53 protein-coding genes and 1 pseudogene (1 of these 54 cut by a window edge) are annotated in these 56,419 nt (G+C 59.0%); 17 read left to right on the top strand and 37 right to left on the bottom strand.

Annotated elements, in window-relative coordinates:
- Positions 1 to 260 precede the first annotated feature (260 nt).
- Positions 261 to 617, bottom strand: coding sequence for a 6-carboxytetrahydropterin synthase QueD (gene queD / locus GE543_RS03655; protein ID WP_003317991.1), 357 nt, complete (start codon positions 615 to 617; stop codon positions 261 to 263).
- A gap of 210 nt (positions 618 to 827) precedes the next feature.
- Between queD and GE543_RS03650 the strand changes: the two genes are divergently transcribed.
- The 5 genes from GE543_RS03650 to GE543_RS03625 all read left to right on the top strand — a co-directional run bounded on the left by GE543_RS03650 (position 828) and on the right by GE543_RS03625 (position 4,805).
- On the top strand, positions 828 to 1,136 hold the full coding sequence (locus GE543_RS03650; protein ID WP_103697169.1) for a PepSY domain-containing protein: 309 nt from the start codon (positions 828 to 830) through the stop codon (positions 1,134 to 1,136).
- On the top strand, positions 1,136 to 1,444 hold the full coding sequence (locus tag GE543_RS03645) for a PepSY domain-containing protein (protein WP_003317989.1): 309 nt from the start codon (positions 1,136 to 1,138) through the stop codon (positions 1,442 to 1,444). The genes GE543_RS03650 and GE543_RS03645 overlap by 1 nt, the downstream gene beginning before the upstream one ends.
- Complete coding sequence (locus tag GE543_RS03640) at positions 1,444 to 2,112, top strand: response regulator transcription factor (RefSeq protein ID WP_003395667.1); 669 nt, start codon at positions 1,444 to 1,446, stop codon at positions 2,110 to 2,112. The genes GE543_RS03645 and GE543_RS03640 overlap by 1 nt, the downstream gene beginning before the upstream one ends.
- On the top strand, positions 2,109 to 3,428 hold the full coding sequence (locus tag GE543_RS03635) for a sensor histidine kinase (protein WP_046235403.1): 1,320 nt from the start codon (positions 2,109 to 2,111) through the stop codon (positions 3,426 to 3,428). The genes GE543_RS03640 and GE543_RS03635 overlap by 4 nt, the downstream gene beginning before the upstream one ends.
- Before the next feature lie 312 nt (positions 3,429 to 3,740).
- The gene (locus GE543_RS03625) at positions 3,741 to 4,805 is read left to right on the top strand and encodes an AI-2E family transporter (RefSeq protein WP_153220712.1); all 1,065 of its coding nucleotides are present in this window, start codon (positions 3,741 to 3,743) and stop codon (positions 4,803 to 4,805) included.
- Positions 4,806 to 4,910: 105 nt separating this feature from the next.
- Here GE543_RS03625 and GE543_RS03620 read toward each other — a convergent pair whose 3' ends face one another.
- Entirely contained in the window at positions 4,911 to 5,834 is a 924-nt protein-coding gene (locus tag GE543_RS03620; protein WP_153220710.1) for an alpha/beta fold hydrolase, read from the bottom strand.
- A gap of 120 nt (positions 5,835 to 5,954) precedes the next feature.
- On the opposite strand from GE543_RS03620, the gene GE543_RS03615 reads away from it, so the two are divergent.
- Positions 5,955 to 6,911, top strand: a complete 957-nt coding sequence (locus GE543_RS03615) for an AraC family transcriptional regulator (protein WP_153220708.1) — start codon at positions 5,955 to 5,957, stop codon at positions 6,909 to 6,911.
- Between the two features lie 68 nt (positions 6,912 to 6,979).
- Here the strand turns inward: GE543_RS03615 and nuoN are convergent, their stop codons facing one another.
- From nuoN to GE543_RS03505, 22 genes are all read right to left on the bottom strand, one after another.
- Positions 6,980 to 8,449, bottom strand: coding sequence for an NADH-quinone oxidoreductase subunit NuoN (gene nuoN / locus GE543_RS03610; RefSeq protein WP_003317984.1), 1,470 nt, complete (start codon positions 8,447 to 8,449; stop codon positions 6,980 to 6,982).
- A gap of 7 nt (positions 8,450 to 8,456) precedes the next feature.
- Entirely contained in the window at positions 8,457 to 9,989 is a 1,533-nt protein-coding gene (nuoM, locus tag GE543_RS03605; RefSeq protein WP_153220706.1) for an NADH-quinone oxidoreductase subunit M, read from the bottom strand.
- A gap of 39 nt (positions 9,990 to 10,028) precedes the next feature.
- Positions 10,029 to 11,882, bottom strand: coding sequence for an NADH-quinone oxidoreductase subunit L (gene nuoL, locus GE543_RS03600; RefSeq protein ID WP_046266447.1), 1,854 nt, complete (start codon positions 11,880 to 11,882; stop codon positions 10,029 to 10,031).
- Complete coding sequence (gene nuoK / locus GE543_RS03595) at positions 11,879 to 12,187, bottom strand: NADH-quinone oxidoreductase subunit NuoK (RefSeq protein ID WP_003317980.1); 309 nt, start codon at positions 12,185 to 12,187, stop codon at positions 11,879 to 11,881. The genes nuoL and nuoK overlap by 4 nt, the downstream gene beginning before the upstream one ends.
- Positions 12,184 to 12,693: an NADH-quinone oxidoreductase subunit J gene (nuoJ, locus tag GE543_RS03590; RefSeq protein WP_003317979.1), complete on the bottom strand. Its 510-nt coding sequence runs from the start codon at positions 12,691 to 12,693 to the stop codon at positions 12,184 to 12,186. The genes nuoK and nuoJ overlap by 4 nt, the downstream gene beginning before the upstream one ends.
- A 10-nt stretch (positions 12,694 to 12,703) precedes the next feature.
- Positions 12,704 to 13,252, bottom strand: coding sequence for an NADH-quinone oxidoreductase subunit NuoI (gene nuoI / locus GE543_RS03585; RefSeq protein WP_002554018.1), 549 nt, complete (start codon positions 13,250 to 13,252; stop codon positions 12,704 to 12,706).
- Between the two features lie 11 nt (positions 13,253 to 13,263).
- Entirely contained in the window at positions 13,264 to 14,271 is a 1,008-nt protein-coding gene (gene nuoH, locus GE543_RS03580) for an NADH-quinone oxidoreductase subunit NuoH (RefSeq protein ID WP_003411662.1), read from the bottom strand.
- Entirely contained in the window at positions 14,268 to 16,985 is a 2,718-nt protein-coding gene (gene nuoG, locus GE543_RS03575) for an NADH-quinone oxidoreductase subunit NuoG (RefSeq protein ID WP_153220704.1), read from the bottom strand. Before nuoG ends, nuoH begins: the two co-directional genes overlap by 4 nt.
- A 136-nt stretch (positions 16,986 to 17,121) precedes the next feature.
- Entirely contained in the window at positions 17,122 to 18,480 is a 1,359-nt protein-coding gene (nuoF, locus tag GE543_RS03570; protein WP_003395689.1) for an NADH-quinone oxidoreductase subunit NuoF, read from the bottom strand.
- A complete protein-coding gene (gene nuoE / locus GE543_RS03565; protein ID WP_002554014.1) occupies positions 18,477 to 18,974 on the bottom strand; it encodes an NADH-quinone oxidoreductase subunit NuoE in 498 nt (165 codons plus the stop codon). Before nuoE ends, nuoF begins: the two co-directional genes overlap by 4 nt.
- A gap of 2 nt (positions 18,975 to 18,976) precedes the next feature.
- On the bottom strand, positions 18,977 to 20,758 hold the full coding sequence (gene nuoC / locus GE543_RS03560; RefSeq protein ID WP_002554013.1) for an NADH-quinone oxidoreductase subunit C/D: 1,782 nt from the start codon (positions 20,756 to 20,758) through the stop codon (positions 18,977 to 18,979).
- Positions 20,759 to 20,832: 74 nt separating this feature from the next.
- Positions 20,833 to 21,507: an NADH-quinone oxidoreductase subunit B family protein gene (locus tag GE543_RS03555; RefSeq protein WP_002554012.1), complete on the bottom strand. Its 675-nt coding sequence runs from the start codon at positions 21,505 to 21,507 to the stop codon at positions 20,833 to 20,835.
- 10 nt (positions 21,508 to 21,517) lie between these two features.
- Positions 21,518 to 21,931, bottom strand: a complete 414-nt coding sequence (locus GE543_RS03550) for an NADH-quinone oxidoreductase subunit A (protein ID WP_002554011.1) — start codon at positions 21,929 to 21,931, stop codon at positions 21,518 to 21,520.
- Between the two features lie 464 nt (positions 21,932 to 22,395).
- Positions 22,396 to 23,721 (bottom strand): isocitrate lyase, encoded by a 1,326-nt coding sequence (gene aceA, locus GE543_RS03545; protein ID WP_153220702.1) that lies wholly within the window; start codon positions 23,719 to 23,721, stop codon positions 22,396 to 22,398.
- 528 nt (positions 23,722 to 24,249) lie between these two features.
- Positions 24,250 to 24,993 (bottom strand): secretin N-terminal domain-containing protein, encoded by a 744-nt coding sequence (locus GE543_RS03540; RefSeq protein ID WP_153220700.1) that lies wholly within the window; start codon positions 24,991 to 24,993, stop codon positions 24,250 to 24,252.
- Positions 24,994 to 25,179: 186 nt separating this feature from the next.
- The gene (locus tag GE543_RS03535; RefSeq protein ID WP_003317965.1) at positions 25,180 to 25,602 is read right to left on the bottom strand and encodes a GNAT family N-acetyltransferase; all 423 of its coding nucleotides are present in this window, start codon (positions 25,600 to 25,602) and stop codon (positions 25,180 to 25,182) included.
- Positions 25,595 to 26,761 carry a cupin domain-containing protein gene (locus GE543_RS03530; protein WP_003395693.1) on the bottom strand — a complete coding sequence of 389 codons (1,167 nt, stop codon included), beginning with the start codon at positions 26,759 to 26,761 and terminating at the stop codon, positions 25,595 to 25,597. Before GE543_RS03530 ends, GE543_RS03535 begins: the two co-directional genes overlap by 8 nt.
- Before the next feature lie 60 nt (positions 26,762 to 26,821).
- Positions 26,822 to 28,192 carry an adenylosuccinate lyase gene (purB, locus tag GE543_RS03525; RefSeq protein ID WP_003371741.1) on the bottom strand — a complete coding sequence of 457 codons (1,371 nt, stop codon included), beginning with the start codon at positions 28,190 to 28,192 and terminating at the stop codon, positions 26,822 to 26,824.
- Between the two features lie 131 nt (positions 28,193 to 28,323).
- On the bottom strand, positions 28,324 to 28,944 hold the full coding sequence (hflD, locus tag GE543_RS03520; RefSeq protein WP_003417603.1) for a high frequency lysogenization protein HflD: 621 nt from the start codon (positions 28,942 to 28,944) through the stop codon (positions 28,324 to 28,326).
- Complete coding sequence (gene mnmA, locus GE543_RS03515; RefSeq protein WP_153220698.1) at positions 28,944 to 30,074, bottom strand: tRNA 2-thiouridine(34) synthase MnmA; 1,131 nt, start codon at positions 30,072 to 30,074, stop codon at positions 28,944 to 28,946. The genes hflD and mnmA overlap by 1 nt, the downstream gene beginning before the upstream one ends.
- A 60-nt stretch (positions 30,075 to 30,134) precedes the next feature.
- Positions 30,135 to 30,581, bottom strand: a complete 447-nt coding sequence (locus GE543_RS03510; RefSeq protein WP_153220696.1) for an NUDIX hydrolase — start codon at positions 30,579 to 30,581, stop codon at positions 30,135 to 30,137.
- A 42-nt stretch (positions 30,582 to 30,623) separates the two neighbouring features.
- Positions 30,624 to 31,529: a LysR family transcriptional regulator gene (locus tag GE543_RS03505; RefSeq protein WP_153220694.1), complete on the bottom strand. Its 906-nt coding sequence runs from the start codon at positions 31,527 to 31,529 to the stop codon at positions 30,624 to 30,626.
- Between the two features lie 303 nt (positions 31,530 to 31,832).
- Between GE543_RS03505 and GE543_RS03500 the strand changes: the two genes are divergently transcribed.
- Positions 31,833 to 32,714 carry an alpha/beta fold hydrolase gene (locus GE543_RS03500; protein WP_153220692.1) on the top strand — a complete coding sequence of 294 codons (882 nt, stop codon included), beginning with the start codon at positions 31,833 to 31,835 and terminating at the stop codon, positions 32,712 to 32,714.
- A gap of 153 nt (positions 32,715 to 32,867) precedes the next feature.
- Here GE543_RS03500 and GE543_RS03495 read toward each other — a convergent pair whose 3' ends face one another.
- Together GE543_RS03495 and GE543_RS03490 are read right to left on the bottom strand one after the other, a co-directional pair.
- Positions 32,868 to 35,093: an NADP-dependent isocitrate dehydrogenase gene (locus GE543_RS03495; RefSeq protein WP_153220690.1), complete on the bottom strand. Its 2,226-nt coding sequence runs from the start codon at positions 35,091 to 35,093 to the stop codon at positions 32,868 to 32,870.
- Positions 35,094 to 35,711: 618 nt separating this feature from the next.
- Positions 35,712 to 35,996 carry a cold shock domain-containing protein gene (locus GE543_RS03490; protein WP_032703017.1) on the bottom strand — a complete coding sequence of 95 codons (285 nt, stop codon included), beginning with the start codon at positions 35,994 to 35,996 and terminating at the stop codon, positions 35,712 to 35,714.
- 219 nt (positions 35,997 to 36,215) lie between these two features.
- Between GE543_RS03490 and clpS the strand changes: the two genes are divergently transcribed.
- Both clpS and clpA read left to right on the top strand, forming a co-directional pair.
- Entirely contained in the window at positions 36,216 to 36,578 is a 363-nt protein-coding gene (gene clpS, locus GE543_RS03485; protein ID WP_003405085.1) for an ATP-dependent Clp protease adapter ClpS, read from the top strand.
- Between the two features lie 30 nt (positions 36,579 to 36,608).
- The gene (clpA, locus tag GE543_RS03480; protein WP_003371759.1) at positions 36,609 to 38,882 is read left to right on the top strand and encodes an ATP-dependent Clp protease ATP-binding subunit ClpA; all 2,274 of its coding nucleotides are present in this window, start codon (positions 36,609 to 36,611) and stop codon (positions 38,880 to 38,882) included.
- A gap of 117 nt (positions 38,883 to 38,999) precedes the next feature.
- Here clpA and infA read toward each other — a convergent pair whose 3' ends face one another.
- From infA to aat, 3 genes are all read right to left on the bottom strand, one after another.
- Entirely contained in the window at positions 39,000 to 39,218 is a 219-nt protein-coding gene (gene infA, locus GE543_RS03475) for a translation initiation factor IF-1 (RefSeq protein WP_002553999.1), read from the bottom strand.
- A gap of 101 nt (positions 39,219 to 39,319) precedes the next feature.
- Positions 39,320 to 40,027: an arginyltransferase gene (locus GE543_RS03470; RefSeq protein WP_003371761.1), complete on the bottom strand. Its 708-nt coding sequence runs from the start codon at positions 40,025 to 40,027 to the stop codon at positions 39,320 to 39,322.
- Positions 40,028 to 40,074: 47 nt separating this feature from the next.
- Positions 40,075 to 40,764 (bottom strand): leucyl/phenylalanyl-tRNA--protein transferase, encoded by a 690-nt coding sequence (gene aat / locus GE543_RS03465; protein ID WP_046235391.1) that lies wholly within the window; start codon positions 40,762 to 40,764, stop codon positions 40,075 to 40,077.
- Positions 40,765 to 41,232: 468 nt separating this feature from the next.
- Here aat and ftsK point away from each other — a divergent pair, with 468 nt between their 5' ends.
- The 6 genes from ftsK to cysG all read left to right on the top strand — a co-directional run bounded on the left by ftsK (position 41,233) and on the right by cysG (position 48,745).
- On the top strand, positions 41,233 to 43,638 hold the full coding sequence (gene ftsK, locus GE543_RS03460) for a DNA translocase FtsK (RefSeq protein WP_003343466.1): 2,406 nt from the start codon (positions 41,233 to 41,235) through the stop codon (positions 43,636 to 43,638).
- 76 nt (positions 43,639 to 43,714) lie between these two features.
- Positions 43,715 to 44,338, top strand: a complete 624-nt coding sequence (gene lolA, locus GE543_RS03455) for an outer membrane lipoprotein chaperone LolA (RefSeq protein WP_003371767.1) — start codon at positions 43,715 to 43,717, stop codon at positions 44,336 to 44,338.
- A gap of 18 nt (positions 44,339 to 44,356) precedes the next feature.
- On the top strand, positions 44,357 to 45,679 hold the full coding sequence (locus tag GE543_RS03450; protein ID WP_003405078.1) for a replication-associated recombination protein A: 1,323 nt from the start codon (positions 44,357 to 44,359) through the stop codon (positions 45,677 to 45,679).
- Positions 45,679 to 46,053, top strand: a complete 375-nt coding sequence (gene crcB / locus GE543_RS03445; protein ID WP_003317947.1) for a fluoride efflux transporter CrcB — start codon at positions 45,679 to 45,681, stop codon at positions 46,051 to 46,053. Before GE543_RS03450 ends, crcB begins: the two co-directional genes overlap by 1 nt.
- Before the next feature lie 16 nt (positions 46,054 to 46,069).
- The gene (gene serS, locus GE543_RS03440) at positions 46,070 to 47,350 is read left to right on the top strand and encodes a serine--tRNA ligase (protein ID WP_003317946.1); all 1,281 of its coding nucleotides are present in this window, start codon (positions 46,070 to 46,072) and stop codon (positions 47,348 to 47,350) included.
- On the top strand, positions 47,351 to 48,745 hold the full coding sequence (cysG, locus tag GE543_RS03435) for a siroheme synthase CysG (RefSeq protein WP_003426143.1): 1,395 nt from the start codon (positions 47,351 to 47,353) through the stop codon (positions 48,743 to 48,745).
- Between the two features lie 50 nt (positions 48,746 to 48,795).
- On the opposite strand, the gene GE543_RS03430 is transcribed toward cysG, so the two are convergent.
- The 6 genes from GE543_RS03430 to tusD form a co-directional block, all read right to left on the bottom strand.
- Positions 48,796 to 49,794 (bottom strand): glutathione S-transferase family protein, encoded by a 999-nt coding sequence (locus tag GE543_RS03430; RefSeq protein ID WP_024665364.1) that lies wholly within the window; start codon positions 49,792 to 49,794, stop codon positions 48,796 to 48,798.
- Between the two features lie 96 nt (positions 49,795 to 49,890).
- Complete coding sequence (locus tag GE543_RS03425; protein ID WP_153220688.1) at positions 49,891 to 50,892, bottom strand: glycosyl transferase family protein; 1,002 nt, start codon at positions 50,890 to 50,892, stop codon at positions 49,891 to 49,893.
- Positions 50,889 to 51,224, bottom strand: coding sequence for a TusE/DsrC/DsvC family sulfur relay protein (locus GE543_RS03420; RefSeq protein ID WP_003317943.1), 336 nt, complete (start codon positions 51,222 to 51,224; stop codon positions 50,889 to 50,891). The genes GE543_RS03425 and GE543_RS03420 overlap by 4 nt, the downstream gene beginning before the upstream one ends.
- On the bottom strand, positions 51,221 to 51,520 hold the full coding sequence (tusB, locus tag GE543_RS03415) for a sulfurtransferase complex subunit TusB (protein ID WP_153220686.1): 300 nt from the start codon (positions 51,518 to 51,520) through the stop codon (positions 51,221 to 51,223). Before tusB ends, GE543_RS03420 begins: the two co-directional genes overlap by 4 nt.
- The gene (gene tusC, locus GE543_RS03410) at positions 51,520 to 51,882 is read right to left on the bottom strand and encodes a sulfurtransferase complex subunit TusC (protein ID WP_153220684.1); all 363 of its coding nucleotides are present in this window, start codon (positions 51,880 to 51,882) and stop codon (positions 51,520 to 51,522) included. The genes tusB and tusC overlap by 1 nt, the downstream gene beginning before the upstream one ends.
- Position 51,883: 1 nt before the next feature.
- Positions 51,884 to 52,276: a sulfurtransferase complex subunit TusD gene (gene tusD, locus GE543_RS03405; RefSeq protein WP_003371788.1), complete on the bottom strand. Its 393-nt coding sequence runs from the start codon at positions 52,274 to 52,276 to the stop codon at positions 51,884 to 51,886.
- A 234-nt stretch (positions 52,277 to 52,510) separates the two neighbouring features.
- On the opposite strand from tusD, the gene GE543_RS03400 reads away from it, so the two are divergent.
- Entirely contained in the window at positions 52,511 to 53,812 is a 1,302-nt protein-coding gene (locus GE543_RS03400; RefSeq protein WP_153220682.1) for an MFS transporter, read from the top strand.
- Between the two features lie 15 nt (positions 53,813 to 53,827).
- The gene (locus GE543_RS03395) at positions 53,828 to 54,607 is read left to right on the top strand and encodes a substrate-binding domain-containing protein (RefSeq protein ID WP_003411620.1); all 780 of its coding nucleotides are present in this window, start codon (positions 53,828 to 53,830) and stop codon (positions 54,605 to 54,607) included.
- On the opposite strand, the gene GE543_RS03390 is transcribed toward GE543_RS03395, so the two are convergent.
- Together GE543_RS03390 and GE543_RS03385 are read right to left on the bottom strand one after the other, a co-directional pair.
- The gene (locus tag GE543_RS03390) at positions 54,593 to 55,501 is read right to left on the bottom strand and encodes a LysR family transcriptional regulator (RefSeq protein ID WP_153220680.1); all 909 of its coding nucleotides are present in this window, start codon (positions 55,499 to 55,501) and stop codon (positions 54,593 to 54,595) included. The genes GE543_RS03395 and GE543_RS03390 overlap by 15 nt on opposite strands.
- 74 nt (positions 55,502 to 55,575) lie before the next feature.
- Positions 55,576 to 56,419 (bottom strand): annotated as a pseudogene (locus GE543_RS03385) (DEAD/DEAH box helicase) (it continues 1,340 nt past the right edge of the window).

Here is a 56,419-nt window from a genome sequence, read left to right as displayed (position 1 = left end):
CCCGAACTCAGTAGTGAACCGATGTATCGCCGATGGTAGTGTGGGGTTTCCCCATGTGAGAGGAGGTCATCGTCAAGATTGATTTCCAGAAACCCTCATCGATTACGCCTTGAGGGTTTTTGTTTGTCTGGTGCCTGTAAAAACCAGCGTGAAAAGACGTTTTCGTTTCTATGCATCATGCTTCTGCGTGGCTATATCTGCCGCCGATCGACAGGCACAAAAAAACCACCGATAAGGTGGTTTTTTTATTGTCAGGGCAATCAGTCGCCGCGGTATTCACATCCGCTGGTGCAGGTCTCGTGAATACGGACTGCCGACAGCTCCGGGAGCAAAGGCTTCAATTCATTCCAGATCCATTTCGCCAGGTTTTCGCTGGTTGGATTCTCCAGGCCCGGGATGTCATTCAGGTAGTTATGATCGAGGCGTTCATACAGCGGCTTGAAGATCGCCTTGATTTCCGAGAAGTCCCGGATCCAGCCGGTATGGGGATCAACCTTTCCGGCCAGATGAATGCCGACACGAAACGAATGGCCGTGCAGACGTCCACACTTGTGCCCCTCAGGAACGTGGGGGAGGCGGTGTGCTGACTCGAAGGTAAACTCTTTGAAGATTTCCACTGTGTATTGGCCCCGGAAAAATGGCGATCGCTCACGCGATAAATGCAATCGACGAGTTTAACAGCAATGGCCTGAAACTCCATGCAAGGGTTGGCCGCGATGACCCTGCCAGAATGCTTGATGGCACTCGGCCAGATCTATTCAGTTTGAGTTAAGTTGTACCGGTTAAGGTGGGCGCCATAGAAGCACCGATCGCTATGGATACCCCCTATGAAAACGCTGACCACCCTGCTGGCGGCCCTTACATTTATTTTGACGTCCTGTTTCATTCAGGCGCGTGGGGTCGACCCACAGGAAGTGATGCGCCTCAGTGAGGCCGGTACGCTTCATTCGGCTGAAAAGCTCGATGCCAAAGCGCTGAGCAAACACCCCGATGCCAGTATCATCGGCACGCAGTTCAAGAACATCTACGGCAGGTACGTTTACAATGTCGAGCTGCGTGACAAACAGGGTGTTGAGTGGGTTCTCGAAATGGACGCCGCCACGGGCCAGGTCTACAGGAATCATCAGGATAACTAATGAATGTCGACAAGCGTCTCTGTGTCATCCTTGGTTTGAGCCTGACCTGCTCTTTTGTGTATGCCAGAGATCTGAATCAGGATGAAGCGCTCAGTTTGCGGCAGCGCGGGGTCATCCTGCCTCTCGAACAGTTCATCGAGCGCGCGATGGGCCTTCATCCGGGCTCTCGTCTGCTGGAGGCCGAGCTCGAGGAGAAGAATAATGTGTACGTGTATGAATTTGAGTTGCTGACCCCTGAGGGCGTCGTCCGCGAGCTCAAGTTCGATGCACGTGATAGCCGATTACTGAAAGACGAGGACGATGATTGATGCGCCTGCTACTGGTTGAAGACCATGTTCCCCTTGCCGATGAGCTGCTCGCTGCGCTGGGGCGTCAAGGCTACGCGGTCGACTGGCTGGCCGACGGGCGCGATGCGGTTCATCAAGGAGCAACCGAGCCTTATGACCTGATCGTTCTGGATCTGGGTTTGCCTGGCATGCCAGGGCTTGAGGTTCTCCAGCAGTGGCGCAGCAAAGGTCTGGCGACCCCCGTGTTGATTCTGACCGCGCGGGGCTCCTGGTCAGAGCGTATAGAAGGCTTGAAGGCAGGCGCCGACGATTACCTGACCAAGCCTTTTCATCCTGAAGAGCTACAACTGCGTATTCAGGCATTGCTGCGACGTTCGCACGGGCTGGCCAACCAGCCCACGCTGGAATCGGCCGGCCTTAATCTGGATGAAGGCCGGCAATGCGTCAGCCGCGATGGCGTGGATATCCAGCTCACCTCGGCTGAGTTTCGGTTGCTGCGTTATTTCATGCTCCACCCGGGACAGATTCTCTCTAAAAGCCATCTGTCAGAGCATTTGTACGATGGCGAAAACGAGCGTGATTCCAACGTCATCGAAGTTCATGTCAATCACCTGAGGCGCAAGTTGGGCCGCGCAGTCGTCGAGACACGCCGCGGTCAGGGCTATCTTTACGGTGGAGCCGGCGGTTGAAATCCATACAGCGGCGTCTGAGTCTGGGTCTGATCGCCGTTATGGTGGTTGTCGGTCTGGTGATGGCGCAGACCAGTCTCTGGCTGTTCGAAGTGGGCCTGCAGCGCTATCTGGAGTCAGGCCTGCGCAACGAAAGTGAAAACCTGCTGGTAGCGCTGGTACGAGGACCGGCCGGGCTGCAACTGGATGATCATCGCCTGTCGGGTGCCTATCAGCGGCCGTTGTCCGGCCATTATTTCCGCATGGATTTGCCGCAGGGGCACTGGCGCTCCCGCTCCCTGTGGGATTTCGAGCTGCCCCAGCCCGGAGTGGGTTTGCATGCCAATCTTGAGCTCGGCAAGACCGGGCAGTCGCTGTTGATGCTGACCAGCGAATACCGCAAGTTCGGCAAGCAGGTTTCAATCACCGTCGCACAGGATTACACGCCGGTCAGGGCGAGTTTTCGTCTCATGCAGCAGATCGGACTGGGACTTGGGCTTGCCGCGCTGATCCTGGTGCTGGTGTTACAACGCATCACCGTGCGAAGAGCGCTTCGTCCGCTTGAAACCGTTCGCGAGCAGATCTTTCAGCTCCAGCAGGGCCAGCGCTCACAACTGGATAATCAGGTTCCCCTTGAACTCGAACCACTGGTGGCGCAGATCAACCACCTGCTTGCGCATACCGAAGACAGCCTGAAACGCTCACGCAATGCACTGGGTAATCTTGGACATGCCTTGAAGACACCGCTCGCGGTCTTGCTCAGCCTGGCCCTCAGCGGACAATTGGACGCCAACCCGGCCTTGCGCAGGACGCTGCAGGAGCAGCTGGAAAATATCCGTCTGCGTCTGGAACGCGAGCTCAATCGCGCACGGCTCTCCGGCGACGCTCTACCGGGAGCCCGCTTCGATTGTGATGCCGAACTGCCCGGGCTTTTCTCCACACTGGGCATGATTCATGGTGCCCACCTCCAGTTGATCAACGATGTCGAGGCGGGCATGTACCTGCCGTGGGATCGAGAGGACATTCTCGAGCTGCTCGGCAACCTGCTGGACAACGCCTGCAAATGGGCCGACAGCGAAGTGCGTCTGGACATTCTGAGTCAGCATCAGGGCTTCTGTCTGTTGGTGGATGACGACGGGCCTGGTATTCCCGAGGCGCAACGCGCAGAAGTGTTCAGCCGTGGCGCTCGTCTTGACGAGCAGATTACCGGCCACGGGCTGGGTCTGGGTATCGTGCGCGACATCGTCGAGGCGTGGGGCGGTCAATTGCAATTGCTGGAGAGTCCGGCAGGGGGATTGCGGGTACGCATAGACCTGCCAGAGCGGACTGCCCCGTAGTACGTCAGCCGGCATCTTTCAGAGAAATCAATCGCAGCGCTCATCGGATCGCGGGTGCAGTGGAGCGCGTCGCCGATGAAACCCGGCAAAGCGCCGAGACCTCACGCAGTCTGGCCGAACCGGGTGCGCGCCTGGACAGCCTAGTGTTCAGTTCCGGGTCTGACGCTTGCCTGGCAGGAGCTTGAACTCCTGCCATCACCCGCTACTGGCCTCGCCGTCATATTGCCTTCATGGAAGATGGCACTCGTGCGCTCGTGTGCTGACTAAGCTCTAGACCGGGTGCGATGCGCGGTCTAATGACATGGACAGGACATGAACGAAACCACGCTGCAATACAAAACCCTCATTCTGCTACTGGTACTGGTGACCATTGCCTTCATATGGATTCTGCTGCCGTTCTATGGCGCAGTGTTCTGGGCGGTCATCCTTGGAATCATCTTCGCGCCTGTGCAGCGCAAATTGCAGATCAAGTTCAACTGGTCACGCAATCTCACTTCCCTGTGCACCCTGATGATCTGTCTGGTCATCGCCATTCTGCCGGTGATCGTGATCAGCGCCTTGCTGGTTCAGGAGGGCACCACCCTATACAAGAACGTCGAGACCGGGCAACTGGATATCGCCGGCTATCTGGCCGAGTTCAAGGACCTGCTGCCGCACTCCATGCAGGCGCTGCTTGATCGTCTGGGCATGGGCGATCTGGAAGGGTTGCGCGACAAGATCGCCAAGGGCGCGATGCAGGGCAGTCAGTACCTGGCGACCCAGGCATTCAGCTTCGGGCAGGGCACCTTCGACTTTGTCGTCAGCGTCTTCATCATGCTTTACCTGCTGTACTTTTTCCTGCGCGACGGACAGGATCTGGTACGCAAGATCCGCACGGCCTTCCCGTTGGGCGAACAGCAGAAGCGTCGCCTGCAGCTCAAGTTCACCCGAGTGGTACGTGCCACGGTCAAAGGCAACGTGGTGGTCGCGGTCACGCAAGGTGCGCTGGGCGGTTTCATCTTCTGGGTGCTGGACATCCCGAGTGCACTGCTCTGGGCGGTGATCATGGCATTCCTGTCGCTGTTGCCTGCGGTGGGAGCCGGGATTGTCTGGGCGCCAGTGGCCATCTACTTCCTGCTTAGTGGGATGATTTGGCAAGGTGTGGTACTGGGCTTGTTTGGCGTCTTCGTGATCGGTCTGGTGGATAACGTACTGCGCCCGATCCTGGTGGGCAAAGACACCAAAATGCCGGATTACCTGATCCTTATTTCCACGCTGGGCGGCATGTCGGTCTTCGGTCTGAACGGCTTTGTGATCGGACCTCTGGTGGCGGCGCTGTTCATGTCCAGCTGGGGGTTGTTCAGCGGCGCCAAGAAGCCCGTAAAACTGCCTGGCTGATATCGTAAGAAGGCGCAGCCGACACAGACCCGCGCATGCCTCCTGCCATTTATCAGGCAGGGGCATGCGTTTTTTTTGATTAGGACATAACTCCCGGAGCAGGTCTCATTCTGAGCCTTTTGCCGCGATGGCAGCCGAGCCCATGAAGGCTGTCAGATCAGTATTGAAGCGCGATGCTTCTTCCAGAAATGGCGCGTGGCCTGAATTTTCGTACACCTTGGATTGAATCCGCGCATTGAGTTGCCGGGCACGTGCGATGCTGGGCTGAACATTGACCAGCTCATCCTTGCCGCCATACAGCATCAATACCGGCACCTTTGCCCTGGGCAAGCCTTCTGCCGCATCGACAGTCATTGCAGGCGTAGCACGGGTCATCGCCCACGATGCCATCGCGGCACTCGACAGCAGCCGCTCGAATGTCAATGCATCCGGCTTTGTCTGGAAGCACAGTCCGAGAAAAGTACGTACTGCATCAAGGTGGGTCTTCAGGTCCTCTGAGCTCAGGCCTGCATACACTTGAGGATGAGCTGTAATCAAAGCAGCGTTGAGCTCGATGACACCATCGACATACACAACCCCGCCGATCTTCGCATCGCCATAGGCGGCGAGGTAGTTAGACATGACCACGCCCCCCATTGACCAGCCAACCAGCACCGGACGCTTGCTTGCAGTGGCTTCAACTACCGCTGCCAGATCGTCCGCATAATGACGTCCATTGCGGTACGCCTCGATATTCCCGGGCTTGTCGGAAAGACCGTGACCGCGCAGGTCATAAGTAATCATCCGGTAGCGCTGCAACTGAGGACTATCGATCTGCTTCTCCCAATTGAGATGACTGCCCAGCAGGCCGTGGATGAAAATCAGCGCCGGGCCGCTCGGATCTCCTGATTCCTGCACAGCGAGCTTGACGCCGTCAGGGGCTGTGACGGTGTAGCTTTTGTCTATTGCCAGGGCAATCGACGATAGTCCGCTTAACAGCGCGACAAGCCAGGTATTACGCAGTAGGCGAACGAAGCGAATGTGATTCATGAGGCGATTTCCCTGCGGCAGAAGTGATGGGCGCACTGTAGGTCGATGACGCAGGACGGTCTATGGCGTAGGATCCGGAAAAATTGATTAATCATCCTGAATTCGCGGTGACCGTTCTCCATGCCAACCTGCTCAAATGACCCCATCAGCGAACTGCTGCTCGGTATGCGTCTATTCGGTGTTCAATTCCGCAGGCTGGAAGTCGTACCGCCTCTTGGTGTTGGCTTCAGTAACGCAATCGGGCGAGCACAGTTTCATTTCGTCGGACGAGGGCCGGTGTGGTTGCGCAGCGCTGAGAACGTTCTGTACAGGCTCGATACCGGAGACGCGGTTCTGATTCCGCGCGGTGGGCACCATGCCATTTTGTCGGCTGAAGACACGGCTGCGAGCGATATACAGCTGTTTGACCCGTCTACCGGCATTGTCGATGGCGTTCACAATGGGGCATACGACGAGGAGGGCGGAGTCTTTGATCACGCGATCATCTTCAGCTGTTGCATGGAGTTGGAGCTGGGCGGCATGCAACCGCTTGTTGCCGCCATGCCGGATGTCATGCAGGTCAGCACTCTGTTGGAGACATGTCCCGAGCTGCTGCCCATGCTTGCGGCAATGGAGCGTGAGACCTTGATGCTGCAGGCCGGGCATGCGGGGATTCTGGCACGTCTTGCTGAAGTCGTGGCCGCGCTGTTGGTGCGTGGTTGGGTTGCAGGCGGCTGTGGGAATGCCACAGGCTGGCTCGGTGCTTTGCAAGACCCTCGGCTGAGCCGGGCCATTGTCATGATGCACCGGCACCCAGGCAGAAACTGGACGGTGGCCACGCTTGCCCATGAGGCCAGGCATTCCCGCTCTGTGTTCGCACAGCGCTTTCTCGAGGCAACGGGTATGCCGCCATTGCAGTACCTGACGGAGCTGAGAATGCGCCTGGCATTGCACAGGCTGAGCCGTGAACACTGTTCTCTGGAGGCTGTTGCCAGTCAACTGGGTTACGGTTCATTGGCTGCCTTCAGCCGTGCATTCAAAAGAACGATGGGCCTATCCCCTGGCGCTGTTCGTGCCGCGAAAAGCGTTGCCGGGTAGCTGTTCCAACCATTTTCGAAGACAAAAAAAAGCCCTGCTCGAGAGCAGGGCTTTGCGTTTGCGCAGGATCAGCCCGCTACGTGCAGACCGGCGTTGAGCACCAGATCGAGCAGCGGTTGCGGGTAGACACCCAGCACGAAGGTCAGGATCGCAACGGCCAGCAGCATCACGCCGCCCGTGCGCTGCGCCCAGTTGATGGCTGCGTCGTGGCGAGGAAGCTTGTTGTCGACCAGATACATGGTGACCATGACGCGCAGGTAATAGAACACGCCGATAGCGCTACCGATTACCAGAGCCCCGACCAGCCACCACAGCTGCGATTCGACACCGGTGGCGATGATATAGAACTTGCCGATGAAACCTGCGGTGAGCGGGATACCCGCCAGCGACAGCATCATCAGGGTCATGACTGCCGTCAGGTAAGGGCGACGCCAGAACAGACCACGGTATTCGAACATTGCATCGGCATCACGTCCGCTGTAAGGCGAAGACATCATGGTGATCACACCGAAGCTGCCCAGCGAGGTCAGCACGTAAGTCGCCAGATAGACGCCGATCGCCTCGACCGCCATGCCTTTGCTGGCCACCAGCGCAATCATCAGGTAACCGAAGTGCGCGATGGAGGAGTAGCCCAGCAGACGCTTGAGGTTGGTCTGAGTCAGCGCCAGCAGGTTGCCGACCAGGATCGACGCGACGGCGATGACTGCCAGTACGTCATGCAGGACACCGCTGCTGGCTGCTGGTGAAACCTGGAACAGACGCACCAGTACCGCAAATACCGCCACCTTGCTGGCAGTTGCCAGGAAGGCTGCGACCGGCGCAGGAGCGCCTTCGTAAACGTCCGGGGTCCACAGGTGGAAAGGCACCAGTGACAGCTTGAAGGCCAGGCCGACGACCATCATGCCCAGACCCAGGCTGGCAATCGGACTCGGCATGCCGGTCGCTGCGATGGCCTTGCCGATACCGTCGAAGCTCAGCGAGCCTGCCTCTGCGTACAGCAGCGCCATACCGAACAGCAGGAACGCCGAACCTGCAGCCGACAGGACCATGTACTTGATGCCGCCTTCCAGCGAACGCTTGTTGAAGAAGGCATAAGCCACCAGCCCATAGACCGGCACCGACAGCAGTTCCAGGCCGATGAACAGGCCCGCCAGATGCTGAGCGCTGACCAGCACCAGTCCGCCGGCAGCTGCCAGCAGGATCAGCAGGTAAAGCTCTTCGCGATTGCCCGGATACCCGACCTTGCCGTCACCCAGATAGGCGTGCGCCATGGTCACGCAAGCGAGGGTAGAGGCGAGGATGATCGCCATGTACAGGCAGGCAAAGTTGTCGATATGCAGCAGTGGCGTCACGACCAGAGGGGCGACTTTCAATGCCGGATAAATCGACAGCAGGGCCAGGTTGAGGCCTGCTACCGAAAGCAGGAACGTTTGCGAGTGATTGCGGCGCCATGCGATCGCAAGCATCACCACGACAATGGTGAGGCTGGTGATCAGCAGTGGCGCAAGCGCAATAAAGTGTTGAATCGTCAGGTCCATAGCGCTCTTACCGGGCCGAAGCGAGTTGAGTGAAGGCAGTGCCTAGCCATTGCTGCACGCCATGCATGGTCGCCGCCGATGTGTCGAGGAACGGCTGCGGGAACACCCCGAGCACGACCAGCAACACGGCAAGGCCCAGCACCATGATCATTTCCCGTCCGTCCATGCCCTTCAGAACCTCGTCGGACTTCGACGGGCCGAAGTAGGCGCGGTGGATCATGATCAGCGAGTAGACAGAACCAAACACCAGACCGGAGGTGGCGATCGCCGTGATCCATGGTGAGCTGGCGAAGCTGCCCAGCAGAATCAGGAACTCACCGACGAAGTTGCCGGTGCCCGGCAGACCCAGAGAGGCGGCGGCAAAGAACAGGCTGATGGCCGGGATGTAGGCGATGCGTGACCACAGACCACCCATCTCACGCATGTCGCGAGTGTGCAGACGCTCGTACAACTGGCCACTGAGAATGAACAGTGCCGCGGCCGACAGACCGTGGGCGATCATCTGGATCAGTACGCCTTGCAGGGCTTGCTGGCTGCCCGAGTAGATACCGATCAGTACGAAGCCCATGTGCGAAACGCTGGAGAACGCGATCAGACGCTTGATGTCGGTCTGGGAAAACGCGAGGAATGCGCCGTAGAAGATACCGACCAGGCCCAGCGTCATGGCAATCGGTGCGAACTCGGCCGATGCGTTGGGGAACAGCGGCAGGGCAAAGCGCAGCAGGCCGTAAGCCGCCGTCTTCAGCAGGATACCCGCCAGGTCGACGGAGCCTGCGGTCGGTGCCTGGGCATGCGCATCCGGCAGCCAGGAGTGCAACGGCACCACCGGCAGCTTGACGGCGAAGGCAATGAAGAAGCCCAGCATCAGGATGTACTCGGTGCCCGGTGCCAGTTTGGTCTTCAGCAGGTCGGCGTAGGCAAAGGTGATCACGCCGGTCTGATTGAAGTGCACCAGCACCAGACCCAGGATCGCCACCAGCATGATCAGGCCGCTGGCCTGAGTGAAGATGAAGAACTTGGTGGCCGCATAGATACGGGTTTTCTTGCCATCCGAAGAACTGTGACCCCAGAGCGCGATGAGGAAATACATCGGCACCAGCATCATTTCCCAGAAGAAGAAGAACATGAACAGGTCGATGGCCAGGAACACGCCGACGACACCGCCCAGGATCCACATCAGGTTAAGGTGGAAGAAACCGACCTTGCGCTGGATTTCCTTCCACGAGCACAGCACCGACAGCACGCCCAGCAGGCCGGTCAGCAGGATCATCAGCAGCGACAGACCATCGAGTGCCAGATGCACGTCGATGCCGAAGCGGGTGATCCACGGGTGGTGGAATTCCAGGGTCCAGGTCGGATCGGCACCCGGCACCGGCGCGTAGCCGAAGTTGCCGGTAGCCCACAGCCAGAGGCCGAGAACCAGTTCCAGGGTCATTGTCAGCAACGCAATCCAGCGCGGCAGGGTAGAGCCGAAGCGCTCACCCAGCCAGCACAGCAGGCCGCCGATGAAGGGGATCAGGATTAGCCAGGGCAGAATCATGACGGGCTCAATTCCTTTCGCAAATTCGCAAGGTTCATATCAGATCGCAACCAGAACGACGGCACCGAGTACCAGAACGGCACCCACGGCGATCGAGGCAGCATACCAACGCAACTGGCCGGTCTCGGTGCGGCTCATGGTGTCATGACCGCCTTTGACCAGACGTGGGATCAAGCCGATGGTGCGGTCGAACGGATCGCTACGCAGTACATGGCTGATTGCCAGATACGGCTTGACGAACAGCTTGTCGTAGATCCAGTCGAAGCCCCAAGCCGCGAACCACCAGGCCGAAAGGAAACGGCCCGGACCGCTGTTGGCGATAGCCGTCGCCAGGCGGCGCTTTCCGAGAAACAGCAAGGCTGCCAGCAGGATACCGGCCAGCGCGATGGCGCCGGAAGCGATCTCCAGACTGTGCTTGGCTTCGCCACCGGCATGGCCGACGCTCTGCGGCAACACACCGGCCAAGGGCGGAGTGATCAGCGCGCCGATGAATGTCGACAGCACGATCAGCACCGACAGTGGCAGCCAGTGAGCGATGCCGTGACCTGCGTGTGCTTCGGTCTTGGCTTCACCGTGGAACGCGATGAAGATCAGACGGAAGGTGTACAGCGACGTCATGAACGCGCCCACCAGACCGGCATACAGCAAGCCGTTGTTACCGCTGGCAAATGCTTCCCAGAGAATTTCGTCCTTGGAGTAGAAGCCCGCCGTCAGCAGCGGCAGGGCGGAAAGAGCCGCGCCACCGACGATGAAGCTGGCGTAGGCCAATGGCAGCTTCTTCCACAGGCCGCCCATCTTGAAGATGTTCTGCTCGTGGTGGCAGGCAACGATCACCGCACCGGATGCAAGGAACAGCAGCGCCTTGAAGAAGGCGTGGGTCATCAGGTGGAAGATCGCGCCTTCCCAGGCGCCGACACCCAGTGCCAGGAACATATAGCCGATCTGGCTCATGGTCGAGTAGGCGAGGATACGCTTGATGTCGGTCTGCACCAGTGCGGCAAAACCCGCCAGAACCAGCGTGACGCCGCCGACAATGCCGACCAGATGCAGGATGTCAGGTGCCAGTGCGAACAGGCCATGAGTACGCGCGATCAGGTAAACGCCCGCCGTGACCATGGTCGCTGCGTGGATCAGCGCCGAAACTGGCGTAGGACCGGCCATCGCATCCGCCAGCCAGGTTTGCAGTGGCAGCTGTGCAGATTTACCGACCGCACCGCCCAACAGCATCAACGTCGCCAGCACGATCCAGAAATCGCCGACCTTGAAGTGTTCCGGCGCCCGGACCAGCAGTTCCTGCACATTGAGCGTGCCCAATTGCTGGAACAGGATGAACAAGCCGATAGCCATGAACACGTCACCGATACGGGTGACGATGAACGCTTTGAGCGCTGCGTTGCCGTTGTTGCGGTTGCTGTAATAGAAACCGATCAACAGGTAGCTGCACAGGCCCACGCCTTCCCAACCGAAGTAGATGAACAGCAGGTTGTCGCCCAGGATCAGGAACAGCATGCTGGCAATGAACAGGTTGGTGTAGGAGAAGAAGCGCGAGTAGCCCGCTTCACCGCGCATGTACCAGGACGCGAACAGGTGGATCAGGAAGCCGACGCCAACCACGACGCCCAGCATCGTGACGGACAGTCCGTCCAGATACAGCGCGAAGTTGGGCTGGAAGCCATCGACGTCCATCCAGCGCCACAGCACCTGGGTGTAGTGACCGCCTTCGGGTGGCGCTACGTTGAACTGCCAGATGACCCAGGCCGTGACGATGGCTGACAGGCCGATGGAGCCGACGCCGATCAGCGCAGCGAGGTTTTCCGAGATACGTCCACGGGAGAACGACAGCAGCAGAAAGCCGATGAGGGGGAATACGAAAGTCAGAAAGAGAAGATTCATCCGCGCATCTCGCTGGCAGCATCGATATCGAGAGTGTGGAAGCGGCGATAGAGTTGCATCAGGATCGCCAGGCCGATACTGGCCTCGGCTGCCGCAAGGCTGATCACCAGGATGAACATCACCTGCCCGTCCGGTTGCCCCCAACGGCTGCCGGCAACGACGAACGCCAGTGCAGCGGCGTTCATCATGATTTCCAGGCTCATCAACACGAAGAGAATGTTACGGCGCACCATCAGGCCGACCAGACCCAGACAGAACAGAACCCCGGCGACCGCCAGGCCGTGCTCAAGAGGGATAGCATTCATTGGCTTGGCTCCTTGGCCTCGTTGCGGCCCAGATGGAAGGCCGTGATGGCTGCTGCAAGCAACAGCATCGAGGCGAGTTCCACCACCAGCAGATAGGGCCCGAACAGGCTGATGCCGACTGCCTTGGCGTCGACCGTGGTGTGACCGACACCAGCGCCGGTCGGGTTGGCGAACAGCACATACAGCAACTCGGCCAGCAACAGCGCGCCGAGAATGACCGGGCCGATCCAGATGCCGGGTTTGAGCCAGGCACGTTCCTGCTGAACCGAGGCCGGGCCGAGGTTGAGCATCATCACCACAAACACGAACAGGACCATGATCGCGCCCGCGTAGGCAATGACTTCCAGCACACCGGCGAACGGCGCGCCGAGGCTGAAGAACGTCATTGCTACGGCGATCAGCGAGATGATCAGGTAGAGCAGGGCGTGCACCGGGTTCGTGTTGGTGATCACCCGCAGGGTGGACACAACAGCGATACCGGATGCGAAGTAGAAAGCGAATTCCATCTTTACTTCCTTAAGGCAGCAAGCTCTTGACGTTGATCGGCTCGGCTTCGTTCTGTGCGGAGCCCTTGGGCTTGCCGCCGATGGCCATACCGGCAACGCGATAGAAGTTGTAGTCAGGGTTCTTGCCAGGTCCGGAGATCAGCAGGTCTTCTTTCTCGTACACCAGATCCTGACGCTTGAAGTCGGCCATCTCGAAGTCCGGCGTGAGCTGGATCGCGGTTGTCGGGCAGGCTTCTTCGCACAGGCCGCAGAAGATGCAGCGCGAAAAGTTGATGCGGAAGAAGTCGGGATACCAGCGTCCGTCCTCTGTCTCGGCCTTCTGCAGCGAAATGCAGCCGACCGGGCAGGCTACTGCACACAGGTTGCACGCCACGCAGCGCTCTTCACCATCGGGGTCGCGGGTCAGAACGATGCGGCCACGGTAGCGAGGAGGGAGATAAACCTGCTCTTCGGGGTATTGCAGGGTGTCGCGCTTGCGAAAGCCGTGGCCGAAGACCATGACCAGGCTGCGCAACTGGGTACCCGTACCCTTAACGATGTCACCAATATATTTGAACATGGGTCAAATCCTCACTGAACCGAGCCTGCCGGTGTGTTCAACAACACAATCGCAGCAGTCACCAGCAAATTGATCAGGGTCAGCGGCAGACAGAACTTCCAGCTGAAATCCATGACCTGGTCATAACGCGGGCGCGGGATGGAGGCGCGCAGCAGGATGAACAGCATGATGAAAAACGCGGTTTTCAAGGCGAACCAGAAGAATGCCAGCGATGGCAGAATGTCGAACGGGCCGTGCCAGCCGCCGAAGAACAGCGTCACCAGCAGCGCCGAGATCAAAATGATCCCGATGTATTCGCCCACGAAGAACATGCCCCATTTCATGCCGGCATATTCAATGTGGTAGCCGTCAGCCAGTTCCTGCTCGGCTTCCGGTTGGTCGAACGGGTGGCGGTGAGTCACCGCCACGCCTGCGATGAAGAACGTACAGAAGCCGAAGAACTGCGGAATGATGAACCACAGGTTCTGCGCCTGATATTCAACGATGTCGCGCATGTTGAACGAGCCGACCTGAACCACGATACCCATCAGCGCAAGGCCCATGAACACTTCGTAGGACACGGTTTGTGCCGAAGCACGCAGGCTGCCCAGCAGGGCAAACTTGTTGTTGCTCGACCAGCCGGCGAACAGCACCGCATACACGGAAAGACCGGCCATGGCGAAGAAGAACAACAGACCGATGTTCAGGTCCGCGACGCCCCAGGTCGGGGTGATCGGGATCACTGCGAAGGCGATCAGCAAGGCGCTCATGGCAACCACCGGCGCCAGGGTGAAGATCACCTTGTCGGCGAACGGTGGGGTCCAGTCTTCCTTGAAGAACATCTTCAGCATGTCGGCTGCGATCTGGAACATGCCGAACGGACCCACGCGGTTCGGACCATAACGGTCCTGCCACCAGCCCAGCAGACGACGTTCCACAAAGCTCAGCAGCGCACCGCAGACCACGACGGCCAGCAACACCACGATGGCCTTGACCACTGCAATGATTGCGTCGATCACATCAGGGGTAAACCAGGTCATTGCGCTGCCTCCTGCAGACCGTCAACGGATTTGCCGAAGAGTGCTGGCGGAATGCCGGGCAGTCCTGCCGGCAATGCCACAAGGCCCGCGCCCAGTTCTTCGCTGATGCGCAACGGCAGGGTCAGCGTTTCGCCGCCGATGCTCAAGGAGAGCAGGGCACCGTCGTTGACGCCGAGGCGATCGGCTTCGGATTTGGCCACTGCGACATAGGCCTGCGGGATGCGTTCCTGAACCGGCGCGGCCAGAGACGAGGTTTCGTCGCTGCCGAACAGGTGGAAGAACGGTACGACCTGCCAGGTGCCGCGCTCTGGAGAGAACGCGCGTGGCACGCTGGAGAACCACGACAGACCATCGCCCTGGCTTTCGATCAGGCGAGTGCCCGGGTCGCCAGCACGCAAGTGACCACCGACTTCGTCCTGAAACTTGTTCCAGGCCTGCGGCGAATTCCAGCCTGGCGACCAGGCGAATGGCACCTGCTGACGAGGCTCGGCCGAGCCCGAGTAGCCTTCCATGGAGAACGAGAACGCTGTGTCGATGTCTTGCGAGGTGCGCGGCTCATGCACGCTGATGTTGGCTCGCATCGCGGTACGGCCGCTATAACGCAGCGGTTCGCGAGCCAGTTTCAGGCCTTTGATGCGGAACGACGCAGACGGCGCGGCGTTGACGATACCCGCCAGCTGCGGCGTGCTGCCGGCGCAGGCTTCGGTGACGTGGTCCAGTTGCGTCCAGTCAACCGGCTTGTTCAGCAAGGTGGCACGCAGGGCATGCAACCAGCGCCAGCCTTCGTGGACCAGAATGCTGGCATCCAGATAGGTCGGATCGAAGACCTGGAAGAAGCGTTGGGCGCGGCCTTCCTGGCTGACCAGTGTGCCGTCGCCTTCAGCGAAGCTGGCAGCTGGCAGGATCAGGTGGGCGCGGTCGCTGGTCGGGGTTTTCTGATGGTCAGCGACGATCACGACCTTCGCAGCGTTCAGCGCGGCGTCGACGATCCTGGCGTCCACGCGACGATACAAATCGTTTTCCAGCACCACGATAGCGTCGGCCTTGCCGGAGATCACGGCTTGCAGCGCGGCATCTACGGACTCGCCGCCGAACATCGCCAGGCCCATGCTGTTGGCTTCAGGCACGATCAGGCTGATGGAACCCTGCTTGTCGCGCAGCTTCAAGGCCTTGGCGATGTTGGCAGCAGCTTCGATCAGCGCTGTCGAACCCAGCGAACTGCCGGAAATGATCAGCGGTCGTTTGGCAGCCAGCAGTGCGTCGGCAATGCGTTGCGCCAGTTCCAGCGCCTCGCTGTCCAGTCCTTCGACGGCAGGTGCGCTGGCGTCCAGGGCATGGGCCACGGCAAAACCGATACGCGCCAGATCGTCAGGCGCTGCATGTACGCATTCTTCCGCCACGTCGTCGAGACGGGTCTCGGCGAGGCTGGCGATGAACAGCGGATTCAGTTCGTGCTGACCGATGTTCTTCACGGCTGCATCGAGCCACGGCTGGACTTTCATCGCCGCTGCCATGTCTTCAGCCTTGCCTTTGACGGCCTGGCGCAAGCCCAGGGCCATACGCGCCGCTGTCTGGGTCAGGTCTTCACCGAGGACGAAGATGGCATCGTGATCTTCGATATCACGCAGGGTCGGAATCGGCAGCGGGCTGTCGTTCAGGACCTTGAGGATCAGCCTGATACGCTCCAGTTCACCGGCTTCGATACCGCTGTAGAAATGCTCGGCACCCACCAGCTCACGCAGCGCGTAGTTGCTTTCGAGGCTGGCGCGAGGAGAGCCGATACCGACGATGTTACGGCCGCGCAGCAGGTCCGCCGCTTTGTCCAGTGCCTCGTCCAGGCTCAGTTTGACCTGGCCGTCGGCGAGCAATGGCTGACGCGGGCGATCCTTGCGGTTGACGTAGCCGTAGCCAAAACGTCCGCGGTCGCAGAGGAAGTACTGGTTGACCGAGCCGTTGTAACGGTTTTCGATGCGGCGCAATTCACCGTAGCGTTCACCCGGGCTGATGTTGCAGCCGCTGGAGCAGCCGTGGCAGATGCTTGGAGAGAACTGCATGTCCCACTTGCGGTTGTAGCGCTCGGAGTGGGTCTTGTCCGTGAACACACCGGTCGGGCAGACCTCGGTGAGGTTGCCGGAGAACTCGCTTTCCAGCGTGCCATCTTCAACGCGACCGAAGTACACGTTGTCATGGGCGCCGTAGACGCCCAGGTCGGTGCCGCCCGCGTAGTCTTTATAAAAGCGCACACAGCGATAACAGGCAATGCAGCGGTTCATCTCGTGCGCGATGAACGGCCCCAGCTCCTGATTCTGGTGGGTACGCTTGGTGAAGCGATAACGGCGCTCGTTGTGGCCGGTCATCACCGTCATGTCCTGCAGGTGGCAGTGACCACCTTCCTCGCAGACCGGGCAGTCATGCGGGTGGTTGGTCATCAGCCATTCGACGACACTGGCCCGGAAGGCCTTGGACTCATCGTCTTCGATGGAAATCCAGGTGTTGTCGGTGGCTGGCGTCATGCAGGACATGACGATACGACCGCGCGTGTCGTTCTCGTCCGTGTACTGCTTGACCGCGCACTGGCGACAGGCGCCAACGCTGCCAAGGGCGGGGTGCCAGCAGAAATAAGGAATATCGAGGCCCAGCGACAGACATGCCTGTAACAGGTTGTCTGCACCATCGACTTCGAGCGCTTTGCCGTCTACGTGAATAGTAGCCATGGTTCAAAGGTCTTCGTTGGCCCGTTGTCAGCGGGCGTGGCTAATGGAATCTCGGTAGTACCCGTATCGTTCAGCCCGGAGGGCGTCAGCAGGTACGAGGACGGCAGCCCGAACAGCCGCCGACCGTTGTGTCTTGTTATGCGCCGACCACTGTCGGACTTTTGCCCGGAACGAGCGTGGTTGCGCTGGCTGGCGCGATACCGGCTTCGAACTCGGAACGGAAATACTTGATCGCACTGCCCAAGGGTTCAACGGCGCCCGGTGCATGGGCACAGAAGGTCTTGCCAGGGCCGAGGAAATTGACCAGACCCAGCAGGGTTTCGATATCCCCCGGCTGACCCTGACCGTTCTCGATGGCGCGAAGCATTTTCACGCTCCATGGCAAACCGTCGCGGCATGGCGTGCAGAAGCCGCAGGACTCCTGAGCGAAAAACTCTTCCATGTTGCGCAGCAGCGAGACCATGTTGACCGAATCGTCGACCGCCATCGCCAGCCCGGTCCCCATACGGGTGCCTACCTTGGCGATACCGCCTGCATACATCTGGGCGTCCAGATGCTCCGGCAGCAGGAAACCCGTACCGGCGCCTCCGGGTTGCCAGCACTTGAGCTTGAAGCCATCGCGCATGCCGCCGGCGTAGTCTTCGAACAGTTCGCGAGCCTGCACGCCGAAAGGCAGCTCCCACAAACCGGGGTTTTTGACCTTGCCGGAGAAACCCATCAGCTTGGTGCCGTGGTCTTCACTGCCTTCGCGGGCCAACGACTTGTACCAGTCGTTGCCGTTGTTGACGATGGCAGGCACGTTGCACAGGGTCTCGACGTTGTTCACACAGGTCGGCTTGCCCCACACGCCCACTGCCGCAGGGAAGGGTGGCTTGGAGCGCGGGTTGGCGCGGCGGCCTTCCAGCGAGTTGATCAGCGCGGTTTCTTCGCCGCAGATGTAGCGACCGGCACCGGTGTGCACGAACAGTTCGAAGTCGAACCCGGTGCCGAGAATGTTCTTGCCCAGCAAACCGGCAGCCTTGGCTTCCGCCACTGCGCGATTGAGGTGCTTGGCCGCGGTGACGTATTCGCCGCGCAGGAAGATATAGCCACGATAGGCTTTCAGCGCGCGGGCACTGATCAGCATGCCCTCGACCAGCAGATGGGGCAGTTGCTCCATCAGCATGCGGTCTTTCCAGGTGTTGGGCTCCATCTCGTCCGCGTTGCACAGCAGGTAGCGGATGTTCATGGACTCGTCTTTGGGCATCAGGCCCCACTTTACACCGGTGGGGAAGCCTGCGCCGCCGCGGCCCTTGAGGCCGGAATCCTTGACCGACTGGACGATATCGTCAGGCGCCTGTTGCGTCAGCGCCTTGCGCGCTGCCGCGTAGCCGTCCTTGGTCTGGTACTCGTCGAGCCAGACCGGCTCGCCGTCGTCGCGTAGACGCCAGGTCAGCGGATGGGTTTCTGCCGTGCGCGTAATGCGGTTGGCAGGGCCGAAGGAAGTGATGGTCATAGGTAACCCTCCAGCATCTTGGCAACGCCAGCAGGCTGTACATCGCCGAAAGTGTCGTCGTCGACCATCACGGCCGGCGCCTTGTCACAGTTGCCGAGGCAGCAGACCGGCAACAGTGTGAAACGACCGTCGGCGGTGGTCTGACCCAGGCCGATGCCCAGTGAGCTCTTGATCTCGTCGACCACGTTTTCGTGGCCGCCGATGAAGCACACCATGCTGTTGCAGACGCGAATGATGTGACGCCCGACCGGCTGGCGGAAGATCTGGCTGTAGAAGGTGGCAACGCCTTCGACGTCGCTGGCAGGGATGCCCAACAGGTCGCCGATCGCGTAAATGGCGCCGTCGGGCACCCAGCCGCGTTCCTTCTGAACAATTTTCAGGGCTTCGATGGACGCCGCGCGCGGGTCCTCGTAGTGATGCATCTCATGCTCGATGGCCGAGCGCTCGGTTTCGCTCAGGGCGAAACGGTCTGTCTGGATTAGCGGGCTATTCATGCTTAGCGGTCCACGTCGGCCATAACGAAATCGATACTACCCAGGTACGCGATCAAGTCCGCGACCATGCTGCCTTTGATCACCGAAGGGATCTGCTGCAGGTGCGGGTAACTCGGGGTGCGGATCCGGGTACGGTAGCTCATGGTGCCGCCGTCGCTCGTCAGGTAATAGCTGTTGATACCCTTGGTCGCTTCGATCATCTGGAAGGATTCGTTGGCCGGCATGACCGGGCCCCACGAAACCTGCAGGAAGTGCGTGATCAGGGTTTCGATGTGCTGCAGGGTGCGCTCTTTCGGCGGCGGCGTGGTCAGCGGGTGATCCGCCTTGTACGGGCCTTCCGGCATGTTGCGCATGCACTGGTCGATGATCTTGATGCTCTGGCGCATCTCTTCGACGCGGACCATGCAGCGGTCATAGGCATCGCCATTGGCGGCCAGCGGCACTTCGAATTCGAAGTTCTCGTAGCCCGAGTAAGGGCGAGCCTTGCGCAGGTCGAAGTCGCAACCGGTGGAGCGCAGGCCTGCACCGGTGACGCCCCATTCGAGGGCTTCCTTGGTGTTGTAGGCGGCAACGCCGACGGTACGACCCTTGAGGATGCTGTTCTGCAGCGCAGCCTTGGTGTATTCGTCGAGACGCTTGGGCAGCCAGTCGACGAAGTCCTTGACCAGTTTTTCCCAGCCGCGCGGCAGGTCGTGAGCGACGCCGCCGATGCGATACCAGGCAGGGTGCAGACGGAAGCCGGTAATCGCTTCGATCACGGTGTAGGCTTTCTGGCGGTCGGTGAACGTGAAGAACACCGGTGTCATGGCGCCCACGTCCTGAATGTAGGTACCCAGGAACAGCAGGTGACTGGTGATACGGAAGAACTCGGCCATCATGATGCGGATGACGTCGACTTTTTCCGGCACCTTGATGCCTGCCAGCTTCTCGACCGAGAGCACATAAGGCAGGTTGTTCATCACCCCGCCCAGGTAATCGATACGGTCGGTGTAGGGAATGAAGCTGTGCCAGGACTGGCGCTCGGCCATTTTCTCGGCACCACGATGGTGGTAGCCGATGTCCGGAACGCAGTCGACGATTTCTTCGCCGTCCAGTTGCAGAATGATACGGAACGCACCGTGAGCAGAAGGGTGGTTCGGTCCCAGGTTGAGGAACATGTAGTCCTCGTTGGCGCCAGAGCGTTTCATGCCCCAGTCTTCCGGACGGAAGCGTGCGGCTTCTTCTTCCAGCTGCTGTTTGGCGAGGGTCAGGCTGTACGGATCGAACTCCGTTGCACGGGCAGGAAAGTCCTTGCGCAGCGGGTGGCCTTCCCAGGTCGGCGGCATCATGATGCGGCTCAGGTGCGGGTGGCCTGGGAAGTCGATGCCGAACATGTCCCAGACTTCACGCTCGTACCAGTTGGCGTTGGGCCAGATGCTGGTAATCGTCGGTACGCTCAGGTCGCTTTCGGAAAGCGCTACCTTGATCATCACGTCGCTGTTTCGCTCGATCGACAGCAGGTGATAGAACACGGTGAAGTCTGCGCCGGGCAGGCCACGGCGGTTTGTGCGCAGTCGCTCGTCCACGCCATGCAGGTCATAAAGCATGGAGTAGGGCTTGGGCACGTTGCGCAGGAACGTCAGAATTTCAAACAGTCTGGCGCGCTCGACCCACAGCACGGGCATGCCGGTGCGAGTCGGCTGGGCGGTGAAAGCCTCGGCACCAAAACGGTTATTCAGTTCAACGACGACATCTTGGTCGTCAGCCTTGTAAGGCGGGATGTACAGAGCGTTGTCTGCAGTCATAGGTCTCAATCACTTCGGTCAACGTACAGAATCAACCCCGGTTCTTGTCTTTTTTATAAGAAGAACGGGCTGGATCAGACTTCGTCGGGGCTGCGCAGGTTGGTCACCTGAATACGCTGTTCGCGGCGCTGTTCCTTTTGCGACGGCATCTCGGCGCGATACACGCCTTGATCGCCAACGACCCAGGAAAGAGGGCGACGCTCCTTGCCGATGGATTCCTGCAACAGCATCAAGCCTTGCAGAAACGCTTCGGGGCGGGGCGGGCAGCCGGGCACGTAGACATCCACGGGAAGGAATTTGTCCACCCCCTGGACCACTGAGTAGATGTCGTACATGCCACCGGAGTTGGCACACGAACCCATGGAAATGACCCACTTGGGTTCGAGCATTTGCTCGTAGAGACGCTGGATGATCGGCGCCATCTTGATGAAGCAGGTACCGGCAATAACCATGAAATCCGCCTGCCGTGGCGACGCCCGGATGACTTCAGCGCCAAAGCGCGCGATGTCGTGGGGGGCCGTGAAGGCGGTGGTCATTTCCACATAGCAGCACGACAGGCCGAAGTTGTAGGGCCACAGGGAGTTTTTACGTCCCCAGTTGACCGCACCGTTCAGCACGTCTTCCAGCTTGCCCATGTAGATGTTTTTGTGGACTTGATCTTCTAACGGATCGGAAACGGTTTCCCGTTTGCCGATGGGGTACTGCTCGTTAGGAGCGTCCGGGTCGATCCTGGTGAGATTATATTGCATCGCCAAAGCCTCATTGTTTCAGCTTCGCTTGCCGATTACGGCGACCTTCAGGAGCCCAGTCAAGAGCGCCAACCCGCCATAGGTAGACAAGACCTGCCAACAGAATTGCTATGAAAACGAGAGCTTCGACGAATCCGGTCCAGCCGCTTTCGCGGACGGACACAGACCAGGCAAAGAGAAAGAGGGCTTCAATGTCAAAGATCACGAAAAGCATCGCGACCAGATAGAATTTTGCGGAGAGACGCAGGCGCGCACTGCCGGTAGGCAGCATGCCGGATTCGAAAGGTTCGTTCTTGCTGCGGCCCCATGCCTTGCTTCCGAGCAGGCTGGACAGACCGAGCATGAAGGCGCAAAGGCCGACAACACCCAAAAGGAAAATGGCGAAGCCCCAGTTATGGGCAATCAGACCTGTCGATTCGGGCATGCTGTCAGTCCTTGTTAGAGAGCAAAGGTCTCTGTGCTTGATAAAGAGTCGAGGCAGTGACGAAATGTCGCAGTGCGGTCAACGGATTGATTTTATGTGCAAACAGTTGGCAAGTAAATTTTCTACATCAAATTTATTTAAGGAATCAATTGCCCAAGGCCTTTCACGGAAGCTGCAGGGCCTGCCAGGCGGGCGTCAGCGGGGATTTCGTTAATTATGTTTCTGGAGCACGAAATGTAAGGAAAGGCAATTTGAATGATAATTAATATCATTTGAAGGGGGCCTTGATAGTTCAGAGTACGGTAGTCGGCGCATAGTGGGTAACGGTACTGCTTATAAAGTGCGCCTTTTGTAGCATTCGCCCGGCAACTGCATATTGTCCGAAATCAATACCGGCACCTTCTTACACAAAAGACAGACCGCCCTTACGGACGGCCTGTCTTTTCAACGCGTTGCGCGGTGTATCAGCGGAATTGCTCTTCTTCGGTCGAGCCGGTCAGTGCGGTTACCGACGATACGCCGCCCTGGATCACGGTCGTCATGTCATCGAAATAGCCGGTGCCCACTTCCTGCTGGTGTGCCACGAAGGTGTAGCCCTTGGCAGCGTCGGCAAACTCCTGCTCCTGCAGCTTCACGTAGGCGGTCATGTCGTTGCGGGCGTAGTCGTGCGCCAGATTGAACATGCTGTGCCACATGTTGTGAATGCCTGCCAGGGTGATGAACTGGTGCTTGTAGCCCATCGCCGACAGCTCGCGCTGAAACCTGGCGATGGTGGCGTCGTCGAGGTTTTTCTTCCAGTTGAAGGACGGCGAGCAGTTGTAGGACAGCAACTGATCGGGGTATTCCTTTTTGATCGCTTCGGCGAAGCGGCGTGCCTCGTCGAGGTCCGGCCTGGCTGTTTCGCACCAGATCAGATCGGCGTAGGGCGCGTACGCCAGGCCACGCGAGATCGCCTGATCGAGACCGGCGCGAACTTTATAGAACCCCTCATGAGTCCGTTCGCCGGTCACGAATGGCTTGTCGTACGGATCGCAATCGGATGTCAGCAAGTCGGCAGCGTTGGCGTCAGTCCGGGCCAGAATGATGGTCGGTACACCGGCTACGTCGGCGGCCAGGCGTGCAGCGACCAGTTTCTGTATGGCTTCCTGAGTCGGGACCAATACCTTGCCGCCCATGTGGCCACATTTCTTCACTGAAGCCAGTTGATCTTCGAAGTGCACCCCGGCGGCACCGGCTTCGATCATGTTTTTCATCAGCTCATAGGCATTGAGTACGCCGCCGAATCCGGCTTCTGCGTCTGCCACGATCGGGGCGAAGTAGTCGATGTAGCCTTCGTCGCCCGGCGCCTTGCCGGCTTTCCACTGGATCTGGTCGGCACGGCGGAACGAGTTGTTGATGCGCTTGACCACGGTCGGCACCGAGTCGACCGGGTACAGCGACTGATCCGGGTACATGGACTCGGCAGAGTTGTTGTCGGCAGCGACCTGCCAGCCGGACAGGTAGATGGCCTGAATACCGGCCTTGACCTGCTGCACGGCCTGGCCGCCAGTGAGGGCACCCATGCAATTGACGAAATCCTTGTCCGGTCGAAAGGACGGTTTGGCACCCTGGGTCACCAGATTCCACAGCTTGTCTGCACCCAGTCGTGCAAAGGTGTGTTCGGGTTGAACCGAGCCGCGCAGGCGGACCACATCTGCAGCGGAGTAAGTACGGGTCACGTTTTTCCAGCGCGGATTTTCAGCCCAGTCTTTCTCGAGAGCCGCTATTTGTTGTTCGCGTGTCAGTGCCATGGTGATAAACCTCTAGAAGTAGGTCTCGTTGGAAAGTCCTGCTCCGCCAAAACGCCTCGTTTATCGAAGGCACGGTAGATGGCTGCTCGCTGATCCGGGGTTTTGCTTGAAGCCGCACGTTACGTGGGTCGCGACGGGTGAACGATGTGCTCGAGGGGAGAGCGGGCGTCCGGACATGAGGCTGTCAGGTGGACAGTCGGGCCTGCAGTGGCGTTGTGCATCACCGTCGGCCTTGCCGGGTTACCGTTTACGCTTCCGTCCCTCGGGACAACTTCGTTCCAGTCGCAACCTCGTCAAACTGCCTTGTGGGCGGTGCGGACACGAATCGGCTCTGCGGGTGTGTGAGAGCGGCGATTCGAAGGCTCTTTGCAAAGCCTCTGATTAGCGGGAGCGAGGCAATCATGCCTCGCACTTCCAGGGGGCGTCAAACGTTTTGTAGTGCTTTTTTAAAAGCACTACATATTTGTGAGAGGTCGACCGACCAGTCATCAAAAGGCCCGTAAGTATTGGGTTTTCAGCCCGCACAGACTATTCGAGGGTTTCGACCTTTACGCGCAAAATCATATCGTCACGACCCTGGGTGGAATAGCGTTGCGCCAGCCCACTCTGATCCGCGACGGATTCATTGCTGTTGCTCGCCAGTGTGATCCATTCTCCCAGCCTGCCGCTCACCTGGCTGTCGGTACTCTGCACTTTGACGGCGTCAGGGCGCTCCTGGCTCATGCGGTCATGATTGGTGCTGATGCTCAGGTGAACTGTGTCGCCGGTCACGCTGGCTGTGACGTAAAACCCCTGGGTGACATTGCGGTACTCGGTGTTGCTTCGGGAGTATCCGTACGCGTCCGTGGAGGAGGATGTCAGCGGCACGCTCTGGCCAACCTGAATGAGTGCAGGGGTGCCTTCGCTGGTTTGCACTTGTTGCACGCCGCCTTCACGACTGGCGGTACCGTACTCGATCACTCGCGAGCCGCTGCCGTTTCGCGTCGCGTTGTCGCTGGTGTCAACGCTGATCAGCAAGCGTTTCGGTGCGGTATCGAGTTGCGAGATCAAGGCGCGAAGTTCTTCGATCTTGCGTGACTCTGCATTCACGATCAGTTGATTGCCGTAGGCGCTGACGGTGCCTTCGTCCCCCAGAAAGGATTTGGCGACCGGCAACAGATCGGCACTGGTGCGGTAGTTGAGCGGCACGACTTCGGTCGCTGCGAAGACGTGAGCGCTGAAGACGATCAGCATCGAGGTGAGCGCTGCATTGAGCAAGTTGCGTACTGACATGTTCATTCTCCGCGGTAAGCGCGTAAAGCATGAGTTTGCCACTGTGTCGGCTGCAGGCAATCAAGCTGAATGGTCAGGCATGAAAAAGCCCTGCCGCTTTTCGGTTCAACCTTGAGAGGGTCGAGCGAAAAAGGGCAGGGCGATGATTATGTAGTGCCGCAGTAAGCGCCTACATAACTGCGTTGATCACGCTTCGCGGAGCATGTCGACGTGTGGCAGGCCGGCTTCGAGAAACTCGTCGCTGATAACCGAAAAGCCGAAGCGCTGATAAAACTCGACGGCCTGCACCTGAGCGCTCAGCTTGAGCGGCTTGAGGCCACGCTGTTCGGCTTCATGGATCACTGCACCCAACAGAGCCTCGCCGACCTTCAGGCCGCGCCAGTCTCTCAGGACTGACAAGCGACCGATCTCGCCATCGGGCAGCAGTCGGGCAGTGCCCACCGCATATTCACCTTCGTACGCAAGAAAGTGCACGGCACCTGCGTCTTCGGCATCCCACTCCAGTTCCGGCGGCACCGATTGTTCGGCAATGAATACCGAATCGCGTATGCGCCGGATATCGGCGTTGTTCTTCTGCCATTGGGCGACAGCTACAGTGACTTTATTCATCGGCAAATCCCAGGCTTCCTTGTTTTACGAGTTCGCAAAGCAAATTGCGCCCCTCGTCATCGGCCAACCATTGGCCAAGGTTTTCGCTGTGCAACGCATCGGCGGCACAGATCAGTTTGAGCAGGTCACGCAGGCTGCCCGGCAGCAGACGGCTCTGGCCACTGGCAAACAGTAGCAGATCGTCATCGACTTCAGACCAGGCCAGCCGTGCGCTCGGGTTACGAATCAGCACCGCGCCCTGCTCGAGGCTGTCGAGCAGGTCCTGTTCTTCCAGCTCAGGGCCGGTCACCAGTTCCGGGTAGCGCGGCTCGGTCATGAACTGGCCGAACCAGGTCAGCAGCAGGCGTTCGTCACTCATGTGCTCGGCCAGCAGCGTTTTCAGGCGATCGAGCGCGTCATGCTGGATCTGGTGAGGATCGCTGACCGGCTGGGCGTCAGCATCGGTATAGCGCTCTTCGTCCGGGATGAACTGGCTGAGGAAGTCGGTGAAGTGGGTCAGGACTTCGGCAGCGCTTGGCGCCCGGAAACCGACCGAGTAGGTCAGGCAGTCGTCGACGGCGACGCCGCAGTGCGCCAGGCGCGGTGGCAGATAAAGCATGTCGCCCGGTTCCAGCGTCCACTCTTCGGTCTTTTCGAATTCGGCAAGGATGCGCAGGTCGGCATGCTGCAGCAGCGGGCTTTCTGCATCGCACATCTGGCCGATCTGCCAGTGGCGTTTGCCATGTCCCTGAAGCAGGAACACATCATAGTTGTCGAAATGCGGACCGACGCTGCCGCCAGGGGCTGCGTAGCTGATCATCACGTCGTCAATCCGCCAGCTGGGCAGAAAACGGAAGTTTTCCAGCAGCTCGCTGACCTCCGGAACGAATTGGTCCACGGCCTGGACCAGCAGCGTCCAGTCGCGCTCGGGCAGCTTGCTGAACTCGTCTTCAGCGAACGGGCCACGACGCAGCTCCCACGGACGCTCGCCGTTTTCGATGACCAGGCGCGACTCCACTTCTTCTTCCAGGGCGAGGCCGGCAAGCTCGTCCGCGTCGATCGGGCTTTGAAAGTCCGGCAGAGCCTGGCGGATCAGCAGCGGTTTTTTCTGCCAGTAGTCACGCAGGAAAACGCGAGCACTGATGCCGCCCAGAAGTTGTAGAGGAATATCAGGATTCATGTGTAAGCCCTTGAAATGAAAACGCCCGGCACAGCCGGGCGTGTGCAATTTTTTTGCGTGTCAGATGCGCTTGGCCTGAGCGGCTGCGTTACCGATGTAATTGGCCGGCGTGAGCTTCTTGAGCTCGGCCTTGGCTTCGGCAGGCATGTCCAGACCGTCGATGAAAGTCTGCAACGCTTCAGGACCGATGCCCTTGCCGCGTGTCAGCTCTTTCAGTTTTTCGTACGGGTTTTCGATGTTGTAACGACGCATGACAGTCTGAATCGGCTCCGCCAGAACTTCCCAGCAGGCGTCCAGATCGGCGGCAATGCGCTGTTCGTTCAGTTCCAGCTTGCTGATGCCCTTGAGACTGGCTTCGTAGGCAATGACGCTGTGGGCAAAGCCGACGCCCAGGTTGCGCAGCACGGTGGAGTCGGTCAGGTCACGCTGCCAGCGCGAGACAGGCAGCTTGCTCGCCAGGTGCTGGAACAGTGCGTTGGCGATGCCCAGGTTACCTTCGGAGTTTTCGAAGTCGATCGGGTTGACCTTGTGCGGCATGGTCGAGGAGCCGATTTCGCCAGCAATGGTGCGCTGCTTGAAATAGCCCAGCGAGATGTAGCCCCAGATGTCACGGTCGAAGTCGATCAGGATGGTGTTGAAACGCGCAATGGCATCGAACAGCTCGGCAATGTAGTCGTGCGGTTCGATCTGCGTGGTGTAGGGGTTGAAGCCCAGGCCCAGCTCGTCTTCGATGAAGGCGCGCGCGTTGGCTTCCCAGTCGATGTCTGCGTAGGCAGAGAGGTGGGCATTGTAGTTGCCGACTGCGCCGTTGATCTTGCCGAGCAACGGGACTGCCGCGATCTGGCTGATCTGACGCTCAAGGCGGTAGACGACGTTGGCCAGTTCCTTGCCCAGTGTGGTCGGGGAGGCGGGCTGGCCGTGGGTACGGGACAGCATCGGCACGTCTGCGAAGCGAATCGCCAGCTCGCGGATAGCGTCGGCGATCTGGCGCATCAGCGGCAGCACGACAGTGTCGCGGCCCTCGCGCAGCATCAATGCGTGAGACAGGTTGTTGATGTCTTCGCTGGTGCAGGCGAAGTGGATGAACTCGCTGACCTTTTCCAGCTCTGGCAATTTGGCAGCCTGCTCCTTGAGCAGATACTCCACAGCCTTGACGTCATGATTGGTGGTGCGCTCGATTTCCTTGACGCGCTCGGCATGCTCCACGGAGAAGTCTTCAGCCAGGGCATCCAGGATGGCGTTGGCTTGCGCGGAGAAGGCCGGAACTTCGGTGATCTGCGGGTGAGCCGCAAGACGCTGGAGCCAGCGAACTTCAACCATCACGCGGAAACGGATCAGGCCGTATTCGCTGAAGATAGGGCGCAAGGCCTGGGTTTTGCCGGCGTAGCGGCCATCAACAGGGGAAACCGCAGTGAGCGAAGAAAGCTGCATGGGATGCTCTCGGACAGTCGGGCGACGAAAAGGGCGCATATCATACATGAAAAGTCAGTCGGACCGGAGCCCGCTGACCAGCGTAGACAGCGTCGTGCCTGGGGTGGTGAAGGTCATTGGCGCGCGGCGGGTCAGCCGTGCAGCAATGGGTAGAGTTCTTTCAACAACTTGCGGCGGCTGAACACCAGTTGCCAGCGATGACCGCCAACTTGCCGCCACAGCCGGGCAGAGCGAATACCGGCCAGCAAAATGCCGCGAATCTTCGAGGCATTGTTCGGCTGCTGCAGGTTGCGCATGTCGCCTTGTACCTGTATGCGCTGGCGCAAGGTGCTCAGGGTGTCCTGATACAGCGCGCCGGTCGCGGCAATCACGTTCTCGTGGGCGATGCCAAAATGCTCGACCTGGGACTGAATCACCGGAATGCGTTTGCCGATCACTTCAAGCAGGTCATCGCGCTTGGCCAACTGACGCTCGAGGCCGAGCATCGACAGGGCGTAGCGCAAAGGCTCGCGTTGCAAGGTTGCCGGGTCACGCTCCAGGGCGCTGGCCATGGCGCGATAGCCTTCGTGCAGATTGAGGTCGTCGCCGCCGAAGACGTCCAGTGTGTCCTTGGGGTCGACCACCAGCAGGCTGCCGAGCATGCAGCTCAGGGCCGCTTCGCTGATCTGACCGGTCTTGGCGATCCGGTCGACCAGCACGGCGGCCTGGAATACACCACCCAGAGCGATCAGTTGTTCCTGAGTCGGGCTCATCAACGCTTGTCCTTGCTGGTCCAGGGTTCGGCAATTTCGATCACGCCGCCACCCAGACAGATTTCGCCGTCGTAGAACACCACGGACTGACCGGGAGTGACGGCGCGTTGCGGGTCATCGAATGTGGCGCGGTAACCGTCGGCGGATTTTTCCAGCGTGCATGGCTGGTCGCCCTGACGATAACGGACCTTCGCGGTGAGCCTGCGCGGGCTGCTCAGGTCGATAGGGTTGACCCAATAGATTTCCGAAGAAACCAGCGCACGGGAAAACAGCCAGGGGTGATCATTGCCTTGACCGACAATCAGTTCATTGTTGTCCAGGTCCTTGACCAGCACGTACCACGGATCATCGCTGGCATCCTTGAGACCGCCGATGCCCAGACCCTGACGCTGGCCGATGGTGTGGTACATCAGGCCGCTGTGACGACCGATGACTTCACCTTCGGTGGTCTTGATTTCGCCTGGCTGGGCGGGCAGGTACTGACGCAGAAAATCGGTGAAGCGGCGCTCGCCAATGAAGCAGATTCCGGTGGAGTCCTTCTTCTTGGCAGTGGCCAGGCCATGTTTTTCGGCAATGGCGCGCACTTCCGGTTTTTCCAGCTCGCCAACCGGGAACAGCGTACGGGCAATCTGCTCGCCGCCAACGGCGTGCAGGAAGTAGCTCTGGTCCTTGTTCGGGTCCAGGCCCTTGAGCAGTTCGGTGCGTCCATCGATGTCGCGGCGGCGTACGTAGTGGCCTGTAGCAATAAGGTCGGCGCCGAGCATCAGTGCGTAGTCGAGAAACGCCTTGAACTTGATTTCCCGGTTACACAGGATGTCCGGATTCGGCGTGCGCCCGGCCTTGTACTCTTCCAGGAAGTGCTCGAAGACGTTGTCCCAGTACTCGGCCGCGAAGTTGGCCGTGTGCAGCTTGATGCCGATCTTGTCGCACACGGCCTGGGCATCTGCCAGGTCCTCGCGGGCGGTGCAGTATTCCGTTCCGTCGTCTTCTTCCCAGTTCTTCATGAACAAGCCTTCCACCTGATAACCCTGCTCCATGAGCAGTACGGCGGAAACGGAAGAGTCCACGCCGCCGGACATGCCGACTATGACGCGCTTCATTTCTGAGTTCGAGGGGGCTGGATCACGCATGGGGATTCAACGGCTGACCTGTAAAAGGACGCGATTCTATCAGGCTGAGGGCGTCGAGTCTCACGCCTTGTCGCGCAGCAGGTCGAGACTGAAATGTTCACCATCGAGGTAGTCGTTCAGGCAGCGCAATACCAGCTCGCTGCGCCAGCGCTCCTGCTGGGCTATCAGTTCATCGCGAGTCAGCCAGACTGCGCCGACGATACCTTCATCGAGTTGATATTCCGGATGGTGGCGCAGGGCCTTGGCGGCAAAGCAGATGCGCTGGTAGGTCACGCCATTGCTCGGTGCGGTGTACAGGTAGATGCCCACCACGCTGGTCAATTCGACGTCCCAGCCGGTTTCTTCCAGGGTTTCACGCACCGCAGCGCGTTGCAGGCTCTCGTTCGGGTCGAGGTGCCCGGCGGGTTGGTTGAGTACGGCGCGTCCGCCTTTGATTTCTTCGACGAACAGAAAGCGGCCTTGATCTTCGACGATGGTGGCGACAGTAACGTGGGCTTGCCAGGTCATGATAAGGGTCTCCTTGCAGGGTAATGAGTCAGCCGTAACAGCTTATTGTTGCTCGAACTGCAGATCATGCCTCAAGGCGCTGACGCAGAAGTCCACAAAGGCTCGCACTTTGGATGAGCGACGACGGCCCTCCAGGTAAACAACGTGAACCGGTTCCGGCATTATTTCGAACGTGTCCAGAACGCACTTGAGCCTGCCTTCCTGCAGGTGCTCGCGTATCTGATAGTGCGGCACCTGGGTCAGTCCCCAGCCCTGTAACGCTGCGCTGATCGCCGCCTGATAAGACGTCAGGCTGAGTCTCGAGGCAACGTCTACTGAATAATGCTTGTCATCGATCCGGAAAAGCCAGTGAGGCGAGCGTTCGGCGGTGGTGGTTGAAACTGTCGAATGCTGTCGCAAATCGTCGGGATGCTGCGGGGCTCCATGCTTTTCGAGATAGGCAGGGGAGGCGCAAACCATGCGCCGCACGCTACCTGTCGGGATTGCGGTAAGAGACGAATCGGGCAGGGTGCCGATCCTGACCGCCACGTCGACGCCCTCATCAAGCATGGACACTACCCGGTCGACCAGAATGGCGCGGATGTCGACAGCCGGAAACCGCTCGAGAAAGCTCGTCATTACGGGCACGACATGCAGCGCGCCGAACATCTGAGGTGCAGTGACCGTCAGCATTCCGCCTGGCAACGCATGCAAGCCGCCTGCCGCGCTTTCAGCCTCATCAAGGTCGGCAAGCAGTCGGCGGCAATCAGCGGCGAAGCGCTGGCCCGCCTCGGTGAGCCGCATATTGCGAGTGGTGCGCACCACCAGCAGGATGCCCAGGCGGCTCTCCAGGCTCGCGACAGCCCGGGTGACCGTGGCGGTCGACAGGCCAAAGTGGCGAGCCACCCCGGCAAAACTGGTTTGCTCGGCAAGTGCGGCAAAAAGCGTCATTTCCTGAATACGGTCCATAGGCCGCCTGCTTGCCACGAGAGATGTGAAATCGTATCAGCATTTCAGATTTTGAAATGGTGAATTGATTTTTGCGGTGATTCTGCATTTCAGACGCAATGATTAGGATGGCGACTCATTCATCCAGCCCGGTCAGACTTTTCTATGAAAAATTTCGGTTCAGCCGACGCTGAAAATGCCGCATCCGGTGTCAGTCGGCGCAAGGTTTTACAGGTGTCAGCGTTAGGCGCTGCTTCTGCTCTCGGGGCGTCGTTGGTGAGCGCCGCTTCTGCAAGCAATAAACCTCTATCCAGGGAAAATGCAATGAACAGTGATGATGCCTTCCGCGTGACGTTTCACACTCAGCAGGTAGGGGACGTCAATGTGTTCTATCGCGAAGTCGGGCCCAAGGACGCCCCGGTGCTGCTGTTGCTTCATGGTTTTCCGAGTTCCAGCCACATGTTTCGCGACCTGATGCCCTTGCTGGCGAGTCAGTACCGCCTGATCGCTCCCGATTTGCCTGGATTCGGTAATACCAAGGCTCCACCGCGCGGGCAGTTCGATTACACATTCGAAAACCTTTACAAGGTGATCGAGGGCTTCACCGAGGCATTGGGCCTGAAGAAGTACGCGTTATACCTATTCGACTATGGCGCACCGACAGGTTTGCGGCTCGCAGCGGCGAACCCGGAGAAGGTCACTGCAATCATCAGTCAGAACGGCAACGCCTATCTGGAAGGATTCAGCGATCAATGGGGCCCGTGGCAAGCCTATTGGCGCGAGCCTTCGGCGGCCAATCGCGAAGCCTGTCGCGCCTCGTTGTCACCGCAAGTCATCCGGGACTGGCAATACGGTACGGGAGCCGATCCTGAAAAGCTTTCTCCCGATGGCTACAACCTCGACATTCTGTATATGGCGCGGCCGGGCGCAGAAGAGATCCAGCTTGACCTGATTCTTGACTACCGCAGTAACGTAGCGGCTTACCCCTCGTTTCAGGAATACCTGCGCAAATATCAGCCTCCCTTGCTGGCGGTCTGGGGCAAGCACGATCCGGCGTTCATACCGCCCGGCGCGCATGCTTATCGCAAGGACGTCCCGGCTGCTGAAGTGCATCTGCTGGATGCAGGGCACTTTGCATTGGAAACACACGCGCCTGAGGTCGCCGAATACATTCGCGACTTTCTTTCGCGCACGCTGAAAAGCTGAAAGGGGGTGATCATGTTCTTGAGCTGGGATCTCCCAGTTGCGAGAGATCACACCTGTAGCTGAAATTTTTCATGGGTAAAAAAAATCCCCGGCAACAAGCCGGGGATTTTTTTGCGAGGCGGTGCATTTTTATGCACCGCCTCGGATTGCCTCTTACAGCGCGGCGATGGCCGCGTTGAGCGTGGCGCTCGGGCGCATGGCCTTGCTGGTGACTTCCGGGTTAGGGAAGTAGTAGCCGCCAATGTCCACCGGCTTGCCCTGAACGGCGTTCAGCTCGGCAACGATTTTTTCTTCGTTGTCGGTCAGGGTCTTGGCCAGAGGTGCGAACTGCGCCTTGAGGTCTGCATCGTCGTTCTGAGCAGCCAGTGCCTGAGCCCAGAACAGGGTCAGGTAGAAGTGGCTGCCGCGGTTGTCGATACCGCCTACCTTGCGCGAAGGCGACTTGTTGCGGTCCAGGAACTCGCCAGTGGCCTGGTCGAGGGTCTTGGACAGAACCAGCGCTTTCGGATTGTTGTAAGCATGGCCCAGATGCTCGAGCGACGCCGCCAGAGCCAGGAATTCGCCCAGCGAATCCCAGCGCAGGAAGTTTTCCTCGACGAACTGCTGCACGTGCTTCGGAGCCGAACCACCCGCGCCGGTTTCGAACAGACCGCCGCCGTTCATCAGCGGAACGATCGACAGCATCTTCGCGCTGGTGCCCAGTTCCATAATCGGGAACAGGTCAGTCAGGTAGTCGCGCAGAACGTTGCCGGTCACCGAAATGGTGTCCTTGCCTGCGCGAGTGCGTTCCAGGGTCAGCTTCATCGCGTCGACAGGTGACAGGATCTGGATATCCAGGCCCGACGTGTCGTGATCGCCCAGGTACTTGCGCACTTTCTCGATCATCACGCTGTCGTGGGCGCGGGACGAGTCCAGCCAGAAGATAGCCGGGGTGTTGCTGGCGCGGGCACGGTTGACGGCCAGTTTCACCCAATCCTGGATCGGTGCATCCTTGGCCTGGCACATACGCCAGATATCGCCGGCTTCGACGTTCTGTTCCATCAGCAGGTTGCCCTGGCTGTCGGTTACGCGAACCACGCCGTTGGTCTGAATGTGGAACGTCTTGTCGTGGGAGCCATACTCTTCGGCCTTCTGAGCCATCAGGCCGACGTTCGGTACGCTGCCCATGGTAGTCGGGTCGAATGCGCCATTTTTCTTGCAGTCTTCGATGACCGCTTGATAAATGGTGGCGTAGCAGCGATCCGGAATGACGGCCTTGGCATCGTGCAACTGACCGTCTGTGCCCCACATCTTGCCGGAGTCACGAATCATCGCTGGCATCGAGGCGTCGACGATAACGTCGCTCGGCACGTGCAGGTTGGTGATGCCCTTGTCGGAATTGACCATCGCCAGCTGTGGACGAACGGCATAGACCGCTTTGATGTCAGCCTTGATTTCTGCCTGCTTGTCAGCGGGCAGGGCAGTGATACGCTCGTACAGGTCGCCGATGCCGTTGTTCAGGCTGAAGCCGATCTGCTTGAGCGTATCGGCGTGCTTGGTCAGCGCGTCCTTGTAGAACTCGTCGACAATCTGGCCAAACATGATCGGGTCGGAGATCTTCATCATGGTGGCTTTCAAGTGCACCGAAAACAGCACGCCCTGCTTGCGGGCGTCTTCGATTTCGGCAGCAATGAAGCTGCGCAGGGCCTTGGCGCTCATGACCGAGCAGTCGACGACTTCGCCAGCCTTGACGGAGGTTTTTTCCTTCAGGACGGTGGTGGTGCCGTCCTGGGCGACGAGCTCGATCTTGACGGTGTTGTCGGCTGCGATCTCGGCGGCTTTTTCGCTGCCGTAGAAGTCGCCGTTGCTCATGTGTGCAACGTGAGCCTTGGAGTCAGCTGACCAGGCGCCCATCTTGTGCGGGTGCTTACGCGCGTAGTTCTTGACCGACAGTGGGGCACGGCGATCGGAGTTGCCTTCGCGCAGAACCGGGTTCACGGCGCTGCCCTTGGTCTTGTCGTAGCGTGCGCGGATTTCTTTTTCCGCGTCGGTGGCAGGGTTTTCAGGGTAGTCGGGAATCTTGTAGCCCTGATCCTGAAGCTCCTTGATGGTCGCCTTCAATTGCGGGACCGAGGCGCTGATGTTAGGCAGCTTGATGATGTTGGCTTCTGGCGTAGTGGCCAGTTTGCCCAGCTCGGCGAGATGATCCGGCACTTGTTGATCGGCGCCAAGCGACTCCGGGAAGCTTGAAAGAACACGGCCCGCCAGGGAGATGTCGCGCGTTTCCACGTCGATATCGGAGGAGGCTGTGAACGCTTCGATAATAGGCAGCAGCGAATAGGTGGCGAGGGCCGGAGCTTCGTCGGTGAAGGTGTAGATGATCTTCGAGCGGTTGGACATTCGTATTAACTCTCTTTTGCTGAGCATGCACAAAATCTCGATACGCGCATTCTAAGCGCGCTTGCCCACGGTTCGGCCATGAGCCAGGTCGAGGTTTATTCGCGGTGATGTTGGGTGCATCAGTCGAGCGTCAAGCTGTCGGGTCAGGTAGCAGCCCGACGCATAAGGAAGGCCGAGGGTCAGAATTCGGACGGGTCGGCCTTGATGACTCTGCGGTCACGGCGCGAGTATATCAAACCATTGGCACCAAGCATTAATGCTATGCGAGCTATCGAAAAATGAATATCCGCCGTTGGTCGAACGCGCAGTCTTCCATACAGGTGTCTGGAATGCCTGCATGTGGGGCTTGGCAAGCGCTGAGGCGGGGGATCGGATGGGAAGGGCGATTTTCGTTGCTCAGAGGGGTTTGGAGCAGACGAGCGGAACGTCCTGAATTGGAGTCTGGGCATCCGCGGTGCAATAACCGCTAATTCGACACCCTGTGGAGCGTGACGGATATAAAACAGACCAATGTCCCTGTCTTTTTACGTCTCCGGCAAAGCTCATTGCATGTTTCTATTAATTCGGCTGGCTCTGATGGCTGCCACTATAGGTCTAATCACTTTTTCAACATGAGTATCAGGCGTCCGCGTGAGCGTGGTCCTGCTGGTGCAGCGGATTTGTTTCTTTTGCCGGATCCAGCTTTTTTTCTTCCGAACTGCTGATTTTTATCGCCTGAAGCCCTTTTGGACCGTGGACGCGTTCAAATCTGACTTTCTGGCCAGCCCTTAGAGTTTTGTAACCGTCCATTTCGATGGCCGAGAAATGAACGAACAGATCCTCGTCACTCTTGTCTTCAGCGTTTATGAACCCAAACCCTTTTGCATTGTTGAACCACTTGACTTTTCCTTCAATCATCACCATCTCCCTCTGCAAAGGACTCCGTCAGGAGTATCATCCACTTCAATCCGCTGCCCACCCAAAAAAATTTTGGTTGACTGCGCGGACCCTTTTTACCCAATGTGGGCTCTATTGTTTGTAACACCGTTTAGCTGATAGTCAAGGTCATGTGGCAGCCCATTTAAAAACCGTCCAGACTGCGACTAAATTGCTCAATCCGCCCTCAAACGAACATTTCTTTCCATGCATGCATTCAGCAAGATTCGACTAACATTCAATCAGGATGATCCGCAGTCGCACGAGGACGACTCGGCGGGCATTGCGGTGCAGGACGCCAAGCCGACCCTGCAGGCGCCACCGATGTACAAGGTGGTTTTATTCAACGATGACTACACCCCGATGGATTTCGTCGTAGAAGTACTCGAGGTGTTTTTTAATCTGAATCGTGAGCTGGCCACCAAAGTCATGCTGGCCGTCCATACAGAGGGACGGGCAGTCTGCGGATTGTTTACCCGCGACATCGCCGAGACCAAGGCAATGCAGGTCAATCAATACGCCAGGGAGAGCCAGCATCCGCTACTCTGTGAGATCGAGAAGGACGGTTAAACGCCGACCACTTGGGTATGAGGTGAAGCTATGTTAAACCGTGAGCTCGAAGTCACCCTCAATCTTGCCTTCAAGGAGGCACGTTCGAAGCGTCATGAGTTCATGACGGTCGAGCATCTCCTGCTGGCTCTATTGGATAATGAGGCTGCAGCCACTGTCCTGCGTGCCTGCGGCGCAAACCTCGATAAACTCAAGCATGATCTGCAGGAGTTCATCGACTCCACTACTCCGCTGATCCCCGTTCATGACGAGGACCGCGAGACACAACCGACGCTCGGGTTCCAGCGTGTGCTGCAACGGGCAGTCTTCCATGTGCAGAGCTCAGGCAAGCGCGAAGTGACCGGCGCCAATGTGCTGGTTGCGATTTTCAGTGAGCAGGAAAGCCAGGCCGTATTTCTGCTCAAGCAGCAGAGCGTGGCCCGGATCGATGTCGTCAACTACATCGCCCACGGTATCTCCAAGGTTCCAGGGCATGGCGAACACTCTTCTGAAGGTGAACAGGATATGCAGGATGACGAGGGCGGTGAAGCATCTTCCTCAGGCAATCCTCTGGATGCCTATGCCAGCAATCTGAACGAGTTGGCGCGTCAGGGGCGCATCGATCCACTGGTCGGCCGCGAAAGCGAAGTCGAGCGGGTTGCACAGATTCTGGCTCGTCGTCGCAAGAACAATCCTTTGCTGGTCGGTGAAGCGGGTGTCGGTAAAACGGCCATCGCCGAAGGTCTGGCCAAGCGCATCGTCGACAATCAGGTGCCTGACCTGCTTGCCAACAGCGTCGTCTACTCGCTCGACCTGGGCGCATTGCTGGCCGGGACGAAATACCGCGGCGATTTCGAGAAGCGCTTCAAGGCGTTGCTCAACGAGCTGCGCAAGCGTCCTCAGGCGATCCTGTTCATTGACGAGATCCACACGATCATCGGTGCTGGCGCAGCTTCCGGCGGGGTGATGGATGCTTCCAACCTGCTCAAGCCGCTGCTGTCGTCCGGCGAGATCCGTTGTATCGGTTCGACCACCTTTCAGGAGTTTCGCGGGATTTTCGAGAAGGATCGTGCCCTGGCACGTCGCTTCCAGAAAGTCGACGTGTCCGAGCCTTCGGTCGAGGACACCATCGGCATCCTGCGCGGCCTGAAAAGCCGTTTCGAGCAGCATCACAGCATCGAGTATAGCGACGAGGCCCTGCGCGCCGCCGCCGAGCTCGCTTCGCGCTACATCAACGACCGTCATATGCCTGACAAAGCCATTGATGTGATCGATGAAGCGGGTGCCTATCAGCGTCTGCAGCCTGTCGAACAACGCGTCAAGCGTATCGACGTGCCTCAGGTCGAAGACATTGTCGCCAAGATCGCGCGCATTCCGCCAAAGCACGTCAACAGTTCCGACAAGGAACTGCTGCGTAATCTGGAGCGCGATCTCAAGCTCACGGTGTTTGGACAGGATGCGGCCATCGATTCGTTGTCGACTGCGATCAAACTGTCTCGGGCAGGTCTCAAGTCGCCTGACAAACCGGTCGGTTCGTTCCTGTTTGCCGGTCCTACGGGCGTCGGCAAGACCGAGGCGGCTCGTCAGCTGGCCAAGGCTCTGGGCGTCGAGTTGATCCGTTTCGACATGTCCGAGTACATGGAACGGCATACCGTTTCCCGTCTGATCGGTGCGCCTCCGGGCTACGTCGGTTTCGATCAGGGCGGTCTGCTGACCGAGGCCATCACCCGTCAGCCGCATTGCGTGCTGTTGCTCGATGAAATCGAAAAGGCTCACCCGGAAGTCTTCAATCTGCTTCTGCAGGTGATGGACCACGGTACGCTGACCGACAATAACGGGCGCAAGGCGGACTTCCGCAATGTGATCGTGATCATGACTACCAACGCCGGGGCCGAGTCTGCTGCGCGCGCTTCGATCGGTTTCACGCATCAGGACCACTCGTCTGACGCGATGGAAGTGATCAAGAAGAGCTTCACGCCGGAGTTCCGCAACCGTCTGGATACCATCATTCAGTTCGGTCGCCTCAGCCACGAAGTCATCAAGAGCGTGGTCGACAAGTTCCTCACCGAGCTTCAGGCCCAGCTGGAAGACAAGCGCGTACTGCTCGAAGTGTCCGAGGCGGCGAGAAGCTGGCTGGCGCAGGGTGGTTACGATGCGGCAATGGGTGCCAGACCTATGGCGCGCCTGATTCAGGACAAGATCAAACGGCCTCTCGCCGAAGAGATCCTGTTCGGCGAACTGTCAGAACATGGCGGCGTGGTTCACATCGATATCAAGGATGGCGAGATCACCTTTGATTTCGAAACCACGGCAGAAATGGCCTGATAGCCGACGCCTCGCCCCGCATCATTGATGGATGCGGGGCAGGTCGAAGACATCGACTGTAAAAAACAGGCATACAAAAACGCCCGGCTTATGCCGGGCGTTTTCGTTAATGCCTGTTTAGCGAGCGCGGTAGGTGATGCGCCCTTTGCTCAGGTCATAGGGCGTCAGCTCTACGCGCACTTTGTCACCGGTCAGAATACGGATGTAATTCTTGCGCATCTTGCCGGAGATATGCGCGGTTACGACGTGCCCGTTTTCCAACTCCACGCGAAACATGGTGTTGGGCAGGGTGTCGACGACAGTGCCTTCCATTTCGAAGCTGTCTTCTTTCGACATGCAGTAAAGCCCTCGGTATACAAATGAGTGGCCCGGTGCAAGTGGCGCCAGGCAAAAGCGGCGTGCATTGTGCCCGAAAAAACCAGTTTAAGCCAAGGGGTTCAATACAGAGTGACCCATCTTTGATTGGTGAGCAGCTCGATGGGGCGATATTGGGTCTTGTAATTCATCTTTTTGCAGTTCTTGATCCAGTAGCCGAGGTACACCGCCTGCAGTTGCAGCCTGGCCGCTTCGGCGATCTGCCACAAAATCGCGTAACGGCCCAGACTGCGGCGTTCTTCATCGGGTTCATAGAACGTATAGACCGCTGAAAGCCCATTGGGCAGAAGGTCGGTGACGGCAACTGCCAGCAGGCGTTGATCGACCCGAAACTCGTAAAAGCGCGAAAAGGGCAGGTCGCGAACCAGAAATGTCGAAAATTGCTCACGGCTTGGCGGAAACATGTCGCCGTCAGCGTGACGCTGTTCGATATAACGCTGATAAAGATCGAAATATTCCTGAGTGAACACCGGTTTGGCGCTTTGCACCTGAATGTCGGCATTGCGTTTCAGAATGCGTTTTTGCTGACGGTCGGGAACGAAGAGGCTCACCGGAATGCGTGCAGGTACACAGGCGCTGCAGTTTTGGCAGTGCGGGCGATAGAGGTGATCACCGCTGCGGCGAAAACCCATATCCGACAGGTCGGCATAGACCTGTACATCCATCGGCTGGCTGGGGTCCAGAAACAGGGTCGTCGCCTGCTCTTCGGGCAGGTAACTGCAAGTGTGCGGTTGAGTGGCATAAAACTTCAGCCTCGCCAGCTCTGTCATGGTCGTCGCCTAATGGTGAATCCTTACCATGAGTGTATGCCAGCCTGTCAAACTCGCCTAGCTGACCAGTCGGCGTCGGTCGGCTGATCCAGATGGCGGGACAGGTAATCGGCAAAAGTCTGCCGAGGAATGGCGCGCGCGCCGAAGCTATGCAGATGTTGAGTGGGCATCTGGCAATCGATCAACACAAATCCCCAGTCAGTCAAATGCTCTACCAGGGTGGCAAAGCCGACTTTCGAGGCGTTGTCTGCCCGGCTGAACATCGACTCGCCGAAAAACAGCTGGCCCATTGCCAGGCCGTACAGTCCGCCGACCAGTTCATCCTGATCCCAGACCTCGACGCTGTGCGCGTGGCCACGGCGGTGCAACTCAACGTAGGCCGCCTGCATCGAGCCGGTTATCCAGGTTTCGTTGGCGTAGCTGCGAGGCGCCGCGCAGGCCTTGATCACGCTGGCAAAATCCTGATCGAAGGTCACCCGATAGCGCGACTGGCGCAGAACCTTGCCGAGGCTTCGCGAGATGTGCAGTTCTTCAGGAAACAGCACGGTGCGCGGATCGGGAGACCACCAGAGAATCGGCTGACCGTCCTGAAACCAGGGAAAGCAGCCGTGTCGATAGGCGCTGATCAGGCGATCGGCCGACAAGTCTCCGCCTGCGGCAAGTAAACCGTTGGGTTCACGAAGGGCTTTTTCCAGTGGGGGGAAATCGAGGCTGTTGCGGGTCAACCAGGTCAGCATGGCATCACAACTTTACGGAAGGGGAGGGCGCACCTGTCTGTGTGTGCAACTCTGTGCGACAGGCGTGGTCACAAGCGGTTGTCATTATGGCGCGTACCTTGTGCATGCGGTAGGGCGCGAGCCTCGCAGCGGTCATGTGGTCGTTCATGTTGCGGGCCGTTGACAGAAACACGCCATAAGCCTTTGTCACAAAACGTAATGCATGCTCAAATTGAACATCGTCAGTGAAGGTGAAAGCGTGTTCCGTCTTGCGGAACCGTCTGAAGTGGATCTGGTGTGTTTTCGTACAGACTCAAGTGGCTGTAAAACCGTACAATGCCTGTTTTGGGCGTTATCATTCAAGCGTCTGTCGACAGGCTTTCCCGCTGTCTGCGCTCCCTGTCCATGCGGGAGTAGTCAGTGCCGTCCGACAGCCGTTTCTGGTCAATCAACGAGATGTTCGCGCTATTGCGCAGGAAATAAAGCGTTTTGAAGAAATCCACCCCAGCACCCAGCGCTGTCCCGCTTTGGCGGCAGCAATTGCACTACCGGCTCAAGGAAGGGGCCCTGATCGCCTTTGGCGCACTGTGCCTGTATCTGATGATGGCCTTGCTGACCTACGATCAGAGCGATCCCGGCTGGAGCCATACCAGCAGCAATGCGGCACAGGTGCAGAATGCCGCAGGGCGTGCAGGTGCGTTCTGTGCCGATATTCTGTTCATGATTCTGGGCTATTTCGCCTACATCTTCCCGCTGTTGCTGGCGATCAAGGCCTGGCAGGTCTTTCGCCATCGCCATGAGCCTTGGCAGTGGAGCGGCTGGCTGTTTTCCTGGCGTCTGATCGGGCTGGTGTTCCTGATCCTCGCGGGCGCTGCGCTGGCGCATATCCACTTTCATTTCTCGGCAGGCTTCCCAGGCTCGGCAGGCGGTGTGCTGGGCGAAGTGCTCGGCGATCTGGCCAAGAAAGCGCTGAATATTCAAGGCAGCACCTTGCTGTTCATCGCCCTGTTTCTGTTTGGCCTGACGGTGTTTACCGACCTGTCCTGGTTCAAGGTGATGGATGTCACCGGCAAGATCACCCTCGACCTGTTCGAACTGTTTCAGGGCGCTGCGAACCGCTGGTGGACCGCCCGCGCCGAACGCAAGCAGATGGTTGCGCAGTTGCGTGAGGTGGACATGCGCGTCAACGATGTGGTGGCGCCTGTGGCTCCCGATCGTCGCGAGCAGGCCAAGGCCAGAGAACGTCTGGTGGAGCGTGAAGCGTCGTTGAGCAAACACATGACCGAGCGCGAAAAACACGTGCCAGCGGTCATCGCGCCAGCGCCTTCGAAGCCTGTAGAGCCCAGCAAGCGCGTCATGAAGGAAAAGCAGGCCCCGCTGTTCGTGGACAGCGCAGTGGAAGGCACGCTGCCGCCGATTTCCATCCTCGACCCGGCAGAGAAGAAGCAGCTCAACTATTCGCCAGAGTCTCTGGCTGCCGTCGGTCATTTGCTGGAAATCAAGCTCAAGGAATTCGGTGTGGAGGTCTCGGTAGACTCCATCCACCCCGGTCCGGTCATTACCCGCTACGAGATCCAGCCAGCCGCCGGCGTCAAGGTCAGCCGCATTTCCAACCTCGCCAAGGACCTTGCGCGCTCGCTCGCCGTGACCAGCGTTCGTGTGGTCGAGGTGATTCCGGGCAAGACCACCGTCGGTATCGAGATCCCTAACGAAGATCGCCAGATCGTGCGCTTCTCCGAGGTGTTGTCCACACCCGAATACGATAACGCCAAGTCGCCCGTCACCCTGGCGCTGGGCCACGACATCGGCGGCAAGCCGGTGATTACCGATCTGGCCAAGATGCCCCACCTGCTGGTGGCCGGTACGACCGGTTCCGGTAAATCGGTGGGTGTGAACGCGATGATCCTGTCGATCCTGTTCAAGTCCGGCCCGGAAGACGCCAAGCTGATCATGATCGACCCGAAAATGCTCGAGCTGTCCATCTACGAAGGTATTCCGCACCTGTTGTGCCCGGTGGTTACCGACATGAAGGACGCCGCCAATGCCCTGCGCTGGAGCGTTGCCGAGATGGAGCGCCGCTACAAGCTGATGGCGAAGATGGGCGTGCGTAACCTGTCCGGCTTCAATCAGAAGGTCAAGGAAGCCCAGGACGCCGGTGAGCCGCTTGCCGATCCGCTGTACAAGCGCGAAAGCATTCATGACGAAGCGCCGCTGCTAAGCAAGCTGCCGACCATCGTCGTGGTGGTGGACGAGTTCGCCGACATGATGATGATCGTCGGCAAAAAGGTCGAAGAGCTGATCGCGCGTATCGCCCAGAAAGCGCGTGCTGCGGGCATCCACCTGATTCTCGCGACCCAGCGTCCGTCGGTGGATGTGATCACCGGTCTGATCAAGGCCAACATTCCGACGCGTATGGCGTTCCAGGTGTCGAGCAAGATCGATTCGCGGACCATCATCGACCAGGGCGGTGCAGAACAACTGTTGGGCCACGGCGACATGCTGTACATGCCGCCAGGCACCAGCCTGCCGATTCGTGTGCATGGCGCGTTCGTTTCCGACGAAGAAGTGCATCGTGTGGTAGAAGCCTGGAAGCTGCGAGGTTCCCCGGACTACAACGACGATATTCTCGCTGGCGTCGAAGAGCCCGGCAGCGGCTTCGATGGCGGTGGCGGCGAAGGCAGTGAAGACAGCGAAAGCGACGCGCTTTACGATGAGGCCGTCAAGTTCGTGCTGGAAAGCCGTCGCGCTTCGATTTCTGCCGTACAGCGCAAGTTGAAGATCGGCTATAACCGCGCAGCGCGCATGATCGAAGCGATGGAAATGGCAGGGGTCGTGACCTCCATGAATACCAACGGTTCGCGCGAAGTCCTGGCCCCAGGGCCGGTGCGCGACTGATTTTTATCACCCCGTATTGCGGCGACGGCGTGCACGCCACGCTGTCGCATCATCATCGACTTCAAAGAGGAATCCCATGCGCCTTATCCGCATGCTGTTGGCCACCGCACTGACCTTCTCCATGATCCCCGCCCATGCCGACAGCAAAGACGTGGCGCGCCTGACTCAGTTGCTGGAGAAATCCCAGACCCTGACCGCGCGCTTCTCGCAACTGACGCTGGACGGTGGCGGTACCCAGTTGCAGGAAACCACCGGCGAAATGGCCCTGCAGCGTCCCGGCCTGTTCAACTGGCATACCGATGCGCCACAGGAGCAGTTGATGGTCTCGGACGGCAAGAAAGTCTCGCTGTGGGACCCTGATCTGGAGCAGGTGACGATCAAGAAGCTCGACCAGCGCCTGACCCAGACTCCAGCCTTGCTGTTGTCCGGTGATGTATCGAAGATCAGTGAAAGCTTCGACATCACCGCGAAAGAGGCGGGTGGCGTTATCGATTTCGTGCTCAAGCCCAAGACCAAGGACACGCTGTTCGACAGCCTGCGCCTGTCGTTTCGCAACGGCATCATCAACGACATGCAATTGATCGACAGCGTGGGTCAGCGCACCAATATCCTGTTTACCGGGGTCAAGGCCAACGAGTCGATCGCAGCCAGCAAGTTTCAGTTCCAGATTCCCAAGGGCGCTGATGTCATTCAAGAGTAAAAGGGCCGATTTCTGACCATGGACTTGTTCAGCCGCGAACCGATAGCTCAGCCTCTGGCTGCACGTTTGCGTGCTACCAACCTGGATGAATATGTCGGCCAGGAACACGTGCTTGCCCACGGCAAGCCTCTGCGTGAGGCGCTGGAGCAAGGCGCACTGCACTCGATGATTTTCTGGGGCCCGCCAGGGGTGGGCAAGACCACCCTGGCGAAGCTGCTGGCCAAAGTGTCGGACGCGCACTTCGAGACGGTTTCGGCGGTGCTGGCCGGGGTCAAGGAAATCCGTCAGGCCGTCGAAGTCGCCCGGCAGCAGGCCGGACAGTACGGCAAGCGCACCATCCTGTTCGTCGACGAAGTGCACCGCTTCAACAAGTCACAGCAGGATGCCTTCCTGCCTTACGTCGAGGACGGCACGCTGATCTTTATCGGCGCGACCACCGAAAACCCCTCGTTCGAGCTCAACAACGCCTTGTTGTCCCGGGCGCGTGTCTACGTGCTCAAAAGCCTGGACGAGGCGGCGCTGCGCAAGCTGGTCAATCGTGCCCTGACCGAAGAGCGCGGGCTGGGCAAGCGGCAGTTGACCCTGAGCGATGAGGGGTTTGCGATTCTGATGTCCGCCGCCGATGGCGACGGTCGGCGCATGCTCAACCTGCTGGAGAACGCCTCGGACCTGGCCGAAGACGGCAGCGAAATCGATGTCGGGCTGCTGCAGAGCCTGTTGGGTGACAGTCGACGCCGCTTCGACAAGGGCGGCGAGGCGTTCTACGACCAGATATCGGCACTGCACAAGTCGATTCGCGGTTCCAATCCCGACGCGGCCCTGTACTGGTTTGCGCGGATGATCGACGGTGGCTGTGACCCACTGTATCTGGCGCGCCGCGTGGTGCGCATGGCCAGTGAAGATATCGGCAATGCCGACCCTCGTGCGCTGCCGTTGTGCATGTCCGCCTGGGATGTACAGGAACGCCTTGGCAGTCCCGAGGGCGAACTGGCGGTTGCACAGGCCATTGTCTATCTCGCCTGTGCGCCAAAAAGCAACGCGGTCTACATGGCGTTCAAGGCGGCCATGCGCGAAGCGGGCGAGCACGGTTCGCTGGAGGTTCCACTGCACTTGCGCAATGCGCCTACCAAGCTGATGAAGCAGCTCGGTTATGGCGAAGAATATCGCTATGCCCATGATGAGCCTGATGCTTACGCAGCTGGCGAAGACTACTTTCCAGACGAGCTGGAGCCACGGCAGTATTACCAGCCTGTGCCTCGCGGTCTGGAGCTCAAGATCGGTGAAAAGCTCAGGCATCTGAACGCATTGGACGATGCCAGCCCTCGTAAGCGGAGAAAGTGATGATTCAGACTATTCTTGCGGTGTCGATTGCCGGGATCGCTGGTACATTATTGCGCTTTGCGACAGGTACCTGGGTCAGCGCCAACTGGCCACGTTATTTTTATGCGGCGACGCTGGCGGTCAACATCGTCGGGTGCCTGATCATCGGTGTACTGTACGGACTGTTCCTGCTGCGTCCGGAAGTGCCCATCGAAATTCGTGCCGGCTTGCTTGTCGGCTTTGTAGGCGGTCTGACGACCTTTTCATCCTTTTCACTGGATACGCTGCGCCTGCTGGAAAGCGGGCAGGTACCGCTGGCCCTCGGCTATGCCGGTATCAGCGTATTCGGCGGGCTGCTCGCAACCTGGGCTGGCCTGTCCCTGACCAGACTTTGATAGACGAGAGAACGATATGCTCGATTCCAAACTGTTACGTACTCAACTTCAGGACGTAGCGGATCGCCTGGCTTCCCGTGGTTTCACGCTGGATGTGGCGCGCATTGAATCGCTGGAAGCCCAGCGCAAGGTAGTGCAGACCCGCACCGAACAGCTGCAGGCCGAGCGCAATGCACGTTCCAAATCCATTGGTCAGGCCAAGCAGCGCGGCGAAGACATTGCGCCGTTGATGGCTGATGTCGAGCGCATGGGCAACGAGCTGAGCGAAGGCAAGGTCGAGCTGGACGGCATTCAGGCCGAACTGGATGCGCTGGTGCTGAGCATTCCGAACCTGCCTCACGAGTCCGTGCCGGTCGGTGCCGACGAAGAAGGCAACGTCGAAGTACGTCGCTGGGGTACGCCGACGTCATTCGATTTCGAGGTCAAGGATCACGTTGCGCTGGGCGAGAAGTTCGGCTGGCTGGATTTCGAGACTGCCGCCAAGCTGTCCGGCGCGCGCTTTGCGCTGCTGCGTGGCCCGATCGCGCGCCTGCACCGTGCCCTGGCACAGTTCATGATCAATCTGCACATCAACGAGCACGGCTACGAAGAGACTTACACGCCGTATCTGGTGCAGGCTCCAGCGTTGCAGGGCACAGGTCAGTTACCCAAGTTCGAGGAAGACCTGTTCAAGATCTCCCGCGAAGGCGAGGCCGATCTGTACCTGATCCCGACTGCCGAAGTGTCGCTGACCAATATCGTGTCGGGTGAAATTCTCGATGCCAAACAGCTGCCTCTCAAGTTTGTCGCCCATACCCCTTGCTTCCGCAGTGAAGCGGGCGCGTCCGGGCGTGATACCCGCGGCATGATTCGCCAGCACCAGTTCGACAAGGTCGAGATGGTCCAGATCGTTGCGCCTGATGACTCCATGGCCGCGCTCGAGTCGCTGACCGGCAACGCCGAACGCGTGCTGCAACTGCTTGAACTGCCTTATCGCACGCTGGCGCTGTGCACCGGCGATATGGGTTTCAGTGCGGTGAAGACCTACGACCTTGAAGTCTGGATTCCGAGCCAGGACAAGTATCGCGAAATCTCTTCCTGCTCCAACTGCGGTGATTTCCAGGCGCGGCGCATGCAGGCTCGCTGGCGCAACCCGGAAACCGGCAAGCCGGAGCTGGTCCACACCCTCAACGGGTCGGGCCTGGCGGTAGGTCGCACACTGGTGGCAGTGCTGGAGAACTATCAGCAGGCGGACGGTTCGATTCGTGTGCCTGAGGTGCTCAAGCCGTACATGGGCGGCCTTGAGGTCATCGGTTAAATGGAATTTCTGCCGCTGTTCCATAACCTGCGTGGCAGCCGGGTGCTGGTGGTTGGCGGCGGTGAAATTGCCCTGCGCAAATCACGCCTGATTGCCGACGCCGGTGCAGTGCTGCGCGTGGTTGCGCCGGAAATCGAGGCACAACTGAGCGAGCTGGTTGTCCAGAGCGGCGGTGAGATGATCCTGCGCGGCTACAGCGAATGCGACCTCGATGGTTGCGTGCTGATCATCGCTGCGACGGATGATGAGCCGCTCAACGCGCAGGTGTCCCGCGATGCCCGCTTGCGTTGCGTTCCGGTCAACGTGGTCGACGCCCCGGCGTTGTGTACGGTGATCTTTCCGGCCATTGTCGACCGCTCGCCGCTGGTGATCGCCGTGTCCAGTGGCGGCGATGCGCCGGTGCTGGCACGTTTGATTCGCGCCAAGCTGGAAACCTGGATTCCCTCCAGCTACGGGCAGCTCGCCGGACTGGCTGCGCGCTTTCGCAATCAGGTCAAAGGCCTGTTTCCGAATGTGCAGCAGCGCCGAGCGTTCTGGGAGGATGTTTTTCAGGGCGCCATTGCCGACCGCCAGCTGGCCGGGCAGGGTGCTGAAGCCGAACGTATGCTGATCGCCAAGATTGCCGGCGAGCCGCCTTCCGAGACCGGCGAGGTCTATCTGGTCGGTGCGGGTCCCGGTGATCCGGATTTGCTGACTTTTCGCGCCTTGCGCCTGATGCAGCAGGCGGATGTGGTGCTGTATGACCGCCTGGTCGCGCCAACGATTCTTGACCTGTGCCGTCGTGATGCCGAGCGTGTTTACGTTGGCAAACGCCGTGCGGAGCATGCCGTTCCGCAGGAGCAGATCAACCAGCAACTCGTGGCACTGGCAAAACAGGGCAAGCGAGTGGTGCGTCTGAAGGGCGGCGATCCGTTCATCTTCGGCCGTGGCGGCGAGGAAATCGAAGAACTGGCGGCGCATGGCATCCCGTTTCAGGTGGTGCCTGGCATCACCGCTGCCAGCGGTTGCGCGGCGTATGCGGGTATACCGCTGACGCACCGTGATCATGCGCAATCGGTACGTTTCATCACCGGGCACTTGAAAAACGGCACAACAGATCTGCCCTGGTCAGACCTGGTAGCGCCTGCGCAAACATTGGTGTTTTACATGGGGCTGATCGGTTTGCCGGTTATCTGTGAGCAGTTGATCCGGCACGGTCGCTCTGCCGACACGCCTGCTGCACTGGTCGAGCAGGGCACCACCGTCAATCAGCGTGTGTTCACGGGTACCTTGGCAAACCTGCCGCAATTGGTCGCCGAGCATGATGTTCATGCGCCGACGCTGGTGATCATCGGTGAGGTGGTCAAGTTGCGTGAAAAACTGGCGTGGTTCGAGGGCGCTCAGGCGACTCTCTGATGTCAATGATGGGTAGCCCGTCCGGGCTATCCACCACTTCTTCCCATACGTCAGTTGTTCCAGACACCTTCACCGGACAGTCGCTCACGGTCGTGATCTGCCTGCAGATCGAGTGCTGGCCCCTTCGGTATGATGCCGGTCGGGTTGATGGTGCGATGGCTTCCGTAGTAATGCCCTTTGATGTGCTCGAAACTTACCGTCTCCGCGATACCCGGCCACTGATACAGCTCGCGTAGCCAGTTGCTGAGATTGGGGTAATCTGCGATGCGCCGCAGGTTGCATTTGAAGTGGCTGTAATACACTGCATCGAAGCGCACGATGGTGGTGAACAGGCGTATGTCGGCTTCGGTGAGGTGTTTGCCTGTCAGGTAACGCTTTTCGCCGAGCAGATTTTCCAGCACATCCAGTTCAGCGAACACATCATCGAACGCCTCCTCATACGCGCCCTGCGAGGTGGCGAAACCAGCTCGATACACGCCGTTGTTGACCTTCGGGTAGATCTGCTCGTTGAGCTCGTCAATGCTCGCGCGTAATGCTTGCGGGTAGAAATCCAGCGTATTGCCGGTCAGCTCGTCGAATGCAGAATTGAACATGCGGATGATTTCCGCAGATTCGTTGCTGACGATGCATTGCTGCTGCTTGTCCCACAGCACCGGAACGGTGACACGGCCGGTGTACCGAGGATCGTCGGCGGTGTAGCGCTGGTGAAGGAACTGCAGGTCATCCAGTGCATCGCCGCTGGAGCCTTTCTGCTGATCGAAGGTCCAGCCGTCTTCCAGCATCAGCCAGCTGACTACCGAGACATCGATCAGGCCTTCCAGGCCCTTGAGCTTGCGCAAAATAAGCGTGCGGTGTGCCCACGGGCAAGCCAGAGACACGTACAGGTGATAGCGGCCCGCCTGCGCAGCAAACCCGCCTGCACCTGACGGTCCCGGCTGTCCATCGGGCGTGACCCAACTGCGTCGCTGAGCATTTTCGCGCTGAAATGCGCCGTCTTTGCTGCTTTCGTACCACTGGTCTTGCCAGTGTCCTTCGACCAGAAGGCCCATGTCCGACTCCCATTTCCAGGTGATAGAGCTTGGAGGTCAGCGCAGGTGCATCGGTTCGACTGGATTACGGCCTTTCATTGTCGAAAGGCCGAAGGGTCACAGATTGATGTCGCGGCGATCCCAGAATACCTGCGCCTGGGCGAAGGCCTCGTCACGATCGACGCCCAGGCCGCGCAGGGCGAGCGCCATGGTCGATATCAATGCCAGTTGCGGGTAACTGTCTTCGATTTCTCCTCGCCACAAGGCCAGCAGTTGCTGCGGGTCGAGTGTCGCCGGTTTTACGTGGCGGCGTGGTGAGAGCGCTGGCCATTCTTCGTCCCACGGCTGACCGCCTGTGGTGCCGTACAGGTGGCTGATGGTGTCGGGGTTGATCTCGATTTCGCCGCCATCACCCTTGACCACGATGGCGTTGTCGCCGAGCAGGCTGCTGGCATCGCGATGCACGCTCTGATAGCCCGGGTGAAAAATGCTTTGCAGACCGCAACGCGCCTGCAGCGGATTGAGAATACGTGCCAGCGAATGAATGGGCGAGCGTAGCCCCAGCGTGTTGCGCAGATCGATCATGCGCTGCAACTGCGGTGCCCAGTCGGCGAGCGGAATGAACGCCAGCTGTTCTTGCTCAAGCGAGGTTTTGACCGCTGACCAGTTGCGGCACAGCGGTATCTTCAGCAGGTCCAGCAGCTGCTCGGTGTACAGACGCCCTGCGGTATGCGCGCCGCCGCCGTGCAGGAGGATCCTGACGCCGTTTTGCGCCAGGCATTTGGCTGCCAGCAGGTACCAGGGCAGGTGACGCTTTTTCCCGGCGTAGGTCGGCCAGTCGATGTCGACCTGCATGGCGGGAGCATGCAGACGTTCACGCACCGCTTCGGTAAACCCCGCCAGCTCCTCGGGGCTTTCTTCCTTGTGACGCAGCAGCATCAGAAACGCCCCGAGTTGGGTGTCCTCGACTTTTTCATCGAGCAACATGCCCATGGCTTCCCGTGCTTCCTCGCGAGTCAGGTTGCGCGCGCCACGTTTGCCTTTGCCCAGGATGCGAACGAAGGTCGCAAAGGGATGTTCTTCAGGTGTTTCAGTGACAAGCGCAGCGTAATCATTCATATGCAATTGGTCGGTTTGGGCAGGCCCGCCAGCTTGGCGGCGAGTTTGGCGGGAGTGCCGTTGAACAGGCGATTGAGGTGCATGCTGTTGCCTTTTTCCGCACCCAGCTTCAGCGCGGTGTATTTGATCAGCGGCCGCGTCGCGGGCGAAAGCTGGAACTCGGCGTAAAAACCTCGCAGCAGCTCAAGGATTTCAAGGTGCTCGGCACTCAGCTCGATACCTTCCTCGGCAGACAAGGCGTGAGCGACGTCCAGCGACCAGTCGCTGAGGTCTTGCAGAAAACCATCCTTGTCCAGTTCGATGCTGCGCCCGTCAATGTTCAACTGTTTCATAGCCAGGTATTGACCTTGTCGAAGCGCAGCGACAGCTCCACGAACGCCGGGTAATCGATGCTGTTGACTCCGGCAGGGAGGGGCAGATTGCGTGCGCTGAGGTCTTCGTCGAGGGCGAACAGTTGCGATGAGTCGACCAACGACTGAAGGGCTTTGAGCTGCGCACTGGATGGCATCAGCGCATAGGTGGCATCGCCACAGAGCAGTACGCCATCATCGTTGCCCAGCAAGCGCAGGCAACTGTCCAGCCGGGTGTCGGCAAACGGCGAGTGAGAGAGAACGTGCAAAGTAGCCATCAGATTGTGATCACCTCGTCGTAGCGGTCAAAAAGCGCTGACAATTCTGCGCGCGTAGTCAATTGGCTCATCTCTTCGCCCAATGCGTCAGGAGAGATGCCGCGCTCGGTCAGGCTTTGTCCGCAGACGTAAAGGTCTTCGACACCGAACATCGGCAGGGCTTTCAGGTTTGCGGTCAGGTCTTTCTGTTGCAGGGCGTCGGGCGACTGCTGTGGCAACAACTGAAAAACCCCATCGTCCAGAAACAGCAAGCCCACCGACAGATCGAATGCTCCGCCCGCCAGTACGATATCCAGCGCTTCGCGGGCACCTGGACCGGACCACGGCGACTGACGGCTGACAACCAATAGTGATCTGGGCATCTCATGGCCCTCCGAAGCAGATCAGGCGATCAGCCGATTGCACGGCATCGTGCAACTGGCCCAGCCCGGACAATTCCCATGGCTCGCGCAGGTTTGCCGCCGGCCGCTGATAACGCTCGGCCTCTTGCGTGTCGAGCACACCGCGACGCAACGCGGCGGCAATGCACACCACGCCGTCCAGCTTGTGCTCGACGATGAAGTCACGCCACTGCAGTGCCATATCCTGCTCGTCCTGCGGCGTCACGACGTTGGCCGACGCGCTGTGTACGCCGTCTTGGTAGAAGAACAACCGGACAATTTCATGCCCGCCTGCCAGCACCGCCCTGGCGAACTGCAAGGCTCGCCGAGAGGAGGGCGCATGGGCGGCGGAAAAAAGGGAGATGGCGAATTTCATGATCGGCTCTGCCAACAAAACATGCGCAATGATAAAGAATTCAAGGGCAGGCGTGTGAGTTTGGCGCGTGTTGACCTGCAAGCGCTGGGCCGGGATGCAACGGTTTGCGCCCGGATTGATGTTCAATGGGCATCAATCGATGAAAACATAGCACTTATCGTTTCAAAGTGTGTCCGGCAGACTCCTCCATCACAAGCGCTTACAACACTCTAATAAGATCGCTGGAGAACACTGATGCACGGCTCATCCTCATTACGAAAAGAATCCTCCCGGTCGAAGGCAGGCGCGGTATTTCGGGTAACCTCCGGTAATTTCCTCGAGCAATTCGACTTCTTCCTGTTCGGCTTTTACGCCACCCAGATCGCCTCCGCCTTTTTCCCGGCCAGCAGTGAGTTTGCTTCGCTGATGATGACCTTCGCGGTCTTCGGTGCGGGCTTCCTGATGCGTCCGTTGGGTGCCGTGATTCTGGGCGCTTACATCGATGACGTGGGCCGGCGCAAAGGGCTGATCGTGACGCTTTCGATCATGGCCAGTGGCACGCTGCTGATCGTTCTGGTACCCGGTTACGCAAGCATCGGCCTGTGGGCGCCGGCCCTGGTATTGGTCGGCCGCTTGCTGCAAGGCTTCTCTGCCGGTGCCGAGTTGGGTGGCGTGTCCGTATATCTGGCGGAGATGGCGACACCCGGCCGCAAGGGCTTCTACACCAGCTGGCAGTCAGGTAGCCAGCAGGTGGCAATCGTTGTTGCCGCTGCACTGGGTTACGGCTTGAACCAATGGATGGCGCCTGCTGCTGTCGCTGATTGGGGCTGGAGAATTCCGTTCGCCATCGGCTGCCTGATCATCCCTTTCATTTTCCTGCTGCGCCGCAGCCTGCAGGAAACCGAAGAGTTCGCCACTCGCTCTCATCGTCCGACCATGCGACAGGTGTTCGCGACGCTGCTGCAAAACTGGCGCGTGGTGATTGCCGGAATGCTGATGGTGGCGATGACCACTACCACCTTTTACCTGATCACCATCTACGCACCGACATTCGGCAAAACCGTGCTCAACCTGAGTACCTCCGATGCACTTCTGGTGACCTTGCTGGTCGGTGTCTCCAACTTTATCTGGCTGCCGATCGGCGGCGTGTTGAGCGATCGGTTCGGGCGCAAGCCACTGTTGGTCGCGATGACCCTGCTGACCATCATCAGTGCGTACCCGGCGCTGTCTTTCCTGGCCCTGGCACCGAGCTTTGGCCATATGCTGGAAGTGCTGTTGTGGTTCTCGTTCCTCTACGGCTTGTATAACGGCGCGATGATCCCGGCGCTGACCGAAATCATGCCGGTAGAGGTGCGTGTTGCCGGTTTCTCGCTGGCCTACAGCCTGGCGACGGCGGTTTTCGGTGGTTTCACTCCGGCGATCTCGACCTGGTTGATCCACCTCACCGGCGACAAGGCTGCACCTGCTTACTGGATGACGTTCGCTGCAGCCTGTGCGCTGGGCGCCACACTGGTGCTCTACCGGCACATCTCGACCCGCCCGCAACTGGCTGTTTAATCAAGGAAAATCATTATGAAATCGTTATACAAAACTCAATTGGCCGCGCTTTTTCTCGGCTGTATCGCGGTCAGTGCGGCGGCGCAGGCTGAACAGCTCAAGGTCATGACCTCCGGCGGCTTTACGGCTGCGTACAAACTGCTCGGACCGCAATACGCGGCGTCTTCCGGGGACTCGCTGGACACCATTCTCGGCCCATCGATGGGCAAGGCGCCCGAGGCCATTCCGAATCGTCTGGCCCGTGGTGAGCACGCCGATGTGGTGATCATGGTCGGCTATGCGCTGGATGATCTGATCAAGCAAGGCAAGGTAGACCCGGCATCGCGGGTCGAACTGGCTGACTCGCGGATCGGAATGGTGGTGAAGGAGGGCGCAGCCAAACCTGCGATCGGCACCGACAGTGAGCTCAAGGCTACCTTGCTCAAGGCCAGGTCGGTCGCTTACTCCGACAGCGCCAGTGGCGTGTACATCGAAAAAGAGCTTTTCAAAAAGCTCGGTATCGAGAAAGAGCTCGCGCCGAAGGGCAAGATGATCGAGCGCATCCCGGTTGCTTCGGTGGTTGCCAAGGGCGACTACGAGGTCGGCTTTCAACAGGTTGCCGAGCTGCTGCCGATTCCCGGCGTGACGTTCGTGGCGAAGATCCCGGAAGACGTTCAGTCGGTTACCCGTTATGCCGCGGGCATCCCGGTCAATGCCGAGCACCCGAAAGAGGCGAAGGCCTTGCTGGATTACCTGGCCTCCCCGAAAGCCCAGGCTACAGTGCAGTCTACCGGTCTGGATTCAGTTCCCCGCTGAGCGTGACGGCATTTTCCTGACCAGCTGTTCCAGCTCGAGGGCTGCCGGTGTCAAGGTCCTGCCACGACGCTTGAGCAGCCCCACATTGCGCATCACCTCGGGCGCAACCAATGGCACGCTCACCAGAAACGGGTGAGCGGTCATCGGCATGGCAATCGACGGCACCGCAGCCACGCCAAGCCCGGCTTCCACCAGGCCGATCATGGTCGTGACATGACGGGTTTCGCAGATGCTTTCCTTATGCGGGCGCGACGGGGCCAGCGCCTGATCCAGCACCAGACGATTACCCGAGGTGATGTCCAGAGCGATGTAGTCGTGGCGGTACATCTCTTCCCAACTGACGCTGTCGCACGTTGCCAAAGGGTGATCCCGCCTGCAGGCCATCACGTAGCGTTCCTGCAGCAGCAGTTCGAAATCCACCTCCGGTGCCAGATTGCCGCTGAAACTCACCCCGAAATCGGCTTCGCCCAAGGCAACCGCACTGTTGACCTCATTGGCGCTGGCGTCCATGACCCGAATTCTGATTTTCGGAAACAGCCGGTGGAAGGCGCTGATGACCTGCGGCATGAAGTAATAGGCGGCTGAAGGCACGCAGGCAATCGTCACGCTGCCCATTCGTGTGGAGCCGACGCCTTCGATGGTCATCAATGCGCTGTCCAGATCGTCCAGAATGCGCTCGACCTGAGGCAGAAATGCGCGGCCGACCGTGGTCAGACTGACCCTGCGGGTGGTCCGCTCGAACAGCTTCACATTCAGCGCAGACTCGAGCTTGTCTATCCGCCGACTGAGCGCAGGCTGGGTGATCTGCACGGTTTCAGCGGCCTTGCGGAAGCTGCCATTCTCGACCACGGCACGAAATGCCTGGAGGTCGTTGAGGTCGAAATTGATGGGCATTTGAAGGTCGATCTATTAATACGGGATGCGCATCAATATATCAGACGGCGCGGGCCGAGCCGCCAGGCCTGCCGTCAGGTCGTCAATGTCTTGGCAAGCGCAATCGCGTTGGGTATATCCAGCTGGCTGGAGGCAAATGATTTGATCAACAGCGATTTTGGCAGGGCCCAGTCCCACTTTTCGCGGATCAGATTCTTCACATCTTTCAACAAGGGTTCCACATCGGTCGCATCCAGCTCTGCAATTCTGGCCAGTGCTGCCAGCACGCTTTCCTGAGAAGCGCTGATTTCCAGTACCAACCCCGAAGCTGTGCACATGACCCCAGCCTGGTTGAGCAGCAGGCACAGCGCATCATTGGTGTAGTCGCCCGCCCAGGTCAGCAGGTAGCTGCTTGAGGTCGAACCCGTCAGGCGCTGGTCAGCCAGCCCCAGCCGGTGAAAGGTCTGGCGCGCTTCCGCCAGCAGGGCTTGTGCATTGGCATCAAGGAACGGGCAGGGCGTGACCTCCGTCAGTACCGCGCGCATTTCTTCACGCACCCGGTCATGGATCTTGGCGCCCAGCCCGTCGAATACCGGAGGTTCGCCGCCACGTGCGCGTCTGACCGCAATGACTTTCTTTTCCAGGTCTACATCCATGACCTGCCAGCGTTTGCCTGCGAAGATGATGCGTTGCCCCAGGGTCAGCGGGCGACTGACAGGAATGGAACCCAACGGCTTGCCATCGCGAAGCAGTCTGAATTCCTCATCGCTGCTGAATGCACTGTAAAACTCATAGTGGTTGACCAGCTTTTCACCGATCTCGCCAGGCAATAGCAGGCCAGAGCTGTCCTGGACGATCAGTTTCTTTTCACCCAGCGCCTTGAGAAGGGCCATGAAGTCGGTTTTATCAACGGCTGCAAATGTTCCGCTCGCGATCAGC

The sequence above is a fragment of the Pseudomonas sp. SZ57 genome (assembly GCF_009495975.1).
GTDB lineage: Bacteria > Pseudomonadota > Gammaproteobacteria > Pseudomonadales > Pseudomonadaceae > Aquipseudomonas > Aquipseudomonas syringae.
Note: the sequence above shows the minus strand (reverse complement) of the source record. Positions and strands in the feature narration are given on the sequence as shown.

What these genes read in the sequence shown, in the direction of transcription:
- GE543_RS03535 (WP_003317965.1), bottom strand. Translation starts at nt 25,602, where the DNA reads ATGAATAAAGTCACTGTAGCTGTCGCCCAATGGCAGAAGAACAACGCC.
- GE543_RS03645 (WP_003317989.1), top strand. Translation starts at nt 1,136, where the DNA reads ATGAATGTCGACAAGCGTCTCTGTGTCATCCTTGGTTTGAGCCTGACC.
- serS (WP_003317946.1), top strand. Translation starts at nt 46,070, where the DNA reads ATGCTCGATTCCAAACTGTTACGTACTCAACTTCAGGACGTAGCGGAT.
- nuoG (WP_153220704.1), bottom strand. Translation starts at nt 16,985, where the DNA reads ATGGCTACTATTCACGTAGACGGCAAAGCGCTCGAAGTCGATGGTGCA.
- nuoF (WP_003395689.1), bottom strand. Translation starts at nt 18,480, where the DNA reads ATGACCATCACTTCCTTCGGCCCTGCCAACCGCATTACGCGCACGGCA.
- GE543_RS03395 (WP_003411620.1), top strand. Translation starts at nt 53,828, where the DNA reads ATGAAATCGTTATACAAAACTCAATTGGCCGCGCTTTTTCTCGGCTGT.
- GE543_RS03505 (WP_153220694.1), bottom strand. Translation starts at nt 31,529, where the DNA reads ATGGACCGTATTCAGGAAATGACGCTTTTTGCCGCACTTGCCGAGCAA.
- tusD (WP_003371788.1), bottom strand. Translation starts at nt 52,276, where the DNA reads ATGAAATTCGCCATCTCCCTTTTTTCCGCCGCCCATGCGCCCTCCTCT.
- tusB (WP_153220686.1), bottom strand. Translation starts at nt 51,520, where the DNA reads ATGGCTACTTTGCACGTTCTCTCTCACTCGCCGTTTGCCGACACCCGG.
- GE543_RS03640 (WP_003395667.1), top strand. Translation starts at nt 1,444, where the DNA reads ATGCGCCTGCTACTGGTTGAAGACCATGTTCCCCTTGCCGATGAGCTG.
- nuoJ (WP_003317979.1), bottom strand. Translation starts at nt 12,693, where the DNA reads ATGGAATTCGCTTTCTACTTCGCATCCGGTATCGCTGTTGTGTCCACC.
- cysG (WP_003426143.1), top strand. Translation starts at nt 47,351, where the DNA reads ATGGAATTTCTGCCGCTGTTCCATAACCTGCGTGGCAGCCGGGTGCTG.
- GE543_RS03550 (WP_002554011.1), bottom strand. Translation starts at nt 21,931, where the DNA reads ATGCCCGAATCGACAGGTCTGATTGCCCATAACTGGGGCTTCGCCATT.
- nuoI (WP_002554018.1), bottom strand. Translation starts at nt 13,252, where the DNA reads ATGTTCAAATATATTGGTGACATCGTTAAGGGTACGGGTACCCAGTTG.
- GE543_RS03625 (WP_153220712.1), top strand. Translation starts at nt 3,741, where the DNA reads ATGAACGAAACCACGCTGCAATACAAAACCCTCATTCTGCTACTGGTA.
- crcB (WP_003317947.1), top strand. Translation starts at nt 45,679, where the DNA reads ATGATTCAGACTATTCTTGCGGTGTCGATTGCCGGGATCGCTGGTACA.
- nuoM (WP_153220706.1), bottom strand. Translation starts at nt 9,989, where the DNA reads ATGATTCTGCCCTGGCTAATCCTGATCCCCTTCATCGGCGGCCTGCTG.
- mnmA (WP_153220698.1), bottom strand. Translation starts at nt 30,074, where the DNA reads ATGCGTGATCCAGCCCCCTCGAACTCAGAAATGAAGCGCGTCATAGTC.
- nuoH (WP_003411662.1), bottom strand. Translation starts at nt 14,271, where the DNA reads ATGACCTGGTTTACCCCTGATGTGATCGACGCAATCATTGCAGTGGTC.
- infA (WP_002553999.1), bottom strand. Translation starts at nt 39,218, where the DNA reads ATGTCGAAAGAAGACAGCTTCGAAATGGAAGGCACTGTCGTCGACACC.
- GE543_RS03540 (WP_153220700.1), bottom strand. Translation starts at nt 24,993, where the DNA reads ATGTCAGTACGCAACTTGCTCAATGCAGCGCTCACCTCGATGCTGATC.
- GE543_RS03425 (WP_153220688.1), bottom strand. Translation starts at nt 50,892, where the DNA reads ATGAATGATTACGCTGCGCTTGTCACTGAAACACCTGAAGAACATCCC.
- GE543_RS03555 (WP_002554012.1), bottom strand. Translation starts at nt 21,507, where the DNA reads ATGCAATATAATCTCACCAGGATCGACCCGGACGCTCCTAACGAGCAG.
- GE543_RS03430 (WP_024665364.1), bottom strand. Translation starts at nt 49,794, where the DNA reads ATGGGCCTTCTGGTCGAAGGACACTGGCAAGACCAGTGGTACGAAAGC.
- GE543_RS03530 (WP_003395693.1), bottom strand. Translation starts at nt 26,761, where the DNA reads ATGAATCCTGATATTCCTCTACAACTTCTGGGCGGCATCAGTGCTCGC.
- GE543_RS03490 (WP_032703017.1), bottom strand. Translation starts at nt 35,996, where the DNA reads ATGGTGATGATTGAAGGAAAAGTCAAGTGGTTCAACAATGCAAAAGGG.
- nuoN (WP_003317984.1), bottom strand. Translation starts at nt 8,449, where the DNA reads ATGGACCTGACGATTCAACACTTTATTGCGCTTGCGCCACTGCTGATC.
- GE543_RS03615 (WP_153220708.1), top strand. Translation starts at nt 5,955, where the DNA reads ATGCCAACCTGCTCAAATGACCCCATCAGCGAACTGCTGCTCGGTATG.
- GE543_RS03510 (WP_153220696.1), bottom strand. Translation starts at nt 30,581, where the DNA reads ATGACCTGGCAAGCCCACGTTACTGTCGCCACCATCGTCGAAGATCAA.
- GE543_RS03500 (WP_153220692.1), top strand. Translation starts at nt 31,833, where the DNA reads ATGAACAGTGATGATGCCTTCCGCGTGACGTTTCACACTCAGCAGGTA.
- purB (WP_003371741.1), bottom strand. Translation starts at nt 28,192, where the DNA reads ATGCAGCTTTCTTCGCTCACTGCGGTTTCCCCTGTTGATGGCCGCTAC.
- aat (WP_046235391.1), bottom strand. Translation starts at nt 40,764, where the DNA reads ATGCTGACCTGGTTGACCCGCAACAGCCTCGATTTCCCCCCACTGGAA.
- GE543_RS03620 (WP_153220710.1), bottom strand. Translation starts at nt 5,834, where the DNA reads ATGAATCACATTCGCTTCGTTCGCCTACTGCGTAATACCTGGCTTGTC.
- hflD (WP_003417603.1), bottom strand. Translation starts at nt 28,944, where the DNA reads ATGAGCCCGACTCAGGAACAACTGATCGCTCTGGGTGGTGTATTCCAG.
- nuoC (WP_002554013.1), bottom strand. Translation starts at nt 20,758, where the DNA reads ATGACTGCAGACAACGCTCTGTACATCCCGCCTTACAAGGCTGACGAC.
- lolA (WP_003371767.1), top strand. Translation starts at nt 43,715, where the DNA reads ATGCGCCTTATCCGCATGCTGTTGGCCACCGCACTGACCTTCTCCATG.
- GE543_RS03390 (WP_153220680.1), bottom strand. Translation starts at nt 55,501, where the DNA reads ATGCCCATCAATTTCGACCTCAACGACCTCCAGGCATTTCGTGCCGTG.
- GE543_RS03650 (WP_103697169.1), top strand. Translation starts at nt 828, where the DNA reads ATGAAAACGCTGACCACCCTGCTGGCGGCCCTTACATTTATTTTGACG.
- nuoE (WP_002554014.1), bottom strand. Translation starts at nt 18,974, where the DNA reads ATGAATAGCCCGCTAATCCAGACAGACCGTTTCGCCCTGAGCGAAACC.
- clpS (WP_003405085.1), top strand. Translation starts at nt 36,216, where the DNA reads ATGCATGCATTCAGCAAGATTCGACTAACATTCAATCAGGATGATCCG.
- aceA (WP_153220702.1), bottom strand. Translation starts at nt 23,721, where the DNA reads ATGGCACTGACACGCGAACAACAAATAGCGGCTCTCGAGAAAGACTGG.
- GE543_RS03420 (WP_003317943.1), bottom strand. Translation starts at nt 51,224, where the DNA reads ATGAAACAGTTGAACATTGACGGGCGCAGCATCGAACTGGACAAGGAT.
- GE543_RS03470 (WP_003371761.1), bottom strand. Translation starts at nt 40,027, where the DNA reads ATGACAGAGCTGGCGAGGCTGAAGTTTTATGCCACTCAACCGCACACT.
- GE543_RS03400 (WP_153220682.1), top strand. Translation starts at nt 52,511, where the DNA reads ATGCACGGCTCATCCTCATTACGAAAAGAATCCTCCCGGTCGAAGGCA.
- GE543_RS03495 (WP_153220690.1), bottom strand. Translation starts at nt 35,093, where the DNA reads ATGTCCAACCGCTCGAAGATCATCTACACCTTCACCGACGAAGCTCCG.
- tusC (WP_153220684.1), bottom strand. Translation starts at nt 51,882, where the DNA reads ATGCCCAGATCACTATTGGTTGTCAGCCGTCAGTCGCCGTGGTCCGGT.
- clpA (WP_003371759.1), top strand. Translation starts at nt 36,609, where the DNA reads ATGTTAAACCGTGAGCTCGAAGTCACCCTCAATCTTGCCTTCAAGGAG.
- GE543_RS03450 (WP_003405078.1), top strand. Translation starts at nt 44,357, where the DNA reads ATGGACTTGTTCAGCCGCGAACCGATAGCTCAGCCTCTGGCTGCACGT.
- nuoL (WP_046266447.1), bottom strand. Translation starts at nt 11,882, where the DNA reads ATGAATCTTCTCTTTCTGACTTTCGTATTCCCCCTCATCGGCTTTCTG.
- nuoK (WP_003317980.1), bottom strand. Translation starts at nt 12,187, where the DNA reads ATGAATGCTATCCCTCTTGAGCACGGCCTGGCGGTCGCCGGGGTTCTG.